Below are 56,328 nucleotides of genomic sequence, written 5' to 3' on the forward strand. Positions count from 1 at the left end.
GGTGTCGAAAGGGAGAAGGGCCAAGCCGCCGACGAAGGAGGTGGCGCAGTGCCCGCCGACCGTCGGCACCGGATCAGAGCGCCCCGGAGGCGAGCTGGCGAGCAACAGCGAGCGGGCGAGTCACAGCGAGCGGGCGAGTAGCACAGAGCGGGCGAGTCACAGCTCAGCGTCGCGGCAGCACAGGCTCCGGCGGGTCCAGCAGCGGGCGGGGCGGAACCGGGCGGCGGCTGCTCCAGCGCCGGGCCGCCAGCCGGGGCCAGATCACCAGGACGACCGGCAGCGCCAGGTACCCGAACCGCCCGGCCGGGGCGAGCGCGAAGGCGATCGCGAGCCCTGCGGCCAGCAGGTCGGCGGCGGCGATCGCGGAGACCGGCGGCCGGGCCAGCAGCCAGATCGCCACCCCGACCAGGGCGACCGTCATCAGCGCCAGCGAGATGGAGTGCCCGGTCGGCCCGAAGCCGGCCAGCACCTTGCCGGGCAGCGGGCTGCCGGCCGGGGTGCGGATCGCGGTCATCCCGAGCGGGAAGCGCACCACCTGGTCGCGCAGCTGGTCCGGCTGGGCCAGGACGGACGGCAGGATCACCGCCGCGCTCACCCCGACCCCGATCAGCGCGGTGCGGGCGGCGGGCCGGCGCCCGTACAACCGCCAGAGCAGCAGCACGGCCACCGGCAGGGCCGGCCAGGCGGTCCATTTGAGGCTGCAGGCGAGGGCGAGCACCAGTCCGGCGCCGACCGTGCGGTTGCGCTCGGCGAGGGCCATGGCCAGGCAGCAGACCCCGATCAGCGGCAGGTCGACCCCGCCGACGGCCAGGGCGAGCGCTATCAGCGGCGAGGCGGTGAGGACGGCCAGCGGCAGCAGCGGCACGCGCGGGGCGCCGCCGGAGGGGCCGGAGGGGCGCAGCAGCCGCCAGACCGCCAGCAGGCAGACGACGAAGGTGAGGGCGAACCAGATCCGGGCGTCCCCGGCGACCCGGGCGAAGGCGGTGGAGTTGCCGAGCAGCTGGCGCGGCAGCCCGAACAGGGCCATCGCCGGCAGGTACGGGTTGTAGTCGGTGACGATCACCGGGTGCGGCAGGTACGCGTCGCCGGTGGTGAGCAGGAGGTGGGCCGAACGTTCGACCACCATGACCTCGGACTGGTGGCGGCCGGTCAGGGCGAGCAGTCCGAGCGGGGCGAACACGGCACCGGCGAGGGCGACCGCGGCGGCTGTCCGGGGGGCGTAGGAGCGCGGCAGCGTGAGGCAGAACAGCCCGGCCAGGAGGTAGGCGGGGGCCGCGACGAGGCCCCACAGCCGCTGGTTGGGCAGATCGGAGACGAGCGGAAAGGCGGCGGCCCAGCCGGCCGCGATCAGACAGCCGAGCAGCTGGACGGAGCGCAGCGAGGCGAGCCGGGCGGGATTCCACCGAGCGGGCGTGGGCGGAAAGGTGCTCTCGCCGCGCTGGCGGGGGAAGGGCCGGGCGGAGAAGCCTCTGGGGGGACGTCCGGGTCTGGACGGCCGTTCGGCGCTGACGGTCTGGGCCGGCGTTCTGGCGCGGCCGGTGAAGCGGCCGCGCGGGCGGTAGAAGCCGGGCGTGCGGGTGCTCACCATGGTGGAAGGTTATGGGTGCCGACCGGGCCCTGTCGCCATGGCGTCCGGTACCGGTCGGGACGCTACGCGCGTAGGGCCGCCGGGTGTCGTACCGAACGGCGGCCCTTCACGATTGGATAACGACCGGGTCAGCCGGTCGAACTGTCGGCGGGAACGGCCTGCTGCTCGGTCCGCTCCAGCCTGGAGTGCTTGATGCTGTAGCCGAAGTAGACCGCCACGGCGACGACGAGGGCGATCGCGCCGGCCCGGAAGGTGTCGGCGTGCAGGCCGGTGATCAGGTAGATGCAGAAGCCGACGCTGAGCAGCGGGACGACCGGGTAGCCGGGCACCCTGAAGCCGCGCGGCAGGTCGGGCTGGGTGCGGCGCAGGACGATCACGCCGATGGAGACCACCGAGAAGGCGATGAGGGTCCCGAGGCTGGTGATGTCGGCCAGGACGTCCAGCGGGATGAAGGCCGCCAGCGCGCCCACGCCGACGCCGACCACGATGGTGTTCCAGATCGGGGTGCCGGTGCGCGGGGAGAGCTCGGCGAAGCGCTTGGGCAGCATGCCGTCGCGGCCCATCGAGTACAGGATGCGGGTCTGGCCGTAGATCACCACGAGGGTGACGCTGAAGATCGAGATGATCGCGCCGACCGCGAAGATCATCGCGGGCCAGCCCTGGCCGGTGATGTCCTGCATGATCTGGGCGAGCCCGGCCTCCTGGCCGTTGAACTTGGTCCACGGCTGGGCACCGATGCCGGCGAGGGCGACCAGGATGTAGATCAGGGTCACCACGACCAGCGAGATGATGATCGCCAGCGGCATGGTGCGGCGCGGGTTCTTGACCTCCTCACCGGCGGTGGACACCGCGTCCAGGCCGATGAAGGAGAAGAAGATGCTGGATGCGGCGACCTGCACGCCGCCGATGCCGAGCGGCATGAACGGGGTCAGGTTGCCGGAGTGGAAGCCGGTCAGCGCGACGCCGACGAACATCACCAGGATGAGGATCTTGATTCCGACCATGGCCGCGTTGACCTTCGCGGACTCGCTGACGCCGCGGACCAGCAGGAAGCAGACCATCGCGACCAGCAGCAGCGCCGGCAGGTTGAACCAGTGCCCGCCGCCGGGGGCGCCGGAGAGCTGCTCGGGGATCTTGAACCCGAAGGCCAGGTCCAGGAACTTGTTCAGGTACTCGGCCCAGCTGACCGCGATCGCGGAGGCGGAGACGCCGTACTCCATGAGCAGGCAGATGCCGACGCCGAAGGCGACACCCTCGCCGAGGGTGGCGTAGGCGTAGGAGTACGAGGAGCCCGAGACCGGGATCGCGGAGGCCATCTCGGCGTAGCAGAGCGCGGTGAGTCCGGCGGTGACCGCGGCGACCACGAAGGACAGGATGACGGCCGGCCCGGCCGCCGGGACCGCGCTGCTGAGCACGAAGAAGATGCCGGTGCCGATGGTGGCGCCGATGCCGATCGCGGACAGCTGCCAGAGTCCGATGGAGCGGCGCAGGTGGATGCCGGAGCGTCCGCCCTCCTCGGGTGCGCCGGCCGGAAGGCCGTGGCCCTCGCTCTCCGCGATCAGGGTCGAGACGGGCTTGCGTCGCAGCAGACGCGCACCAAGGGTGTTGCTGGCCAAAACTGCGGTCCTTCTGGGCGGGGGAGGGTGTCCTGGTGGCCGGTCACCCGAGGCACCGGGGGGTGCCACCGGGGACCAACCGAACAAACATCGGACAGTACCCCCCGAAGACACCAGTGTCGCAAACAAACAATACTGATCGGCGCATTGTACGAATCGGCGCATCAGACATCGCAAACCGGACACTTCGTACGCGCCGGATTTACTGGACATCGGATAAAAGAGCAGGTCAGTGGCCCTGTCCAGGTCAGCGGCCGAGCACCGCCTGCATCACCGACCGAGCGATCGGCGCGGCCAGCGCGCCACCGGTGACGTCCGTGGCGTCACTTTCCGCGACGACCACGGCCACCGCGACCGGCGGCACCGCGTCCGAGCCGGCCGGCTTGGCCCAGGAGATGAACCAGGCGTACGGCGTCCCGCTGTTGTCCACGCCGTGCTGGGCGGTGCCGGTCTTGCCGCCGACCACCGCCCCGGCGATCCGGGCGTTGCCGCCGGTGCCGTTCTCGACCACGTCGGTCATCAGCCCCTGCACCTGCCCGGCCACCGCCGGGGTCAGCGCCCGCTTGTACACCTCCGGCTTCATCAACTGCACCACGGTGCCGTCGCTCCTGGTCAGCTTGTCCACAAGCTGTGGACGCATCACCGTCCCGTTGTTGGCGACCCCGGCCGCGACCATCGCCATCACCAGCGGTGTGGCCGCGGTGTCGAACTGCCCGATCGAGGAGAGCGCCAGCTGCGACTGGTCCATCGCGGTGTCGAAGTTGGACCGGGCCGGGCGGACCGGCAGGTCCAGCTTCGGGTCGTTGAAGCCGAAACCCTCGGCCGTGGCCGTCATCGCCGCCAACCCGGTCCGCACCCCGAGGTAGCCCAGCACGCTGTTGCAGCTGGCCGTCATCGCGGCGTCCAGCGACAGGCCGGGCCGGTCGCAGGCCGCGCTGTCGTTGACCAGCGGCGTGGTCGTCCCGGGCAGCACGTACGGGAACGGCGCCCCGGTCGGCGCGTTCGGGTCGGTGACCACCCCGCTCGCGAGCGCGGCCGCGGCGGTGACCACCTTGAAGGTCGAGCCCGGCGGGTAGGTCTGGCGCAGCGCCCGGTTGAGCATCGGCTGATCGGTGTCGGCCTGCAGCCGGTTCCAGGCCGTCCGGTCGGAGCCGGAGGAGCCGGCGAAGTCGCCCGGGTCGTAGGAGGGGGTGCTGGCCAGCGCCAGGATCCGCCCGGTGGCCGGCTCGATCGCGGCCACCGCGCCCTTCTGCCGGCCGAGCCCGCGCATCGCGGCCTGCTGGGCGGCCTGGTCGATGGTGGTGTGGACGTCCCCGCCGGGGTTCTGCCGACGGGCGATCGCGTCCCAGAGCGACCAGCCGGTCAGCCGGCCGTCGGTGCCGGCCAGCAGGTCGTCCTCGGTGCCCTCCAGCTGGGAGTTGCCGTACGCCTGGGAGGCGAAGCCGGTGACGGCGGCGTAGGTCGGGCCGTCGGTGTAGGTGCGCTTGTACGCGTAGCGACCGCCGGTGGCCTGGGAGCCGGTGACGGCCTCGGCGCCGACCAGGATGTTCCCGCGCGGCTGGGCGTAGCGCTCGATGGTGAGGCGCTGGTTGGCGCTGTTGTGGTTGAGGCCCTCGGCCTCGAACACCTGCACCCGGGTGGCCTGCACGCACAGCGCCGCGACCAGCAGCAGGCAGAAGGTGGCCGCACGGCGCCCGGTGACCGAGATCCCGGGCAGCCCCTGCGGGCCGTTCCCCTTCAACCGGACCCGCGCCATCAGCCCACCTCCGGCGCGGGCCGCCGGGCGTCGTCGCTCATGCGTCCGGCTCGCTTCGCCCGGAAGCCGCTTCGCGACCACGCCGCCCGGCCTTGATCCGCTCACTGCCCTCGCTCATCCGGACGAGCAGCGCGACGATGATCCAGTTGGTCACCACCGAGGAGCCGCCCTGGGCGATGAACGGCATGGTCATCCCGGTCAGCGGGATCAGCGCCAGCACCCCGCCCGCCACCACGAACACCTGCAGCCCGACGATCGCCGCCAGCCCGATCGCCAGCAGCCGCCCGAACGGGTCGCGCAGCGCGATGCCGGTCCGGAACCCGCGCGAGATCAGCACCGCGTACAGCAGGAACACCGCGATCAGCCCGGTCAGACCGAGTTCCTCGCCGACGGTGGCGAGGATGAAGTCCGACTTGGCGGCGAAGCCGATCAGCACCGAGTGCCCTCTGCCCAGCCCGGCGCCCAGTTCGCCGCCCCAGGCGAAGGCGAACAGCGACTGGGCGATCTGGTTGGCCCCCTTGCCCGCCGCGATCGAGCCCAGCGGGTCCAGCCAGTCCGTCACCCGGCTGTGCACGTGCGGCGAGAGCCAGCCCACCGTCACCGCGCCGACCGCCGCCAGGCCCAGCCCGATCGCGATCCAGCCGGTGCGCGCGGTGGCCACGTAGAGCATCACCACGAACAGGCCGAAGAACAGCAACGAGGTGCCGAGGTCGGTCTCCAGTACCAGCACGCCGACGAAGGCCACCCAGATCATCAGCACCGGCCCGAGCACCCGCCCGCGCGGCAGCTGCCAGCGCCAGACCCGGCGGCCGGTGAGCGCCAGCGCGTCCCGGTGCACCGCCAGGTAGGCGGCGAAGAAGACGGCCAGCAGGATCTTGGCGAACTCCCCCGGCTGGAAGGAGAGCGGCCCGATCACGATCCAGATCCGCGAGCCGTACACCGGCGGGAAGAAGATCGGCAGCACCATCAGGACCAGCGCCACCAGCGCCCCGAGGTAGGCGTAGCGCTGCAGCCGCCGGTGGTCGCGCACCAGCAGCACCACGCCGATGAACAGCGCCACCCCCAGGCCCGACCAGAGCAGCTGGGTGGAGGCGGCGGCCCGTCCCGGGGTGACCCGGTCGAGGCGGTAGATCACCACCAGCCCGATCCCGTTGAGCAGCACGGCGATCGGCAGCAGCAGCGGGTCCGCGTACCGGGCCCGCCACCGGACGACGGCGTGCGCCGCCAGCGCCGGCACGCCCAGCGCGGCGCCGTACTGGGCCGCGTCGGCCGGCACCGTGCCGTCCAGGTTGACGCCGACCTCGATGTAGCCGAACACGGCGATCAGGACGGCGGCCAGCACCAGCACCAGCTCGGTGGTGCGCCTGGTCGGCACCGGCCGGGCGGGCCCGGCGGCGGATCTCGTCACGGCGGAGGGTGTCGCCACGGACCGTCCTGAGGGGGAGGCGGGGAGTCGAAGGAGCCGACCGGGACCGGGTGCCGGTACGGCGGCGCCCATGGTCCGATTCGTCACCCTAACGATCACTATCCATATGTATTGGTTATTCATTGCGGTGTGTCCGCCATTGTCGCAGGGCCACCCGTCCCCGACGGGACCGGCGCGAGCCCAGCGCCCGGTAATCCGCTCTCCACGCGCCGGAGTTCACACCCGGATGGGCAGGTACACCGTCCGGTCCCGTTTGGCCTTGACGAACTGATGATCCCTAGGATCTGGCGCGTGACTACCGGACGACGACCGAAGACCAGGCTCGGCAGCCTGCTGGCCGCCCTGGCGATAACGGGCGCCTCGCTGCTCCTCGGCCTGCCCGCCCATGCCGACGAACCATCAGCCGGCGCCTCATCCGCGCCCAAGGAGAACCCCAAGGTCGACCTGATCCTGGATGTCAGCGGCTCCATGAACACCGCCGACATCCAGGGCAAGAGTCGAATCTCGGTGGCCCAGAACTCGATCGACGAGGTGATCGACGCCCTTCCCGCGGAGGCCGAGTTCGGCATCCGCACCCTCGGCGCCACCTACCCCGGCAACGACAAGACCGTCGGCTGCCAGGACACCAAGCAGCTCTTCCCGGTCGGCAAGACCAACAAGGTCGAGGCCAAGACCGCGGTCGCCACCCTGCGCCCCACCGGCTGGACCCCGATCGGCCTGGCCCTGCGCGGCGCGGCCCAGGACCTCGGCAAGGGCGACGCCACCCGCCGGATCGTCCTGATCACCGACGGCGAGGACGACTGCGCCCCGCCGGACCCGTGCGACGTGGCCCGTGAACTCGCCGCCCAGGGCGTCCACCTGGTGGTCGACACCCTCGGCCTGGCGCACGACGACAAGACCCGCCAGCAGCTGCTCTGCATCGCCAACGCGACCGGCGGCACCTACACCGACGTCCGCACCCCGGAGCAGCTCACCGGCAAGGTGAAGCAGCTGATCGACCGCAACGACGACACGTACACCGTCAACCCGGTCCAGACCAGCGGCACCGACAAGTGCGAGAGCGCCCCGGTGCTCACCCCCGGCGTCTACAGCGACCGCGAGAAGTTCTCCGAGCACCGCGTCTACAAGGTCCCGGTCAAGGCCGGCCAGGAGCTGCGCGCCTCGGTCAGCGTGGCGCTCGACCGCGCGGTGAACCGCGACTACGGCGTCCTGCTCCAGGCCACCAGCACCGCCGGCCAGGAACTCGTCCGCGGCACCGACGCCGGCAGCACCCGCACCGACGTGATCTCCACCGGTCTGCGCTGGTCCACCAACGACTCCAAGGGCTACGTCACGACGAGCCCGACCTCCTCGGCCAAGGACAAGCCGGACACCACCGTCTGCCTGGTCGTCAGCAACTCGCTGGCCCCGCAGGCCGGCGTGCACACCGACCCCGGCATGCCGGTGGAGCTGACCGTGGACCTCGCCTCCGCCTCGCCCGCCCCCGAGGGCGCCGCGATGGGCCTCGGCCGCGGCTGGATCCTGCTGCTCACCCTCACCCTGTCCGGCCTGGTCTTCGGCCTGGTCTCCGGCTGGATCGCACGCTGGCGCATCGCCGTCTGGCGGGAGAACTGACCATGCGTACGACGATCCGCGGCGCCCTCGCCGCCCTCGCCCTGCTGCCCGCCCTCGCGCTGGGCGCCCCGGCCGCCTCCGCCGCGCCCTCGCCCACGGCGAGCGCCGGCGGCACCCCGGCCCCGGCCACCAAGGCCGGCACCTCCTTCCTGACCGCCGTCAACCTCTCCCCCGGCCAGGACGCCAACGTCGCCGCCTCCACCGGCGACTACCTGTACTGGGCGTTCGGCGCCTCCGAGGGCCAGACCCCGACGGTCAGCCTGACCGTCAACCTGGCCCCCTCGGCCGACCGGCACGGCCCGCAGACCTGGACCGTCGAGGTCTTCGACGGGCTGCGCCGCCGCCAGGCCTGCACCGCCGGCACCCAGAACGCCACCGGCGACCAGAGCGCCACCTCCCTGACGCTCAACTGCACCCTGCGCGAGGTCCGCACCTGGGCCGAGCCGTGGTCCGGCGACCCGCTGCCCGGCACCTACTACGTCCGGCTCTCGGTCACCGACGTCCCCCAGCCCGACCTCGGCCTGCCCGCCGGCGCCCAGCTGCACGTCAGCGCCAAGGGCAACGCCGACAACGCCCAGCCGGAGGGCGGCGAGCTCAAGGCCCCGCTGGTCCCGCCGGTCGGCGGCGGCGCGAGCACGGCCAAGGCGGCGGCCCCGGTGGCCCAGAAGGAGCACTGGTACACCGGCTGGTTCTCCGGCTGGAACAGCCGCTGGTACTGGACCATCGGCGGCGGCTTCCTGGCCGCCCTCGCCGGTGTCCTCGGCTACAAGCTGACCCGGCACCCGCGCGGCCGGCGTCCCGGCCACTACGGCGCCGTCCCGCCCCAGGGCTCGCACCAGCACGGCTCCTACGCCGACCGCCCGTAGCGCCGTAGCGCCGTAGCCCCGAGTACGAGAGGGCCGGCCGGACACCGTTCCGGCCGGCCCTCCGGCGCGTCTAGGCTCGAAGCATGCAGCCCCACGGCCGGATCGTGGTCGGTGTGGACGGCTCCGCGCCCGCCCGCGCGGCCGTCCGCTGGGCGGCCCGCCTGGCCGGCCTCACCGGCGGCCCGCTGGAGGCGGTGGCCGTCTGGGACTTCCCCTGCCTCTACGGCGAGCACGGCCTCGTCCCGCCCGCCCTGGACGGCTTCGGCGCGGAGCGGCGGGCGGCCGCCATCCTCGCCGAGACGGCCGGCCTCGCCACGGCGGCCGCCGACCTCGCCGTCCCCCTGCGCCGCCACCTCAAGGCCGGGCCGCCCGGCCCCGCCCTGGTGGCCGCCGCGGTCGGCGCCGACCTGCTCGTCCTCGGCAACCGCGGCCACTCCACCCCGCCGGACGCCCCGCTCGGCACCGTCGCCCAGTACTGCCTGCACCACGCGCCCTGCCCGGTGGTCATCGTCCGGGAGCCCTGAGGCGGCCGTCAGCCCTTGAACAGGTTGTGCCCCACGTCGGACGGCACCTCGTCCTGGACCGGCTTGCTGCCCGGCCCGGGCACGTGCTCGCCGGGCACCGGCTCACTGCCCTCCCGGTGCAGCAGCACCACCCCGTCCTCGGCCCAGAGCTGCCGGTAGCCGTGTGCCAGCAGCAGCTGGATCCGGTCGGCCTGCTCCTTGTCGGTCTTGAACGGGAAGGAGCGCTTGTCGGAACGGGTGAGCACGTACTCGCGCCCGCGCGGCGTCCCGTCCACCAGCACCACGTCCGCCCGCGCGGTCAGCCGCGGTGCGATCTGGTTGTCCGCCTCCACCGAGGCCCCGTCCGGGATCAGCGCGGCCGCCCGGACCAGCGCGGCCTCGCTCGCCTTGGGCTCCCAGGAGGACGGCACCGCCAGCTGCAGCAGTCCGATCGGCACGGCCGCCACCAGCGCCACCCCAGCCGTGCCCAGGCCCAGCAGCCGGGCCCGCCGACGGGTGGGCTCGGGCCGCTCGGCGGCGCTCAGCCGGCCCAGCACCTCGATCGCGGCGGTCAGCAGGATCGGCCAGAGCATCGAGTCGTAGTGCCGGGCGATCGACCAGTGGTTGGGGTTGCTGGAGAGGATCCGCTCGGCCAGCAGCGGCAGGGCGCACAGCGTGGTGGCCGAGCGCAGCGGCAGCAGGAACATCGTGCCGAACAGCCAGAGCAGCAGCAGCGGCTTGAGCGGCTGGTCGAAGGCGGTCTGCACCAGCAGGAACGGGTTGTGCAGCAGGTGCTTCACGGCGTCGCCGCCGTCGTTGCCGAGCGTCGTGTAGTTCCAGTAGTAGCCCGGCTCCCCGCCCATCGCCGGGATCAGCCACTTGATCGCCACCGCCGAGGCGACCGGCCCGCCCAGCAGCAGCCCGATCCCGGTGAAGCGCCCGGCGCGGTCCCCGGTACGGCGGGTGCGCAGCAGCAGCACCAGGCCGTACGCGCCGACCATCAGGCCGAGGTCCTCCTTGGTGCAGCACAGCAGCACCGCGGCGAGCACCACTGCGGCGTACCGGCGGGCCAGGCCCCGCTCCAGCATGAGCAGGGTCAGCGGGACGGCGAACGCCACCTCGTGGAAGCCGACCCGGGCGGCGACCAGCAGCGGCCAGCCGAGCGCGTAGACCAGCCCGGCCAGGTCGGCGGCCCGGCGGGCGGTGCGCGGCTCGGCGGCAGCGAAGCAGTGCGCGGCGATGCGTCGGATCAGCGGCACCCCGAGCGCGAACAGCAGCGCCTGCCCGATGATCAGCGAGCGCGGGCCGTCCCAGATCCAGTACAGCGGCGCGAGCAGCGCCAGCACCGGGGAGAAGTGGTCGCCCAGCAGCGAGAACCCGGGCGGGAACTCGTGGTGGTAGCTCTTCAGCGTCGAGACCGGCAGCCCGAAGTGGGCGTAGCCGCGCACGCCCTGGTCGAAAATGCCGAGGTCGAAGCCGCCGAGCGAGACGGAGGCCCAGCCCTGCAGGCCGACGGCGCACGTCACCGCGAAGCACAGCACGCCGAGCAGCACGGTACGGCGGGCCGGCGAGCCCAGGACGGCTGCCGCCCGGCGGACGGCCGGTACGGCGGCCCGGGGCGGCGACGGGGTTGCGGTCTGGGTGGTCACGTCGACTCTGATCCGTCAGGTCCGGTTGGTCAGGGCGGGGTCACGGTCGGGGTCGTGCCCAGGCTCATGGTCGGGCTCATGGTCAAGCTTGGTGGCCAGCAGCGCCCAGGCACCGGCCGAGGCTTCGACGGCCGGGCGCCGGGCGCGGTACAGCCGCAGGCCGACGACGGCCAGCACGGCGATGCCGAGCGGCGGGTAGATCGAGCCGGGCAGCTGCCAGTACCAGGCGACGCCGCGGCCCCAGCGGTGCGGCACCGTCCACATCACGTGGGAGAGGAACACCACCAGCGTCACGGCGAGCAGCGCCTGCCGCGCCCTGGTCCTGGCCTCCACCACCAGCAGGGCGATCAGCGGGACGCACCAGACCCAGTGGTGGGTCCAGCTGATCGGCGAGACCAGCAGCGCCGTGAAGGCGGCGCAGACGGCGCCCCAGGCGTCGGCCCGGCGCAGCACCCGGGCGGAGCGCCCGGCGAGCACCGCCACTCCGAGCCCGAGCGCGCCGACCAGCGCGGAGGCGATCAGCCCGACCAGGCCGGGGTCGTTGACGTCGAGGAGCCGGCAGACGGCCCCGCGCAGCGACTGGTTGTCCACCAGCACGGTGACGCCCACCCGGCTCGGGTCCCAGAGGTAGGTGCTCCAGAACCCGTACGAGGCGTCCGGCAGCGCGAGCCAGCCGATCAGGCCGGCGCCCAGGAAGGTGGCGATCGAGACCAGGCCGGCCCTGACCCGGCCGGTCAGGAGCAGGTAGACGGCGAACAGGCCCGGGGTGATCTTGATGGCGGTGGCCAGGCCGATGCCCACGCCCTTGAACCGGCTGCGGTCCGGGCGGGTCAGGTCCCACAGCACCAGGCAGAGGATGCCCAGGTTGACCTGGCCGTACTGGAAGGTGGTGAACACCGGCTCCAGCCAGACGCCGAGGCCGGTCGCGAGGATCACGGCGGCCGGGCGGGCGCGCTCGGGCCAGCCGGCCAGCCGGAGGGAGAGGTGGACGGCCCCGGCGAGCAGCGCGCAGTTGAGGAGCATCACCAGGACGCGCAGGGTGCTCACGTCGAACCAGGTGCTCGGGACGAACAGCATCGCGGCGAACGGTGGGTAGGTGGCCGGGAGGTCCCAGCCGGGCAGCCGCATCGCGTAGAGGTCCTGGCCGTTCACCACGGCCTGGCCCTCGGCCCGGTAGACCAGCATGTCGACCATGGTCGCCCCGTGCAGGTGCCGCACCAGGACGAAGGCCGCCAACGACACCGCCGCCGCGCAGGCCGCCGCGATGGTCCAGGAATTCGGTCTTCCGGTTGCCGGGCCGCCTTCGGGCTCCTCCGGCTCCGCTTGTCGCGTCCACCGCTTCAGACCGAACTCGCGCACCGCGATGGCACCCCGTTGAGATAGACCAGATCGTTCCCTCGTCAGCGTCTGGGCCCAACCACCATAACCGACCCTTCTGAGACCCAAACGGCGTCAGAATCCGCCCCGCGAGAGGGCTGTGACCTCGACCACAGCAGTCGCTCCGGTCGGCCCGGGAGTCACGACCGGAGCCGCAAAACGCGAAATCCCGCCGGGAGTTGACTCCCGGCGGGATTTGCTGGACCGACCGGAGTCGATCCGTTGGGTGGAGCTGAGGGGATTCGAACCCCTGACCCCCTCGATGCGAACGAGGTGCGCTACCGGACTGCGCCACAGCCCCAACGAGAAGAAACTCTAGCACCTTTCGGAGGGGGTCCGTGACCACCCCCCTGGTCGGAGGGTGGCCACGGTCATTCGTTGGCGGCGCGGGGGCGGGCCTCCGGGGCGGGGGCCTCGGCGTACTGGTCGAACAGCGGGGTGCTGCGGGACTCGGTCGGGCGCCCGGCGGACCAGGTGCCAGGGGCCGACAGGTCGAGGCCGCGGGAGACCCGGGGGGCGACCGGCGCGGTGACGTAGGTCGGCAGCGGGACGGGCACCGGCTCCCAGGAGTCCGGGCCGGCCGCACCGCGCTCGCGCATGCCGTCGACCCACTCCTCGTGCTCGGTCGCCTCGGCCACCGCGGAGGCGGACACCAAGACGGTGGCCTCCTCGGGGTCGGCGGCCAGCCGCAGGTGCGGACGGCGGCCGGGCCGGCGCTCGGCGGGCGCGGCCGGGGCCGGCTCCGCGTCGACGGGGGCCTCGACGGTGGCCTGCTCGACCACCGGGGCCTCGGCCCGCTGCCGCTCGCGCCGGCGCAGCTGCTCGGCCGCCTGGACGGCCCGGGCGCGGTCCAGCTTCACCTCGTACCGCTGGCGCTCCAGCTTGCGCAGGTGGCCGATGTAGAGGGTGAGGAGGGCCCCCGGGATCGCCGGGACCCAGAGGAAGGTCAGTCCGGCCACCGCCGCGACCACGGCGCCGAGCGCGAAGGCGAGGAAGAGGGCGGTGACCATCCGGCGCCGGCGGGCCAGCAGCCGCGCCCGCCGCTCGGCCCCGGTCGGCCCCGCGGGGGCCGGGCGTTCGACCGGGCGCTCGACACAGGGTTCGGCCGGAGGCTCGGGCTCCCGCCCGGCGGGGTCGTCGGAGGCGGCCTCGTCCCGTTCGGGAGGACCGTCGTTGCTGTGCTCGTCGTCACGCGGTTCGTCACCCAGGGCCCGGGCTGCCCGCCGCTCCAGTGCCGAACGCCCGGCCAGCAGGCGGATGGCGGTGCTGAAGCGTTCCGTCGGGCGCGCCTCGTTGAGTTCGTCCTGCCTGCGGAGCCACATCGGCACCAGATAGGCGGCCCAGGCCCCTACGATGACGGCGTAGATAAGGCCGCTACTGCTCACGATTCACACCGTACGGGCGCCGGGGAAGGCCTGGCAGCAATTTGGTGCGGCGTGTCGTGTGATCAAGCTGATTCTCCGACTATTTTGCCGGCATTTGTGACGGTCCGCCACCGAGCCGATGCCATATCGATATTTCTTTCGAACATATATTCAATTACCTGCCTCATGCCCGGAACTGATCGCCCGCCACCGCTCCAGCATCCCTTCCGGGACCTCGTCGGCGGTCAGGGCGTAGACCAAGTGGTCCCGCCAGTCGCCGTCGATGTGGAGATAGCGCGGGCGGATTCCCTCCGAGCGGAAGCCGAGCTTTTCCACCACCCGTCGGCTCGGGCTGTTCTCCGGGCGGATGCAGACCTCCATCCGGTGCAGTCCGAGCGTGTGGAAGCAGTAGTTCACCGAAAGCGCCACGGCGGTCGGCATGATGCCCCGACCGGCCACCGCCTCGTCGATCCAGTACCCGACATTGGCCGAGCACATCGAGCCCCAGGTGATCCCGCCGACGGTCAACTGCCCGACCAGCTGGCCCTTGTAGAGCACCACGAAGGGCAGCATCCGGCCGGCCGAGGCCTCGTGCCGCAGGAAGCGGACCATCTGCCGGTACGTCGGGCGGGGGCCCGCCGCCCGGCCCGCCGGGCCGGGCGGCACGGTGGCCTCCCAGCGCCGCAGCCAGTCGCGGTTGCGGCGGCTCACCTCCTGCCACTCGCGCTGGTCACGCGCCCGGATCGGACGCAGCGTGACCTCCCCCTCGTGGAGCTCCACCGGCCAGCCGGCGTTCAGTGCGCTCTCCCGGAAGCCGGTGCCCCGGGCCGGGGGTGGTCCCCGCCGCCGAGCTGGTCGACCGCGTGGGCGAGCAGCGGCTCCAGGACGGCCAGACCGTCCTTGACGCCGCCGGTCGAGCCCGGCAGGTTGACGATCAGGGTGCGTCCGGCGAGCCCGGCCAGACCGCGGGAGAGCGCCGCGGTCGGCACCTTGTCGCGCCCGTACGCGCGGATGGCCTCGGCGATCCCGGGGATCTGCCGGTCGATCACCCGGGCGGTCATCTCGGGGGTGAGGTCCATCGGCGAGATGCCGGTGCCGCCGGTGGTCAGCACCACGTCGTAGCCGGCGGCGACGGCCCCGCGCAGGACGGTCTCCACCGGCTCGCCGTCCGGGACGACCCGGGGGCCGTCCACGGTGAAGCCCATGGCGGTCAGGCCGGCCACCAGCAGCGGGCCGCCCTTGTCCTCGTAGACCCCGGCCGAGGCGCGGTTGGAGACGGTGACGGCCAAAGCCTTCCCGGCCGACTCACTCATGCCGACACCTCCGGCGCGAACCAGTCGCCGCTCTTGCCGCCGGTCTTGCTGAGCACCCGGACGGACTCGATGCTGGCGCCCTTGTCCACCGCCTTGACCATGTCGATCACGGTCAGCGCGGCCACCGTCACCGAGGTCAGCGCCTCCATCTCGACGCCGGTGCGGTCGGCGGTCTTCACGGTGGCGGTGATCTCGACCGCGTCGTCCGCGACGGCGAGGTCGACCTTGACCCCGGAGACCGCGATCGGGTGGCAGAGCGGGATCAGGTCAGGGGTCTTCTTGGCGCCCATGATCCCGGCGATCCGGGCCACCGCGAGGGCGTCGCCCTTGGGCACGCCCTCGCCGCGCAGCAGCTCGACCACCTTCGGGGAGACCCTGACCCGCCCGGCCGCCACTGCGGTGCGCGCGGTGGTGGCCTTCTCGGAGACGTCGACCATCCGGGCCGCGCCCTGCTCGTCGACGTGGGTGAGGCGGTCGCCGGGGCTCGGTGTCGTCACGGGTCACTCCAGGGGCGCGCAGATCGAATACCGCGCTACCGTACTCCTCCCCCGGCCGCGGGGTTACAGCCACTCGCCCGCGGTGTTAGTCGCCCGCTCGCTGTGACTCGCCCGCTCGCCTCCGGGGCGGGGAATCGCCCGGGGCGGGCCTTCGGCTCGGGGCGGTCTCAGGAGTCCAGCAACACCACGTCGACCTCGCTGCCGGCCGGCAGTTCGGCGACGTCCTCGGGGACGGTGATCAGGCAGTTCGCCCGGGCCAGCGCACCGACCAGGTGCGAGTCGGCGCCGCCCACCGGCTCGACGGTGCCGTCCGCCGCCGAGTGGCGGCCGCGCAGGAACTGCCGGCGGCCGGCCGGGGAGCGCAGCGCGGTCGGGCAGAGCGCGCGCACCACCGGGCGGTGGATGTCGGCGGCGCCGAGCATGGTACGGATGACCGGGCGGACGAAGAGCTCGAAGGAGATGTAGGCGCTCACCGGGTTGCCGGGCAGGGCGAGCAGCGGCACCCCGGCAGCGCCGCCGATCCGGCCGAAGCCCTGCGGCTTGCCGGGCTGCATCCGCAGCTTGCGGAAGTCGACCCCGCCGTAGGACTCGAAGACCTCCTTGACCACGTCGTACGCGCCGACGCTGACCCCGCCGCTGGTGACGATCAGGTCGGCCCGGCCGAGCTGGTCCTCCAGGACGGCGCGCAGCCGGTCGGCGTCGTCCGGGACGGCGCCGACCCGGTAGGCGATGGCACCGGCCTCCTGGGCGGCTGCGGTGAGGGTGAAGCTGTTGGAGTCGGCGATCTGCCCGGGCCCGACCGGCTCGCCGGGCTGGACCAGCTCGCTGCCGGTGGAGAGCACCACCACCCGGGGGCGCGGGCGGACCTTCACGGTGGCCCGGCCGATCGCGGCGAGCAGGCCGAGCTGGGTGGGGCCGAGCCGGGTGCCGGCCTCCAGGACGGTGGTGCCGGCCGCGATGTCGCTGCCGCGGCGGCGGATGTGCGCGCCCTCGGCGACCGGGCGCAGCACCCGGACCTCCTCGTCGGCGACCGGCGCGGTCATCGCGGCGGCGGCGACCCCGGTGCCGGTGCCGCCGTCGGTCCACTCGACCGGGGCGACGGCCTGGGCGCCGGGCGGCACGGGGGCGCCGGTCATGATCCGGGCGGCCTGGCCGGGGCCGACCTTGGGCAGTTCACCCGTGCCGGCGGCGATGTCGCCGACCACCTGGAGCACCGACGGGTAGGTGGCGGTGGCGCGCTCGGTGTCGGTGGTGCGGACCGCGTAGCCGTCCATCGAGCTGTTGTCGAAGGGCGGCAGGTCACCGCCAGCGACCACGTCCTCGTCGAGCCGGCAGCCCCGGGCGTCGAGCAGCTGGAGCTCGATCGCGGGCAGCGGGCCGACCGCGGCGAGCACGTCGGCGAGGTGTTCGTCCACCGTCCAGAAGCGAGGAGCCGCCGGTGCCCGGTCCGCGGACCCGTCGCAGCAGGCTGCGGGGGTGGTGCTGTGCTCCGTGGACCCGGTCATCGGCGGCTCGCTCTCTGGTCGCGGTGTCAGTCCTGCATCTCGGAGCCGACGAACTCCCGGAGCCAGGAGCGGAACTCCGGGCCCAGGTCCTCGCGCTCGGCGGCCAGACGGACGATAGCGCGCAGGTAGTCGGCGCGGTCGCCGGTGTCGTAGCGGCGGCCCTTGAAGAGCACGCCGTGCACCTGGCCGCCGTCCGCGGCCTCGCGGGTGGTCAGCTCGCGCAGGGCGTCGGTGAGCTGGATCTCGCCGCCGCGGCCGGGCGGGGTCTCGCGCAGCACGTCGAAGACCAGCGGGTCGAGGACGTAGCGGCCGATGACGGCGTAGTTGGACGGGGCCTCGCCGGGCTCGGGCTTCTCGATCAGGTCGGTCACCTGGAAGACGTCCTCGCCGAAGCCGTTGGCCTTGACGGCGGCGCAGCCGTACAGGTGGATCTGGGAGGGGTCGACCTCCATGAGGGCGACGACCGAGCCGCCGAGTTCCTGCTGGACCTCGATCATGCGGGCGAGCAGCGGGTCGCGCGGGTCGATCAGGTCATCGCCGAGCAGGACGGCGAAGGGCTGGCCGGCGACGTGCTGCTCGGCGACCGAGACGGCATGGCCGAGGCCCTTGGGGTCGCCCTGGCGGACGTAGTGCATGTTGGCCAGCTCGACGGACTCGCGTACCCGGCGCAGGCGGTCCTCGTCGCCCTTGCGGACGAGGAGCTCCTCCAGCTCGTACGCGCGGTCGAAGTGGTCCTCCAGCGCGCGCTTGTTGCGGCCGGTGACCATCAGTATGTCGGACAGGCCGGCCGCGGAGGCCTCCTCCACGACGTACTGGATCGCCGGCTTGTCGACGACGGGCAGCATCTCCTTCGGGGTGGCCTTGGTCGCCGGGAGGAAGCGGGTGCCCAGTCCGGCTGCGGGTACCACGGCCTTGGTTACCGGAATGCGGGAGGTGGTCGTCGTCATGCGTTTACCTTACTCAGGCACGTTTTCGCCCGGCCGAGCGCCGTCGAACGGCTAGGACAGCGCGTCGCGGGGCACGGCCACGGTGGCAGGCGTATGGGAAGCGACCGGCTGGGAGAGGGGGTCCCCTCCGGTACAGGCGGACACACTACCCGCCTTTCCCGAACGGTCACCCTCGGCAGTCGCCGCCCCTTCCGTAGCGGAAGCGGCCTGTTCACGGCGCCCGGTGGGGCGCTGCCCCGGCCTCGGGACGGCCCGCCAGCAGTCGCCGCCGGCCGCCCGGGCCTCGGCCAGCGCCGCGTCGGCGGCCCGCAGCAGGACGGCTGCGTGGGCGCCGTCCTCGGGCAGCACGGCGACGCCGGCGGCGGCGGTGAGGCCGTTGCCGTGGGCCGGCCGGGGCGCGCGGGTGCCGGAGGACCAGTCGAGCAGCAGGTGGCGGCGGACCGACCAGACCAGGCGCTCGGCGACCTGTGCGGCGCCCTCGGCGCCGGTGTCCGGCAGCACCACCAGGAACTCCTGGCCGCTGTAGCGGCCGAGGGTGTCGGCGCGGCGGATCTCCATCGCGAGCCGCTGGGCGAGGTCGCGCAGTATCGCGTTGCCGCGGGCGCGGCCGTGCTCGGCGATGACCGCGTCGAAACCGGTGATCTCCAGCAGCAGCACGGCCAGCGGGCGCGGGCCGTCGGCCTGGTCGGTGTGCTCGGCGCGGCGGGCCCGTTCGATCTCCCGGTCCAGGGTGAGCTGCAGGTGGCGGTAGTTCCACACGCCGGTGAGCGGGTCGCAGGAGGCGGTGCGCTCCAGCTCGGCGCAGCGCTCCTCCAGTTCGGCGACCCGCGCCCGCAGCCGTTCCCGCTCCCCGGCGGCCTCGGCCCGCTCCCGGCGGGCGCGCAGCCCGAGCACGGTGGCGCCGGCCAGCGCGGGGGCGCTCAGCGCGGCCAGGGCCTGGACCAGCAGCGGGGTGGACAATCGGGGCGCCCTTTCGCGTGGCAGGCTCTGCGCGTCGACGGTCTGGAGACGCGGAGGATCCGGTGCACAACGAGAAGAGCGACCTGAGGACACGGCTGTTGACGCGGCGCCGCGCACTTTCCGCCGAGGGGCGTGCGGAGGCCGCCCGTGCGCTGGCCGGGCACGCCTGGGAGCTGGCCGCGGCGGGCGCCACGGTGGCCGCGTACGTCTCGGTGGGCGCGGAGCCCGGGACCAGGCCGCTGCTGGACGCGCTGCGCGAGGACGGAGTGCGGGTCCTGCTGCCGGTGCTGCTCGCCGACAACGACCTGGACTGGGCCGAGTACGCCGGGCCCGAGACGCTCGCCCCGGCCGGGCGCGGGCTGCTGGAGCCGGTCGGGCCGCGGCTGGGGCCGGAGGCCGTCACGGGGGCCTCGCTGGTGCTGCTGCCGGGCCTGGCGGTGGACCGCGACGGGCTGCGGCTGGGCCGGGGCGGCGGCAGCTACGACCGGGTGCTGGCCCGGCTGGAGCGGGCCGGGGCGCGGCCGGTGCTGGCGGTGCTGCTGTACGAGCACGAGCTGCTGGAGCGGGTGCCGGCCGAGCCGCACGACCGGCCGGTGGACCTGGCGGTCACGCCGTCGGGGGTACGGACCTTCGGGTGAGCCGCCGGCGGCCCCCGGAACGCGGGCGGCCCCGCTCCCTCCGGAAGGGAACGGGGCCGCCCGCGCGTCGTACCGGCGTCAGCCGGTGGTGAGCACCAGCTTGTGCTTGGTCGCCTTCTCCACCGCGTCGGGGGTGAAGGCCCAGGTCAGCAGCTTGCCCTTGAGCCAGAGGTCGGTCTGGTCGTTGTAGTTCGCGTGGAAGGCGTGGCCGGATTCGCCGCCGACGTTGATCCAGCGTGAGGAGTCCAGGTCGTTCAGGTCGACCACCATGCGCATCGACGGGATCCAGTCCACCTGGTACCCGGCGGCCGCGTTCCAGCCCGCCGCGTCGACCGCCGCCGAGCCGCCGGAGAGGCGGTAGGGGCCGCGGTTGAGCAGCTTGTGGACGGCGCCGGAGGCGATCGAGGAGTTGTCGGTGCCCATGGTCTGCTCGCGCAGCTCCAGCTTGTGCAGGCGGCCCCAGCTCCAGGTGGAGATGTCCTTGCCGAGCAGCGAGGTCAGGTCCTGCCGGGCGTTCTTCATCGCCTCCTTGAGCAGGTTGTCCAGGCCCTTCTGCTCCTTGTGCTGGGAGTCGATGTACGTCCACCACGAGCTGTCGGGCTTGTCCAGCTGGGCGCGGACCACCTCGGTCCAGCGGTCGCCGCCGTCCGGCTGGGCCTTGCCCGGGTCGCGGGTGCCGCACTGGGTGACGATCTTGCTGGAGCTGTCCGGCTTGGTCGGGTCGTCCTGCTGGCGCACCAGCAGGCAGTTGTCCTTGGCCCGGATGTCGGCCGGGAACTTCTGGCCGAAGGCGAGGCTGAGCAGGTTGCGCCAGACGCCGTTGTAGTAGGCGGCGGCGGCCGAGTCGGCGTCCTGGTGGAAGTTCCAGTCCTTCAGCAGGTCCTGGGCCTCGCGCACGTACGGGTCGTCGATCTGCTGCTTGAGCAGCAGCGGGACCAGCGTCTTGGCCATGATGCTGGTGTTGTCCAGCTGCAGGGTCTGCATGTCGTCCGGCGAGATCTTGCCGTTGTTCTTGAGCAGGCCCTCGATCTGGTCGGTGATCTCCTTGGCCCGGGTGCCGTACTCCCAGTCCTTGGTCAGGTTGTACTTGTAGCTCTGGTCCACCACGGCCTGGTTGGCGGTGACGATGTAGCCCGCGGTCGGGTTGAAGCTGTACGGCAGGGCGGTGAAGGGGACCGGGTCCGGCTTCCACTGGTAGGAGGAGTCCCAGCCGGGGGCGGGCATGGAGCCGTCGCCCTTGCCGCGGACCGGGATGACGCCCGGGGCCTGGTAGCCGATGTTCTTGGCGTCGGCGTAGATCAGGTTCTGCGCGGGGACGGCGAAGTCCTTGGCGGCGTTCCGGAAGTCGTCCCAGTTCTTCGCCTTGTCCAGCTCGAAGACGGCGTCCATGGTCTTGCCGGGGCTGAGCGCCGTCCACTGCAGGGCGACGCCGTAGCCGCCGGTGCCGCGGTCGGGGGCGGAGGTGCCGTTGGGGGCGTACTTGCCGACGTTCTGCTGCTCGGTGCTCTGGTCGGAGATGAGCGGGGCGCCGGTCCGGGTGGTGCGGACGGTGATGGTGCGGTCCTCGCCGCCGGCGACCTTGATGGTCTCCTTGCGGAGGTCGAACTTCTCGTCCTTGCCGTCCACCTGGTAGGTGTCCGGGCCGGTCACCTTCTCCAGGTAGAGGTCGGTGACGTCGGCGCCGAGGTTGGTGAAGCCCCAGGCGACGTCCTTGTTGTGGCCGATCACCACGCCGGGCATGCCGGCGAAGGTGAAGCCGGAGACGTCGAACTGGCAGGCCGGCGAGGCCGTCCGGCAGTGCAGGCCCATCTGGTACCAGACCGACGGCAGGCCGGGGCCGAGGTGCGGGTCGTTGGCCAGCAGCGGCTTGCCGGTGGTGGTGTGCGAGCCGGCGACCACCCAGGAATTGGAACCGATGCCCTGGCCGGGGCGGCCGAGCAGCTGCGGCATCGCGTCGATCCGGTCGGTGAGGCCCTGCATCAGCGCCTTGGTGGTGGCCGCGCCCTGGGCGGTGGCGGAGCCGGGGGCCGCGCCGGACGGCGTGGAGCCGTCGGCCGGGCGGTAGGTGTCGCCGGCCACGGTGCCGGTCTTCACGATGGTGCCGTTGCGCGAGTACGGGTAGTCCGGGTACAGCTCGGCGATCTTGTCCGGACCGAAGTCCTGGGCCAGCAGCGAGCGGTCGATCTCCTCCTGGAGGTTCCCGGAGAGGTTCCAGGCCATCGCCTTGAGCCAGGCCACCGAGTCGACCGGGGTCCACTGCTCGGGCTTGTAGCCGCTGTTGACGGCGCCGAGCAGGGCGTACTCCAGCGAGGCCTTCTCGCCGCCGGGGTGCTCGGCCAGCCAGGCGTTCACGCCGTCCGCGTAGGCCTGCAGGTACTTCTTGGTCTCGGGCGACAGCTTGGCGTCGAACTCCTTCTGCGCCACCTGCCGCCAGCCCATGGTGCGGATGAAGGTGTCGGTGTCGACCTGGCTGTCGCCGAACATCTCGGACAGCCGGCCGGCCGTGATGTGGCGGCGGACGTCCATCTCCCAGAAGCGGTCCTGCGCCTGGACGTAGCCCTGGGCGCGGAACAGGTCCTCGGGGGTGTCCGCGTACAGCTGCGGGATGCCGTTGGCGTCGCGCTTGACGTCGACCGGCGCGCTCAGGCCCGCCACCTTGACGCTGCCGTCCACCTCCGGGAAGGACGCGCGGACCGCGGCGACCCCGCGGTAGCCGCCGTAGCCGACGCCGGCCACCAGCAGCACGACCAGCACGATCACGATCAGACGGGCGCGCCGGAACTTCTTCGAGCGGGGCATCTGGGTCCTTGCGGTCCTGACTTCGGGGCGGGCGGGCGTGTCCAGGGCCTGGGGCCGTGACAGGGCACCACATTAGGCCGAGTTCGCGGACCGGCGTGCACGGGGGACGCTCCGGGCGGGATCTCGGGAGGTCAGGGAGCGGTCCGGAACGGGCCGGTGGGCAGCGATGGGGGCGGTCAAACTAAAGATATGGCAAAATGTTAGACTGAGTAACGATCCGCAAGAGGAGCATTGACGCTTTCTTAACGGGTCTCCGCGCGCGCCCCCACGGCGCCCGCGCATGCTCGGAGCCACCCAGCGGCTCCACCCCCAGCACGACCCAGCACCACCTGACACCCCGCCCGCCCATGCCTGCCCGAGGTGCCACTGCGTGAACGTCGCCCACCTGAACCAGCTCCTGCTCGAAGCCTCCGTGATCCTCCTGTTCGCGGTGGTCGCCGTGCGGTTCTCGACCCGATCGGGACTGCCCAGCCTGCTGATCTACCTCGGGATCGGCGTCGCACTGGGCCAGAACGGAATCGGCGTCACCTTCAACAACGCCGAGCTGACCCAGGTGCTCGGCTACGCGGCGCTCGTGGTGATCCTGGCCGAGGGCGGCCTCAAGACCAGCTGGCGCGAGGTCAGACCGGCGATACCTGCAGCCACCGTGCTGGCCACGGTCGGCGTCGCGGTCAGCGTCTTCGTCACCGCGGCCGGCGCGCACTGGCTGGTCGGCCTGGACTGGCGGACCTCGCTGCTGCTCGGCGCGATCGTCTCCTCCACCGACGCCGCCGCCGTCTTCTCGGTGCTGCGGATGGTCCCACTGCCGCACCGGCTCACCGGCCTGCTGGAGGCCGAGTCCGGCTTCAACGACGCGCCCGTGGTCATCCTGGTCGTCGCCTTCGCCTCCGCCGGCGAGCTGGACTCCTGGTACGTCCTGCTCGGCACGATCGTCGCCGAGCTGGCGATCGGCGCGGCGGTCGGTCTGGTCGTCGGCAAGCTGGGCGCGTACGCGGTCAAGCACGTCGCGCTGCCCTCCTCGGGCCTGTACCCGATCGCCGTGGTGGCGCTGACCGTGCTCGCCTACGCCGGCGGTGCGCTGCTGCACGGCTCCGGCTTCCTCGCCGTCTACATCAGCGCGGTGATCCTCGGGAACTCCAAGCTGCCGCACGGACCGGCCGTGCGCGGCTTCGCCGACGGGCTGGCGTGGATCGGGCAGATCGGCATGTTCGTGCTGCTCGGACTGCTCGCCGCGCCCGAGAGCATGGGCAACGCGGTGGTGCCGGCGCTGGTGATCGGCGGGGTGCTGGTCTTCCTGGCCCGGCCGCTGTCGGTGGTGCTCACGATGACCCCGTTCAAGGTGCCCGGCCGCGAGCAGGCGCTGCTGAGCTGGGCCGGACTGCGCGGGGCGGTGCCCATCGTGCTGGCCACCATCCCGGTGGTCTCCGGCGCGCACGAGGCCCAGGACGTGTTCAACATCGTCTTCATCCTGGTCGTCGTCTTCACCCTGCTCCAGGGTCCGACGCTGCCCTGGATGGCCAAGCGGCTGCGGATCGGCGAGGGCGCGATGGGCCAGGACCTCGACATCGAGTCCGCGCCGCTGGAGAAGCTGCACGGACACCTGCTGTCGATCACGCTCTCGCCGACCTCGCAGATGTCCGGTGTGGAGGTCGGCGAGCTGCGGCTGCCCAAGGGGGCGGCGGTCACCCTGGTCGTGCGCGAGGGCAGCTCCTTCGTGCCGGACAAGGCGACGGTGCTGCGCGGCGGGGACGAGCTGCTGGTGGTCACCACGGACGAGGTCAGCGAGGCCGCAGAGCGGCGGCTGCGGGCGGTCGACAAGGGCGGCAAGCTGGCGGACTGGCTGAACGGGCGCTGAGCCCCGGCCGCCGCCGGGGGTGGCCCGGCGGGATCGAGTGGCCCGGCGGGATGGGGTGGCCCGGCGGGATGGGGTGGCCCGGCGAGACGGTGACCTGGCGGAATCTACGCGCGTAACTGTATGCTGGTGCGACCACGCCGTTTAACTACCGCTAGACCACCCCCAGCATCTGCCTGACGCAGAGTTGGCGCGACCGCTCGGCGGCCGCGGTTAGGCCCCGGCCCACCAGGCCCGGCCGACCCGGTATCTACCCCGGTCGACGCGCGAGAGGACGACTCTCGGCGCCGTCGGGGCCACCCCATGCCCTGCCGCGCTACCAGGCAGCAGGAAGGACCGACCGTGACGGCCCGCCGAACGGTCGACATCGCCGCGGACAACACTCCGGACACCGCGACCGACACCATGGACACCACCGCCGCCGAGGCGCCCGCCCGGGTCGGGTACGGAGAGCTGCTGCGCACGCCCGGCGCCTGGACGTTCCTGTCCCCCGCCCTGGTCGCGCGACTGCCCTACGCGATGCTCAGCATGGGCATCCTGCTGCTCGTCACCAAGACCCACGGCTCGTACGGCACCGCCGGTACGGTCACCGCCGTCGCCGCCGTCGCCCAGGCCCTGATCGGGCCGCAGACCGGGCGACTGGCCGACCGCTACGGCCAGGCCGCGGTGCTGGTCCCGACGGTGCTGGTGCACGCGGCCTCCGTCAGCCTGCTGATCGCGCTGGCGCTCGGCCACGCGCCGGCCTGGAGCCTGTACCTGGCCGCCGTCCCCGCCGGGGCGAGCGTGCCGCAGATCGGCGCGATGGTCCGGGCCCGCTGGGTGTCCGAGTTCACCGCCGAGGGCGCCTCCCCGACCGCCGCGGCCAAGGTGAGCACCGCGTTCGCCTTCGAGTCCGTGACGGACGAGTTCACCTTCGTGATCGGCCCGATCCTGGCCGCCAACATCGCCGCCTTCGCCAGCCCGGCGACCGCGCTGATCGCCGAGGCCTCGCTGACCCTGGTCGGCGGCCTCGCCTTCGCCGCCCAGCGGCGCACCGCCCCCGCCCGGATCATCCCGCAGCCCGGTGTGCGGCGCGCCTCCGCGCTCGCCTCGCCCGGCGTCCGGCTGCTGGTCGGGACCTTCCTCGGGGTCGGCGCGGTGTTCGGCGGCATGCAGGTGTCGGTGAACGCCTTCGCCGACTCCGTCGGGCAGCACGACGCCGGCGGCACGGTGTACGGGATCTTCGCGGGCGGCTCGATGCTGGCCGGTGTGCTGTACGGCGTGGTGGCCTGGCGGCGGCCAGTCCAGCAGCGGATGGCCATGAGCTACACGCTGCTGGTGCTGGGCTGCTCGGTGCTGTGGGCGATGCCCAACCTGGTCGCCCTGACGGTCGCCGGGCTGGTCTGCGGTCTGGCCATCGCCCCGACCCTGATCAGCGGCTACACCCTGGTCGAGACGCTGGTCGCGGACGGCGCCAAGACGGAGGCCTTCACCTGGCTGACCGGCGCGATCGGGCTGGGTCTGGCGGTCGGCTCGATGGCCGCCGGCAAGCTGATCGACGGGCACGGGCCCTCGGTCGGCTTCCTGGTGCCGGTCGTCGGCGCCGGTCTGGGGCTGCTCGCGCTGGTGTCGATGCGGCACCTGCTGGCGGTGCCGGGCAGGGCCAGCCGCGTGGTGGCCGGGTCCGCCGAGCGTGACGGCGCGCCGCAGCTGGTCGGTGCGGCCAAGGGCTGAACGGGGGGTCGGCGGCGACCGGGTACCGGCTCATCTCACACCGGAGTCGCTGGACTGATCCAGCGGAATGCCGCATCATTGACCATCGTTAGCACTCATCAGGCGAGAGTGCCAGGAGGAAGACAAGTGCCCACGTACCAGTACCAGTGCACCGAGTGCGGCAACGGCCTGGAGGCGGTGCAGAAGTTCACCGACGAGGCGCTGACCACGTGCCCCGACTGCCAGGGACGGCTCCGCAAGGTCTTCTCGGCCGTGGGCGTCGTGTTCAAGGGCTCGGGCTTCTACCGGACCGACAGCCGCTCGTCCTCCAGCAGCTCGGTGGGCGCCGGTTCGTCCTCCGGCTCCTCGACGTCGTCGTCCTCGACGTCCTCGGCAGGTTCGAGCTCGTCGTCCTCGTCCAGCTCGTCCAGTTCGTCGAGCTCGTCCAGCAGCCCGGCTCCGGCCGCGAGCTGACCCCGGCGCTCGACGCCGGATCGGCGTCGGGCGACTGCTCGGAAGCTTCGCGAAAGGCCCGTCGGCCCCGCTTCACGCGGGGCGGCGGGCCTTTCCGCTTGCCCTGTTCGCCGTCCGGCACGGGCTTTCGTCAGCCTGCGGAGGTCGGCCTCACTCGCGCGAGTGTACGAAGTTATCCACAGGGGCGGGTTATCCACAGGCTGGGGGATAAGGCTTTCCGGTAGCGCCCGGGGCGTGCATCGTGTGGGTCACCAGAGACCGACCGATCGAGACCGGAGGTCATGTCGATGACGACCATGAGCCTGTCCGTCCCACTGCCCGCGCCCACCGTGCCGCCCCGGCGGGAGGTGCCGAGCTTCCCCCCGATCCGGCGCGGCTGCGGCGGGTGGCACCGCTGGCGCCGGGCCGTCCGGCGGCGGGCCGGGGTGCCCGCGCTGGTGCTGCTCGCGGTGGCGGCGGCGCTGGCGCTCGGGCCCACGCGGGCCGGGCTGTCGCCGCCCTCAGGGGGCGCGGTGGGCCGTACGGGTTGTCAATCCGGGCCGGCGGGGGATCACCCGTAACCCCGGAACGACTTCGTCGTTCGAGGCGGCATGAAAGGCTTCAAGGAATTCCTGCTGCGTGGAAATGTCGTCGAACTCGCCGTCGCCGTGGTCATCGGCGCGGCTTTCACCAACATCGTCAACGCCTTCGTCAAGGGCGTGATCAATCCGATCGTCGGCGTGTTCGGGACGAAGGACCTGGGGTCCTACAGTTCCTGCCTCAAGGGGCCCTGCGAGGTGAGCGCCACCGGTGAGGCCACATCCGGAATCCTCATCCTGTGGGGGACGGTGCTCAGCGCCGCCCTGCAGTTCCTGATCACTGCGGCCGTCGTCTACTTCGTCCTGATCGTGCCGATGAACAGGATGGCGGCCAAGCGCAAGTCCGCCGTCGAGGCGGCGGCGGAGGCCGAGGCCAAGGAGGTCCAGCTGCTGACCGAGATCCGCGACGCGCTGGTCGCGGCGCGCTAGTCCCCGTGGTGTGGCGGACGCTGGCTCAGGTACCAGTCCAGCCCCCGCCCACCGCTCTCCCCCGCCCCGGGGCGCTCGCCCCAGCCGGCGTCGGTGTCGTCCCGGGACTGCTGGTCCAACGGGTCCCGGAAGACCAGCCGGGCCTTGGCCGCGGCCGCCCGCCGGGTCGTCGGCTGCTCGTCCCGCTCCTGCCCGCTCTGTTCCTGCTCGCTCACTCTGTCCACTCCCCTGATCACCCGGGCCGTCCTGTCCCTCCAGCCTAAGAGCCCCGTGGCACGCCGCGGGCCCTGGTGCGGAGCGCTCCGCACCAGGGCCCGGGGGCAGACAGGCTCGGTTGCCCCCGGCCGAGACGGGCTCGGCCGTGGGCTCGTTCGTCAGGCGGCTCCTCAGGCGGCCTCGAAGCCCGCGTGGTCGGCGATCTTCTTCAGCTCGGCGAGCGCGTGCTTCTCGATCTGGCGGATCCGCTCGCGGGTGAGGCCGTGCTGCTTGCCCACCTCGGTCAGGGTGCGCTCGCGGCCGTCCTCCATGCCGTAGCGGGAGCGGATGATCGAGGCCGTGCGGTCGTCCAGCCGCCCGATCAGACCGTCCAGCTCCTCGCGGCGGAGCATGACCATCACGGCGTCCTCGGGGGACGTCGCCCCGGTGTCCTCGACCAGGTCACCGAACTGGGTCTCGCCCTCGTCGTCGACCGACATGTTGAGGCTGACCGGGTCGCGCGCCCAGTCCAGCACGTCCTTGATCCGGGCCTCGGTGGTGTCCAGCTCGGCCGCGATCTCGGCCGGCTCGGGCTCGCGGCCCAGCTCCTTCGACTTCTCGCGCTGCACCCGCCGGATCCGGCCGAGCTCCTCGACGAGGTGCACGGGCAGCCGGATGGTGCGGGACTGGTCGGCGATGGAGCGGGTGATCGCCTGCCGGATCCACCAGGTGGCATAGGTGGAGAACTTGAAACCCTTGGCGTAGTCGAACTTCTCGACGGCGCGCACCAGGCCTGCGTTGCCCTCCTGGATGAGGTCCAGCAGGGGGAGGCCGCTGCGCGGGTAGCGGCGGGCGACCGCGACCACCAGGCGGAGGTTGGAGCGGATGAACACGTCCTTGGCGCGCTCCGCGTCCTCGGCTATCGCCTCCAGCTCCTCGCGCGTGACACCGTCCGGAAGTCCGTCCTCGTCCAGCAGGTGCTGGGCGTACACGCCGGCCTCGATCCGCAGCGAGAGCTCGACCTCCTCGGCGGCATCGAGCAGGGGCGTCCTGGCGATCTCGTCGAGGTACATGCCGACCAGGTCGCGGTCGGCCTCAAGGTTGGTCGGGCGGGCCGCGCGACTCCGGTCGGCCCTGTCGCGAACGACGGCACGGGTGGCCATGCTTGCTCCCTTTGACTGGTGTTGCCGAGGTCTGCCTGCCTGCCCGTGAGGGCAAGAAGTGCGGGCCCCTACAGGCCTCACACGTAACGATCCAACGAACAGAATCCGGACAACATTCCCAAGTTACTCAGATTCTTCCCCGCGATGCAGTATCCTGCCGGTTTTCACCCCGGTTCTGGACACTCGGTGACCGGCCGAACACCCAATGCGCCCGCATGCGATCGCTTCGCGCGATCGACCGGGACACCTCTTCACCGGCTCGCCATGCAACCGTCGCCCACCCGTTGAACCGGCGAACGGCCGCGCACGTTCCCACGGACCCTCGACTTCCACCCGCGCCCACCCCCCGGCACACGCAGGTCCTCCCCACAAAAGATGCCAAATCGCTATCGGTCCAGCTCCCGATCGGCACAGCGCGCTGGGAAGGTGTCAGACATGCACCTGACCAACAGCTCGACCTCCGTCACCGTGCGTCATCGCGGCCTCCTTCGGGACGCCGCGGTCGCGCTGGGTTGCGCCGCGCTGTTCGGCCTCCTGGCGGCGCTGGTAACGGGCCGCTGGCACCCTCTGCACGAGTTCGACCAGCACTGGATCAGCGAACTCCACATCTACGCACGGGAACACCGGATCTGGACCGCCGCCGTGCAGACCCTCTCCGACATCGGCGGCCCCGTCACGATGCGTGCACTTCTCGGCGTCGCGGCCGTCTGGCTCCTGTTGATCGGCGCCCGGGTGCTGGCCGGCTGGGTGGCCGCCCAGGCCCTGGTCGGCTGGGGCGCCCAATGGGCGCTGAAGCTGGCCGTCGATCGCCAGCGCCCCGTCTTCGACGACCCGGTCTCGCACGCCGGCGGCCCGGCCTTCCCCTCCGGGCACGCGATGGCCTCGGCGATCACCTGCGCCGTCCTGGTCGGCCTGGTCTGGCACCGGGTCCACCGCCGCGGCCGGACCGCCGCCTGCGCGGTGGCCGCCGGGGCGGTGCTCGTCATCGGCTGGACCCGGGTCGCCCTCGGGGTGCACTGGCCCAGCGACGTACTGGCGGGCTGGCTGGCGGCCGGCGTCGTACTGGGCGTCGTGACCGCCGCGATCGAGCTCTGGCGCCCGGGCGCGCTGGCCCGGGACGTACGACGGGTCAACTGGCGTACCCGGCCCCGGGTTCAGCGGGTCATCGTGCCCTACGTCCGAGCGCCGCACGCCGAGGACTCCGAGGACGCCGAGGACGCCGAGCGGGACGACCCCGCCGACCGCCCGGACGAACCCGTCCGCTGACGCCTCCGGGAACAACGCCGCAGCCCCCCGTCCGAGGTTGGACGGGGGGCTGCGGGCTGTGCTGTCGCGGTGTGCCCCAGGCAGGATTCGAACCTGCGACACCGGCTTTAGGAGAGCCGTGCTCTATCCCCTGAGCTACTGAGGCGGGGCCGGTCTGTGACCAGGCCGTTCACAGCGTACCGGATCGGGGGTCGGCTGGGGGGTGGTGGCCGGGGATGGTCGCCGGGGGGCAGGTGCCGACGGGGTGTCAGAGCAGGTCAAGTAGCCTGCCGAGAACTGTTCGAATCGCCCCGGCGTACCGCCCGAAGGAGACGAAGGCCCCGATGACACCAGCTGTGCGCCCGGCCGTCCGCCTGCTGGGACAGGTGTGGTTCTGGCCGGCGGTGGTGATGCTGGGCGTCGGCTCGTACCGGCTGGGCACGCCCGAGCTGTGGCGGGACGAGATGGCGACCTGGACGGTGGCCACCCGCTCGCTGGGCGACCTGCTGCGGCTGCTCCAGCACATAGACGCCAGCAACGGCTTGTACTACCTGCTGATGCACGGCTGGACGGCGGTGTTCGGCGACTCGACGGTGGCCCTGCGAATACCCTCCGTGCTGGCGATGGCGGCGGCGGCCGCCTTCGTGGCGCTGACCGCCGAGCGGCTGTTCGGCCACCGGGTCGCGGCGATCGGCGCGGGGCTGCTGTTCACGGTGCCGCCCCAGGTGTCCCACTACGCCCAGGAGGCCCGCGCCTACGCACTGGCGACCTGCTCGATCGCGGCCGCCACCTACTTCCTGCTGCGGGCGCTGGAGCGGCCGGGCCTGCGGCGCTGGGCGCCGTACTCCGTGGCGATGGCGCTGGCCGGGGCCTGGCACCTGGTCTCGTTCAGTACGGTCGCCGGGCAGGCCGCGCTGGTGCTGCTGCACCTGTGGCGCACCCGGACGGGGGCGGAACGGCGGATCCGGTGGCAGTACCCGGTCGCCGTGATCGCGGCGGTGCTGCCGGTGCTGCCGGTGGCGCTGCTCGGCAGCCGGCAGTCCGACCGGCAGCTCGGCTGGATCAAGACGCCGTCCTTCTCCGACCTGACCGACTTCGGCGGGCACCTCTTCGGCTCGGACCAGGTGGCCCGGGCCTTCGTCCTGCTGGCGCTGCCCGCGCTGTTGCTGCCCGGTTGGCGGCTGCGGGCCTGGCAGTTGCTGCTGCTGGCGGAGCTGCCGGTGGTGTCCGTCTGGCTGGTGTCGCGGGGCACCACCTCGTACTTCCTCGACCGGTACCTGCTCTTCACGGTGCCCGCCTGGGCGGTGCTGGCCGGGGGCGGGGTCGCGGCTGTGTACCGCACGGTGGCGGCCCTGGCCGGGCGGCGGTGGGCGCCGGGGCGGACCGCCCAGCCGCGGGCGGCCGTGGCGACGGCCGGGCTGCTGGCGGTGGGCCTGCTCGCCCTCCCGGCCGTGGCGGCGCTGCCCGAGCAGCCCGCGGTGCGGTACGCGGACGCGCACACCCACTCCAAGGAGCCGTTCCGCGCGGCGGCCGAGGAGATCACCGCCGGGTACCGTCCCGGGGACGGGCTGGCGGCCCCGATGGGCGACCAGTCCTGGGCGATGGTCTGGCCGGGCGTCAGCTACTACCTGCCCCCGGACGTCCAGCCGTTCCCGGTGTTCGTCGCGCGCAGCGCCGAGGACGCCGAGGAGCTGACCCCCGAGCCCTGCCCGCGGCCGGAGGCCTGTCTGGGGGACGTACCGCGGGTCTGGCTGCTGGTCCTCGGGGACACCCCGGACCCGCTGGCGGCCCTGCCGGAGGAGCAGGCGCAGCCGCTCAGGCAGCGGTACGGCGCGCCGGACAAGGTGGTACCGCTCGGCGGTCTCACCCTCGCGCTGCTCGATCCCGAGACCTGAGACACCCGGAGCCGGGTCACCCGGATCTGGGACACCCGACCGGAGATCGCGGAGAAGCCGGACCGACCGAGAAGGGGGAGCCGGACAGTTCCGACTCCCCCTTCGGTCGTTCAACCGTTCGGCGCGCTCACAGCATGCGCAGCAGCCGCGACTGGATGGACGGCGGGTTCAGGTCGGACTGGAGGGCCACCGGGACCTCCACCTTGTCGTCGCCCGCGCCCACCCGCAGCGTGCCGACCTCCTTGCCGGCCTTCTCCTCGTGGCGGAACTTGGCCGGGTCCAGGGTGATCGTGCCTCTGATGCCGGGGAAGCCCGCCACCACGAGGTCCTTGGTCGCGACGACCGGGATCTTGCCGCCGAGCCCGTCGTCCACCGAGCCGACGACGTCGCCCTTCTTCACCACGGTCTGGCCGGTCAGCCCGTTCTGCGCGGCCTGGATCTGCTTGCCGCTGACCTTCAGTACGGTCGGCAGGATGCCGTCGCCCTCCTTGGGCGAGGTGGCCTGCTGGCCCATTGTGACGCCGAGGATCAGCCGCTTCACGCCGCCGATCTCCTTGTACGCGGCCCACATCAGGCAGCCACCGGCCGGGGTGCTGGAGCCGGTCTTGACGCCGATGACGCCGGTCTTCGGGTTGATCAGGTTGTTGGTGTTGGGGATCTTCACGCCGTTGAGGGTGGTGTCCGGGGTGGAGACGATCTGCCGGAAGATCTCGTCCTGCATGACCTGCTCGGCCAGCTTCAGCTGGTCCTTGGCGGTGGACTTGGTGTCCGCGTTGAAGCCCGCCGGGTCGGCGTAGGTCGTGTTGCTCATGCCGAACTTGGCCGCGGTGTCGTTCATCAGCTTGACGAACGCCTCCTCGGAGCCGGAGTGGAAGCGGGCGAGCAGCCGGGCCACGTTGTTGGCGGACGGCAGCATCAGCAGCTCCAGCGCCTGGTACTCGGTGAGCACCTGACCCGCGGTGAGCGTCACCCGGGACTCGTCGCCGTTGCCGGACTCCTGCGCGGCCTGCGGGTCGACGGTGATCTTCGGGCCGCTCTCCCCCTTCTTCAGCGGGTACTTCTGCAGGATCAGATAGGCGTTCATCACCTTGGTGACACTGGCGATCGAGGCCGGGGTCTCCTGGCCCGAACTGCCGAGACTGCCCACGCCGACCACCTCGGCGGCGGACTGGCCCTTGGCCGGCCAGGCGAGGTCGAGCGCGTCACCGGAGAAGGCGAAGCTGCCCGGAGCCGACATCTTCACCTTCGCGTCCGGCAGCGGGCGCAGCAGCTGGGCCACCACGACCGCACCGAGCACCACGGCCAGGAACACCGTCCAGATGGTGATCCGCTTGAGCGCGCGGCGCAGCGGCGAGACCGGACGGGAGTTGAGGGCGGCCAGGACCTCCATCGCCTCGGCCGTGTTCTCGGGCAAGGGCAGCGGCTGCGGGGCGGGCAGCGGCTCGGGCCCGGGCAGTGGCGGGACGGGCGGCACCGGCCGCGGGTCGGGCTCGGGCAGCGGGGTGGGCGCCGGGGCCGGACCGGGCTCGGGCTTCGGGGCCGGCTCGGGCAGCGGTTCGGGCCCCGGGGTCGGCTCGGGTTCGGGGACGGGCTTGGGCGCCGGGTGCGGTTCGGGGCCCGGCTCGGGGACGGGCGCCGGCTCGGGCAGCGGGGTGGGCTCCGGGGGCTCGGGCACGGTACCGGCGGCCGGGGCGGCGGGGGCACCCAGCGGCTTGGGCTTCTCCAGCTTCTCGGCCTTGCCGGTCGGGACCGGGGGCTTGGTGAGCAGCATGGTCTTGGTCGGGTCGTACGGCTCGTCGCCCTTGGCGCCCTTGTCGGACTCGGTGGACTCGGCGGCCTCGGCGGCCTCGGCGGCCTGGTCTGCCTCTGCCTCGTCGGCCTTCTCGGACTCGGCGGGCTCCTCGGATTCGGCGGCCTCGGGCGTGTCGGCCCTTTCCGCCGGCTTCGCCTTCTCCGGCGTGTCGGCCGCGGAACCGGTCTTCGCGAGGGGCTGTTCCGACGCCCCCTCAGTCTCGTCGGCCTTCCCGGCCTTCCCGGCCTTCCCGGCCTTCCCGGCCTTCCCGGAAGCCTTCTCCGCGGCCTTCACGGAAGCACTCTCGGAAGCGCTCTCGGAAGCCTTCCCGGCACCCTTCGCAGCCGCCACGCCTGCCGTCCGCATGGTGAGACGAGGGTCGGCGCCGGATGACCGTTCGGCGGTCCCCTTCGCCGCGTCAGCCGTCGAGGCCGACTCCTCCTTCTCCGCCCCGCCATCGGAACTGTCGCCGCTCGCGGCCTTCAGCAGTTCCTCGGGCAGCCGCAGCGCGGTGGTCTTGTTGTCCACCGGCAGGCGCAGCATCGTCGTCCGGCTGTCCACATCCCGGACGCGGATCTGTACGGTCGAGCCGCTCCCGGTCCCCGCCGACGGCTTTTCGGCGGACGCCTCGGAGGAGGGCTCGGCGGACGCCGCGGCCGAGGACTCGACCGGCGTCCCGGCGGCGGTCTCCGCGGACGCCTTGGCGGTGGCCCCGGCTGACGCCCCGGCAGCCGCCGGGCCGGCCGATCCGCCGTCGGCACCCTCAGCGGTGCCGGCCGCCGTACCGGTCCGTTCGCGTTCGCCGCCCCGCTCCCGCTCGTCGTCCCTCAGCACCCTGTCGGGGGACTCGCCCACGTATCCCAGCCTCCTCAACGCCCGGCGGGGCACCGGCAGACCCGATTTCGGGAAGCCGACGCCCCGCCCCGTGTACCTGTACAGTCTCCGCCACATGCGGTCGTTCCGGCCGCGCACACCCCGCCCGACCGGCGCTTATTGCCGCCGCACGGCCGCATCGCGGTCTGTTCAACGGTCAGACGCCGGGGTCGCGGCCGCCGGTTCCGCCCCTTCGCCGCAAGGTCACGATTCGGAGGCGTACTCGACAAGCCCGTGTGAGAGGCGTCACCCTGTCTCTCATCCACGCGGGGAGGCTTGGATGGGCAAGAGCCGCAGAACTGTTCCCGAGGAACTCTTGCTGCTCGCTTTGGACCCGACCACGGGTACCACGGCGCAGCCGCAGACCCTCGACCTCGGACTCGCCGGGGCGCAGCTCGTCGAGCTGTCCCTGGCCGGACGGATCGTACCGGAGGGCGACCGGATCGCCGTCGTGCTCGCACGGCCGACCGGCGACCCGACCCTTGACCACGCACTGGAGCTGCTGCGCCGACGCGGCAGCCCGGTCCGCGCGGCGCACTGGATCGGCGGGCCCCGACTGGGGCTTCGGCAGACGTACCTGGCACACCTGGAGCGCTGCGGCATGGTCACCGCCGTGCCCGGCCAGGTGTGCGGAGTGCTGCCGACGACCCGGTACCAGGCGTCCGACGACTGCACCAACGCCGCGATCAAGCAGCGGCTGGACACCGCGATCCGCACCGGCGTGCCGCCGGACCCGCGGACGGCCGCGCTCGCGGCCCTCGCCCACTCGGTGGGGCTGGGCAAGCACCTGTACCCGGGTAACGAGGGCCGGTCCTCGCGGTCTCGGCTGCGCGACCTGATCCGGTACGACCCGCTCGGCGGGATGGTCGCGCACGCCGTGATGGACGTACAGAACGGCCTGCCGGCGCAGCAGAACCGTCCTTCCCAGGCTTCCGGGGCCGGCACCGGCCGCTCCGGTGCCCGCGCGGCGGGCCGGGCCTCCGGCGGGCGGGTCTCCGCCCCTCGGGTCGGGGTCCGCTGATCCAGGCGGTCAGTTGATCCAGGCGGTCGGCTGATCCCGGTCGGCCGCTGACCACAACGACCCCCGGCGCGCCGAGTCCGACTCGCCGGCGAAACGTCCGACGGCGCACACCGTCCCGTCCGCGCCGCCCGAGGGCGGCGGGCGACCCGGCGCGCCACCCCGCACCACCCGTACTACCGGCACCACCGGCACCACCAGAAGCACGGAGGGGCGGTCGCCCCGCGACGCAAGTCGCCCGGCGACCGCCCCTCTGCCGTTCCCGGAGGCCCGTCGGGGCCTTCCGGAACCACCGGTCCGAATCGTCGAGCCGCATTACCACCTGGGGGCCTGCGCTGTCTCACAGAAGCGCTTTTCCGATGATCTGTTCTACCGCGCTGCTGTGATTCCCCGGCGCCGACCTGGCCCAAGGTGTCATGCTGCTCCAAGTCAGGGGGGTTGGTCCCAATGTCCGAAGTGTTCCGAGGGCTGCCGTTCCAACGATCACCAGAGGTCCGGCCGGAGGTCGACGTGTCCGCGAACATCAATCCCACCGTGCGTCGTCGGCGCCTCGGCTCGGAGCTGCGAAAACTCCGCGAAGGCCTCGGGATGACGGCGGAGGAGGTGGCCGGTCGGCTGATGGTCTCCCAGTCGAAGATCAGCCGGCTGGAGAACGGCCGTCGCAGCATCAGCCAGCGCGACGTGCGCGACCTCTGCGACGTCTACAACGTGTCCGACGAACAGATGCGCAGCAGCCTGATGGAGATGGCCAAGGAGTCCCGCCAGCGCGGCTGGTGGCACGACTTCAATGACATGCCGACCCCGTACAGCGTCTACATCGGCCTGGAGGCCGAGGCCTCCTCGATCCGCGCCTACGAGTCCTCCTTCATCCCGGGGCTGCTCCAGACCGAGCAGTACGCCCAGGCCGTGGTCGAGGGCACCCAGCCGGACACCGACGCGATCGCGGTGCAGCGCCGGGTGCAGGTACGGATGAAGCGCCAGGAGCGCGTCCACGGCGAGAACCAGCTCGGCAGCCTGTGGACCGTCATAGACGAGGCGGCGCTGCGCCGCGAGGTCGGCAGCCGGGAGATCATGGCCCGACAGCTCCAGCAGATGCTGGAACTCAGCCTGCGCCCGAACATCACCATCCAGGTGATCCCGTTCTCGCACGGCGCCCATCCCGGCATGACCGGGACATTCTCCCTGCTGGAGTTCCCGGAGTCAGCCGATTCCACGGTTGTCTACTTCGAAGGTGTGACGAGCGATCTCTACCTGGAGAAGGAGGCCGACGTGCGCCGCTATACCGGTCTGTACGACTACCTGAGAGCGGCCGCACTCGGTGTCGCGGAGAGCCGGTCGCTGATAGCCGACATCGAAAAGGGATACCACGAATGAGCACCCCCTCCGAGTACGGAACCCCCTGGCGCAAGAGCAGTCACAGTGGCGGCCAGGGCGCCTGTGTGGAGATCGCCGGACCTGCCGCCGGGGCGGTGGCGGTCCGGGACTCCAAGGACCCGCTCGGCCCGCAGCTGCGCTTCTCCACCGAGGCCTGGAACGCGTTCGCGTCGGCCGCGGCGGCGGGCGCCTTCGGCGAGGCCTGACCGGGATCCGTGCTCGGACGAGTTGCCCGTAGCGCTGTCCGTCGCCCCGAGCGGCGGCCGATGCTACGGGCAGCTGCCGTTTCCACGGCGTTCGTTCAGTGCACCACCGGGTACCGGACCGACCAGTTGACGCCCTCCGGGGTCTGCCGGTCGTGCAGTTCGGTGCCGTGCATCAGCTCCAGCGCGAAGTCGTCGGCGAGTTCGAGGATCGCGCCGCGTCCCTCCAGCCCCGCCAGCAGGCCCGGCGGCAGCGCGGTGTCGCCGTGCAGCACCCCGAGCAGGTTGCCGCAGATCGCGCCGGTGGAGTCGCTGTCCCCGGAGTGGTTGACCGCCAGCAGCAGGCCCGAGCGCACGTCGTGGGCGACCAGGGCGCAGTAGACCGCGATCGCCAGCGCCTCCTCGGCGACCCAGCCCTCCCCCAGCGCCTCGACCCGCTCGGCGGACGGCTCGCCGGCCCGGACGGCGTCCAGCGCGGCCCTCAGCGCGGCCGTGGTCTCCTCGTGCGCCTGCCGCTCGGACAGCAGCGCCAGCGCGAGGTGGACGCCCTCCTCCAGGGTTCCGCCGCGGGCCACCGACTGGACGATCACCGCGAACGCGCCCGCCGCCAGGTAGCCGGTCGGGTGGCCGTGGGTGAGCACCGAGCACTCCACCGCGAGCTGGAAGACCAGGCCCGGTTCCCAGGTGGTGAGCAGTCCGAACGGCGCCGCCCGCACCACCGTGCCGCAGCCCTTGGAGTGCGGGTTCTTGGGCCGCTCCAGGGTGCCGAGCCGCTCGCCGTCCGGCCCGGTCAGGCCGGTGAGGCAGCCCTGGCCGGGGGCGCGCTGGGCGTACAGCCACTCCTCGCGGCCGAGCCAGCCGAGGTCGGGGCGGCGCTCGTCCGGGCCCCAGTCGCGCTGGGTGGCGGCCCAGCGCAGGTAGGCCAGGTGCAGGTCGGTGGGCGGGTGCCAGCTGCCGGTGTCGCGCCGGATGTGGGCCCGGATCAGGCCGTCCACGGTGAACAGGCTGAGCTGGGTGTCGTCGGTGACGGCGCCGGTGCGCCCGTAGGCGGGGACGTAGCCGGTGACGCCCCGTGGGCCGTACTGGGCCCGGATCTTCTCCAGCGACTCGAACTCGACGCCGGCGCCGAGCGCGTCACCGATGGCACCGCCGAGCAGGCAGCCCCGCACCCGGCTGCGGAAGTCCTGCTGCTGGGCTCGTGACCACAGGGGCATCACGACGGGGCGCCTTTCGTCGGGGTCGGGGGGGCGGGTCCGCGCGACGCACGGCCGCCGCGCGCCCTGGCACTGTATTCGAAGGCGCGAGCGAAACGACGGCGTCCCTCGCACTTCGGTTCCCCGCCCCGGCCGCCGTCCCCGCCCCGGCCGCCGTCCCCGCCCCGGCCGCCGTCCCCGCCCCGGCCGCCGTCTCCACGACGGCCGGGGTCCCGCGGTCGGCCTGGGCCGGCCCTAATCCAGCACCGGCAGCAGCTCCGGCAGGTGCCCGTCCGAGGCCAGCGCCGCCGCGCGCCGCTCGGCCGGCACCTCGCCGTAGAGGGTGGTGCGCTGGCGGTGGGGGCGGCCCGCGGCCTCGGCGATCGCCTGGAGGTCGCGCACCGACTTGTAGCTGCCGTACGCCGAGCCTGCCATCCGCGAGATGGTCTCCTCCATCAGCGTGCCGCCCAGGTCGTTGGCGCCCGAGCGGAGCATCTCGGCCGCGCCCTCCGCGCCCAGCTTCACCCAGCTGGTCTGGATGTTGGGAATGTGCGGGTGCAGCAGCAGCCGGGCCATGGCGACCACGGCGCGGTTGTCCCGGGCGGTCGGGCCGGGGCGGGCGATGCCGGCCAGGTAGACCGGGGCGTTGGTGTGGATGAACGGGAGGGTGACGAACTCGGTGAAACCACCGGTGCGCTGCTGGATGTCGGCGAGCAGCCGCAGGTGGCCGAGCCAGTGCTTCGGGGTGTCCACGTGCCCGTACATCATCGTGGACGAGGAGCGGATGCCCAGCTCGTGCGCGGTGGTGACCACCTCGACCCAGGTCGCGGCCGGCAGTTTGCCCTTGGTGAGCACCCAGCGGACCTCGTCGTCCAGGATCTCGGCGGCGGTGCCCGGGATGGTGTCCAGGCCGGACTCCTTGGCCCGCTGCAGCCAGTCGCGGATCGAGAGCCCGGTCCGGGTAGCGCCGTTGACCACCTCCATCGGGGAGAACGCGTGCACGTGGATGCCGGGCACCCGTTCCTTCACCGCGCGGGCGATGTCGAAGTAGGCGGTGCCGGGCAGGTCCGGGTGGATGCCGCCCTGCATGCACACCTCGGTGGCGCCCACCTCCCAGGCCTGCGCGGCCCGTTCGGCGACCTGTTCCAGGGAGAGGGTGTAGGCGTCGGCGTCGGTGCGGCGCTGGGCGAAGGCGCAGAAGCGGCAGCCGGTGTAGCAGACGTTGGTGAAGTTGATGTTCCGGGTGACGCAGTAGGTGACGTCGTCCCCGACCGCGTCCCGGCGGACGTCGTCGGCGATCCGGCACAGGGCGTCCAGAGCCGGGCCGTCCGCGTGGAACAGGGCCAGCGCGTGGTCGTCGGTGAGCTCGGTCGGGTCGTCGGCGGCCACCGCCAGGGCCTCGCGCAGGTCGCCCGCGAGGCGCTCGGGCGCGCCCTTCGCGAGCACCTGCTCGCGCAGCACCTCCCAATCGCCGTACACGTCCTCGAAGTCGGCCCGGCGGTCGCCGGTGCGGCCCTCGGTGTCGACGGCGGTGTGCAGGTCGGTCCGCCCGTACGACTCCGGGAGGTCCTCGGGCTCCTGCCAGGGGCGGCCCTCGACCACCGCGTCCGGGTTCGCCAGGCCGGTGGCCGGGTCGGCCAGGGCGCGCACGTGCGGCATCACCCGCGGGTCCAGCCAGGGTTCGCCGCGCAGCACGTACTCGGGGTAGACGGCGAGTCGTTCGCGTAGTTCGAAGCCGGCCGCGGCCGAGCGCTCGGCGAGGCGGTCGATCTGCGGCCAGGGGCGCTCGGGGTTGACGTGGTCCGGGGTCAGCGGGGAGACGCCGCCCCAGTCGTCGATGCCGGCCGCGATCAGCCGCTCGTACTCACCGTCCACCAGGTTCGGCGGCGCCTGCAGGCACGCCTTCGGGCCGAGCAGGTGGCGGGCCACCGCCACCGTGGCCACCAGCTCGTCCAGTTCGGCGTCCGGCATGCCGCGCATCGCGGTGTCCGGCTTGGCGCGGAAGTTCTGCAGGATCAGTTCCTGGACGCCGTGGTACGCCCGGGAGACCTTGCGCAGCGCGAACAGCGACTCGGCGCGCTCCTGGTACGTCTCGCCGATGCCGATCAGCAGGCCGCTGGTGAACGGGACGGAGCTGCGGCCGGCGTCCTCCAACACCCGCAGCCGGACGGCCGGTTCCTTGTCCGGGGAGCCGAAGTGCGGGCCGCCGGGCTCGCTCCACAGCCGGGTGGCGGTGGTCTCCAGCATCATCCCCATCGAGGCGGAGACCGGCTTCAGCCGCTGGAAGTCCGTCCAGCTCAGCACCCCGGGGTTGAGGTGCGGCAGCAGGCCGGTCTCCTCCAGGATGCGGATGGACATCGCCCGCACGTAGGCGATGGTGTCGTCGTAGCCGTGCGCGTCCAGCCACTCGCGGGCCTCGGGCCAGCGGTCCTCGGGCTTGTCGCCGAGCGTGATCAGGGCTTCCTTGCAGCCGAGTTCGGCCCCGCGCCGGGCCACCTCCAGCACCTCGTCCGGGGACATGAACATCCCGTGCCCGGCCCGGCGCAGCTTGCCGGGGACGGTGGCGAAGGTGCAGTAGTGGCACTTGTCGCGGCAGAGCCGGGTGAGCGGGATGAAGACACTCTTGGAGTAGGTGATGACGCCGGGACGGCCTGCCGCCTCCAGCCCGGCGTCGCGCACCCGGGCGGCACCGGCGCACAGGTCGCGCAGGTCCTCGCCTCTGGCCTGGAGCAGCACGGCCGCCTCGGTCACGTCGAGGGCCACGCCGTCCCGGGCGCGGCGCAGGGCGCGCCGCATCGCGTTCGCGGTCGGAGGGGTGTTTGCGTCCACGGCGGTTCCGTCCATGGCGCGACCCTACGCCAGGTGTCGTACGTTCGGATGAGCCAACCCTGAGGCTTCTCAGGGTCGATGTACCCACCAGGTTCACCCCGATCTGGCCCTGCAGGGCGATGACGGCGTGGCGGCGCCCGCCTCTAATGGAAGGACAGTGCCAAGCGCAGAGGTTCGCAGAGGAGTTGAGGACGCCATGACCAATGACACGGCGGCGGGGGACCAGCAGGACGGCGGAGTGCCGCTCCGTTCACGGCGGCGCACCCTGGTACGGGCCGGGGTCCCGCTGGCGGTGGCCGCGGTGATCGCCACCGGGGTCGGACTGGTGCCCGCGCTGGCCGCCGACTCCCCGCCCGACCTGCCGGCCGTCTCGGCGGAGGCGCTGGTGGCCAAGGCGCTCGGCTCCGACACCCAGACGCTGTCCGGGACGGTGTCGGTCTCGACCGACCTCGGGCTGCCCAGCCAGCTGCTGAGCGGGGCCGGCGGTCTCGCCGCGGCGGCCGTACACGGCGGCGAACAGGGCAAGGGCTCCTCGGCGGACCCGCAGACCAAGCTGCTCGGCCTGCTCGGCGGGGACCAGACCCTGCGGGTCGCGGTGGACGGGCCGGACCGCCAGCGGGTGGACCTGATGGAGAACATGGCGGGCTACACCCTGGTCCGCAACGGCGACCAGAGCTGGGCCTGGGACAGCTCGACCAACAGCGCGGTGCACCTGACCGGGCGTCCGGCGGGCGAGCACCAGCCCAAGGCGCCGCTGACCGGGGTGCCGACCACCCCGCAGGAGGCCGCCAAGCAGTTCCTGACCGAGAGCGCCGGCACCACCTCCGTCACCGTGGCCGGGACGGCCACCGTGGCCGGGCAGAAGGCGTACCAGCTGAGCGTCAAGCCGACCCAGTCCGGCTCGACCGTCGCCGAGGTGCGGATCTCGGTGGCCGCCGACAACGGCGTGCCGCTCGCGGTGGTGGTGAAGTCCACCGACGGCTCCACCGTGCTGGACGTCCACTTCACCGAGGTGTCCTTCGCCAAGCCGGCCGCCAAGACCTTCGACTTCACGGTACCCAAGGGCGCCAAGGTGACGGAGCAGAAGGCGGACGACCCGGCCAAGGGCCACGCCGGCAAGGGCGAGGCCGCCAAGGGCGAGGCCGCCAAGGGTGAGGCCGCCAAGGACCACGGCGGCGTGAACGTGATCGGCGAGGGCTGGACGGCCGTGGTCTCCGCGCAGCTGCCCAGCAGCGTCGAGACGCCGAAGGGCGCGGACAACGGCAAGCAGGGCAAGCACCACGGCCAGCCGGTGAACCCGCTGGCGCTGGTGAAGTCGCTCGGCAAGCCGGTCGGCGGCGGCACGCTGATCAGCACCAAGGTCGTCAACGTCCTGCTCACCGACGACGGCCGGGTCTTCGCCGGCGCGGTGACCCTGCCGGTCCTGCAGCACGCCGCCGGGGTGAACTGACGGATGTCCAAGGCTCCCGTAACGGGGGACGTTACGGAGTCGGCCGGGGGTCCGGGCGCCGCGCCGCGCCCGGCCCCCGCTCCTTCCGCTCCGCCCGCTCCCCCTGCCTCCCCGACCGACGACGTGATCAGAACCCGCGGCCTGACCAAGCGCTTCCGCGGTGGCCAGCTCGCCGTGGACGGCCTGGACCTGGCCGTGCCGCGCGGCTCGGTGTTCGGCTTCCTCGGCCCCAACGGCTCCGGCAAGACCACCACCATCCGGATGCTGATGGGCCTGATCGCCCCCACCTCCGGCGTGGCCACCGTGCTCGGCGAGTCGATGCCGCAGTCCGTCGCCTCCGTGCTGCCCCGGGTGGGCGCGCTGATCGAGGGCCCGGCGCTGTACGGGTTCCTCTCCGGCCGGGACAACCTGGTCCGCTTCGACTCCGCCGACCCGACCGCCGACCCGCGCACCCGCCGGCAGCGGGTGGACACCGCGCTGGAGCGGGTCGGCCTGAGCGCCGCGGCCGGCAAGAAGGCCCGCGCCTACTCCCTGGGCATGAAGCAGCGCCTGGGCCTGGCCTCCGCGCTGCTGCAACCGCGCGAGCTGCTGGTGCTGGACGAGCCGACCAACGGCCTGGACCCGCAGGGCATGCGGGAGATCCGGGCGCTGGTGCGGGAGGTCGCGGCGGAGGGCACCACGGTGTTCCTCTCCTCGCACCTGCTGGACGAGATCGAGCAGGTCTGCACCCACGCGGCGGTGATGTCCCGGGGCCGGCTGGTGGTGCAGGGCACCGTCGCCGAGCTGGCCGCCCGGGCCCAGGGCCGGCTGGTGGTCCGCACCCCCGACGTGGCGCAGGCCGCCAAGGTGCTGGCCGCCCACCAGGTGGGTTCGCTGGTGCCCGGCGAGGGCCGGGTGGACGGCGAGCTGGACGCCCAGGGCGGCGACGAGGTGCTGCCCGAACTGTGCGCGGCGCTGGTCGAGGCCGGGGTGCGGGTTCACGGATTCGGGCTGGAGCGGGGCACGTTGGAGGACGCCTTCGTGGCGATGACCGGGGAGGGCTTCGATGTCGCAGGCTGAGGCGCTGCCGGTGGCCGGGCGTCGGCCGCAGACCGCGGCCGGGTTCCTGGCGCTGTTCCGCAACGAGCTGCACCTGACCTTCCGCCGGCTGCGCACCAAGGTGCTGCTGGGCATCCTGGCGGTGCTGCCGATCCTGATCGGCGTGGTGGTCAAGCTCAACACCGACAGCCCGCACGACGGCGGCGGCGGGCCGAGCTTCATCGCGCAGACGACCCAGAACGGGCTGTTCCTGGTGTTCACCGCGCTGGCGGTGGCACTGCCGGTCTTCCTCCCGATGACGGTCGGGGTGGTGGCCGGGGACTCGGTCGCCGGCGAGGCGGCCACCGGGACGCTGCGCTACCTGCTGGTCGCCCCGGCCGGGCGGACCAGGCTGCTGGCCGCCAAGTTCACCGCCGGGCTGGTGTTCTGCCTGGCCGCGACGGCGGCGGTCGCGCTGTCGGCGCTGGCCACCGGGGCCGCGCTGTTCCCGCTCGGCGAGGTCACGATGATCTCCGGGGACACCATCGGCTTCTCCGACGCGCTGCTGCGGGCGGTGCTGGTGGCCGGGGTGGTCGCGCTCTCGCTGGCCGGGCTGGTGGCGATCGGGCTGTTCGTCTCGACCCTCACCGGCAGCGGCATCGCGGCGATGGCCGCGACCGTCGGCCTGGTGATCACCGTGCAGATCCTGGACGCCTTCCCGCAGCTGGACGCGATCCGGCCGTTCCTGTTCACCCACTACTGGATGAACTTCTCCGACCTGCTGCGCGAACCGATGTACTGGGACGGCGTGTGGAAGGACCTCGGTCTGCAGGCCGCCTACGTCGCCGTGTTCGGCTCGGCGGCCTGGTCACGGTTCACCAGCCGCGACATCAGCGCGTGAGCGGCGTCAGCGCGTGAGCCGCATCAGCGCGTGACGGTTTCCTTGCGGGTCTCCACCGGGGCGGGCTGCGGAACGGCCGCGGCCCGCCCCGCGCGGTCGGCCCGCACCTGGCGCAGCGCGTCCCAGGTGAGCAGCGCGAGCGCGGCCCAGACCAGGGCGAAGCCGGCCCAGCGCGCGGGCGGCATCGACTCGTGGAAGACGGCGACGCCGATCAGGAACTGGAACACCGGCGCCAGGTACTGCAGCAGCCCGAGCACGGTCAGCGGCACCCGCACCGCCGCCGTGCCGAAGAACAGCAGCGGGATCGCGGTGATCACGCCGCTGAGCATCAGCAGCGCCGAGTGCCCCCAGCCGTACGAGCCGGGCACGGTGTGCCCGAAGGTGCCGTGCCCGCTGACCTCCAGGTAGATCAGGTAGCCGAGGGCGAAGGGGAACATGAAGGCGCTCTCCGCCGCCAGGCTCTCCAGCCCGCTCAGCCCGACCTGCTTCTTCAGCAGGCCGTAGGTGGCGAAGGAGAGCGCCAGGACGAGCGCGATCCAGGGCAGCTGCCCGTAGGCGACGGTCAGGACCGCGACGGCGGCGGCGCCGATGCCGACGGCCGTCCACTGGGCGCCGCGCAGCCGCTCCTTGAGCACCAGGACGCCGAAGCCGATGGTGACCAGGGGGTTGATGAAGTAGCCGAGGCTGGTCTCCACCACGTGACCGTTGTTGACGGCCCAGATGTAGACGCCCCAGTTGACGGAGATCACCGTGGCCGCACCGGCCAGCATGGCGAGTCGGCGGGGCTGGCGCAGCAGCGGGCGTATCCAGCTCCAGTGCCGCTGGGCGACCAGCATCAGCACCACGGCGACCAGGGACCAGACCATCCGGTTGGCCAGGATGTCGTCGGCGGCGCCGGGCTCCAGCAGCGGCCAGAACAGCGGGAAGAGCCCCCAGATGCCGTAGGCCGCCATGCCGTACCAGAGGCCTCGGCCGCTGTCCTGCTGGGTTGTCTGTGGCATGGCCGAGTGCCCTCCCGCGCGCGCAATGTATCGAGGTGACGGTAGCGGGCGGGAGGGCGGGCTGTCATCTCCGTTTTCGCATTTTGGTCATGACATTGCTTGAATGCTGGACGAGTCCCGGCCTTTTCGCAGGTCAGACGGTTGCCTCATGCACCCGGCGCGGCGCGGACGGACTCGGCCAGTGGGACGGTCGGGCGGCCGATCAGCCGGGCCAGGTCGCCGGTGCGCAGGGCCAGCTCGCCCCTGGCGACGGCCGCGTCGGTGCCCGCGAGGAGTGCGACGGGCGGCCTACCGCTCCTTGATCAGCGCTTCCAGTCCGTCCAGCACCCGGCCCAGCCCGAAGGCGTACGCGTGCTCCGGGCTGTACGCGCCGGCGTGCGCCTGCCCGGCGGCGGCGCCGACGCGGGCGGCGACCGGGTAGCGCTCGGCGTCGAAGACCCGGGCGAGCAGCTCGGCATTGGCCTCCCACCACTGGGAGTCGGTCAGCGCGCTGTCCTGCTGGGCGGCGCGCTCGTCGGCGGCCATCCGGGCGCAGGTCTGGACGAAGCCGAGCAGGTGGGTCAGCGCGGCGTCCAGCTCGACGTCCGGCAGGCCGGTGCCCTCGAAGGCGCGCAGCTCGTACTCGTACTTGCCCATCAGGCCGGGGCCGAGCGGCGGGCGGCTGGTGGAGACGGCGGCGACCCAGGGGTGGGCGCCGAACAGCGCCCGGTTGTCGTCGGCGACGGCGGTGACCCTGGCCCGCCAGCCCGCGTCGGCCGGGGCGCTGCGGGGCATCGTGGCGTAGACGGTGTCCAGCATCAGGTCGAGCAGCTCGGCCTTGCCGGGAACGTAGGTGTAGAGCGCCATCGGGGACAGCCCGAGCTCCTGGGCGACCCGGCGCATGGTGACGGCGTCCACGCCCTCGGCGTCGGCCAGCGCGATCGCCGTGGCGGCGATCTCAGCGGTCGAGCGGGCCTGCTTCGGGCCGCGCCGGCCGGGCTTCTCCTCGGCGGTCAGCCCCCAGAGCAGGGCGAGGGTGCGCGCCGGATCTCCTGCGCTGCTGCGGTCCGTGGCCATGGGACGGATCCTTTCACGGCGCGGGCCTCGGCAGCCGTGGGCGGCTACCGTCTCCCCCATGACCAGCGCTGAGCCACTCCCCGGCACGGACACCACCCAGGCCCTCCGGCCCCGGGTCACCTGCCGCCGCTGCCACCGGCCGCTGCACGACCCGGAGTCGCGGATGCTGCGGCTGGGGCCGGAGTGCCGCGACCCGGCGGAGCGGGTCGCGCGGTTCGAGGTGGACCAGGAAACGCTGCCGGGCGTCTGAGGCCTGTCCGGCCTAGGCCCGCCCGAAGAGACGGCGGATCAGGCCGGGGCGGGGCTCGGGCCGCTGCGGCGCGCTCGGCTCCACCGGTTCCTTCTGCTCGGCGTTCTCGACGCTCTCGGCGTCCCGCCCGTCCGCCTCCGCCAGCAGGTGCCGGGCGAGGTCGCGGTCGGCCGGGTCCGTCCACGGCGCGGCGAGCACCAGGGCGGCGAACGAGCGCTGGATCGTCACCACCCGGCTGCGGCGCGCCCGGGCGCCGTACTCCAGCCGCCGGTGCAGCAGCCCGGCGATGTCGGCCCGGCTGTCCGGGTGCGTCCAGCCGATCGCGACCAGGGCGAAGCCGGCCGCCTCGACCACCCAGTCCTCGGGCCCGAGCAGCAGGTCGCGCAGCACCCGGCGGCGCTCCGAGCCCTCCCACGGCTGGTCGGTGCGGTGGTGGGCGATGCCGAGGCAGGCGAAGGCCTGGACGGCGCGCACCCACAGTTCGGGCTGGTGGGCGAGCAGGGCGCGGCCGAGGTCGTCCTCGCGGGGCAGCGGCGGGTGGACCAGTACACCGAGCAGTTCCTCCAGCGGCAGTCCGGCCAGCCGGACGGCGTGGTCGTAGGCGGCGGGGATGGTCGGCCAGACGATCTCGGCGGTGGCGCGGAAGAGTTCGGCGCTCGAAGCGGCGGGCGGGGCGACGGCCGGGCGCGGGTCGGTGCCGTCCCAGGACCAGATCCGGGTGGTGGGCTCGGTCAGCGGCAGCCGGGGGTCGGGCTCGCCGACGGACTGATAGGACACGGTGGCGCGCGGCAGGGCGAGGTGGACGGCCAGCAGCGAGCTGGGCGGCTCGACGGCGGAGGCGGTGCAGTCGATCTCGGTGTCACGGCCGGTGCCGTCGGCGCCGAGCACCCGGTGCAGCACGTTGACGGTCGCCTCGGTGGCGCCGGAGACCATGCCGAGCCAGGGCTCGCGGTGGCTGAGCCGCTCCAGCAGGTCCTGGGCGTACTCGTGGTCGGGGTGGGCGCGGTGGTGGTCGGCCAGGCCGAGCAGGTGCACCGGGTCCCCGTCGAGGGCGTGGCGCAGCCCGTACCGGGCCGGGGCGGCCTTGGGGTGGTCGGGCGCGGTGGCGAGCACCCGATCCAGCCAGGGCAGGCCGTCGGCCGGGCGGCCGAGGGTGCCGTACAGCTCGGCCACGTCGACGGCGAGGTAGCTGCTGGAGTTGTCCTTCTGCGGCGCCTCCCGGCCCAGTTCGGCCTCCCAGACGGCGAGCGCCGCCTCGGGCCGCCCGTCGGAGCGCAGGGCGTTGCCGAGCATCACGGAGGGGAGGTAGCCGGGGGCCGCCCGGTGGGCCCGTTCGGCGAGTTCGACGGCCCGGGCGGTGGCGCCGAGGCGGCGGGTCAGGCCGGAGGCCATCGCCAGCAGCAGCGCGTGCTCGCCGTTGCGGGCCAGTACGGCCCGGACGAACTCCTCGAAGGGCCGTACGGCGTCGGCGAGTTCGGCGGGCAGCGGGTCGGGCAGGGCGCCGGCGGCGCGGGCCGCCGCCTGGGCGACGGCGTCCGGGTCGACCAGGGCGGGCAGGTCCTCGCGGGCGAGCCAGGCGGCGTGCGCCCAGGGGCGGGCCGGCTCGTACTGGATCGCCGAGGCGAGCAGGCCGACGGCGGTGTCCCAGTCCCCGGCGGCGGCCTCCACGTGGGCGCGGCAGGCGACGGTGCCGAGGTAGACCTCGCCGTCCAGCGGGAACAGCTCGCGCGCCGCCGCCGGGCCGCCCGCCGCCGCGCACAACTCGGCCAGCGCCTCGTGCAGTTCGGGCAGTTGGGGGTCGGAGAGGATGGCGTCGGCGAGGTGGTCGGCGGCGTGGGTGAGGTCCCCGGAGTCGATCGCCAGCCGGGCGACGGCCACCTCGCCCTCGGCCGCCAGCCGCTCGTCGCCCTCGTCGTCGGTGTGCGCCATCGCCCTGCCCCCCGGTCGCGCCGTGATCACTCGTTCCCCGTGCGCGGACGAGGCTATCCGGTGCGCCTGACCGTCGGATGATCACCCTGGGTTGAACGGAGCGCCAACTCCTTGATCGGATACGACGCTTACGAGTGGTTTAGACCTCGAAAAAGTTCAGATCCCGGATGTCGCCCAGCACGATGGCCCCGGTGCTTCGAGAGCGAAGCACCGTTCACCGACGACCCGTTGAGGACATGATGAAGCTTTCCCGCGTGCTGTCCGCAGCCGCCTCGGCCGCCGTTCTGAGCACCCTCTTCCTGGCCGGACCGGCGGCCACCCGGGCCGCCGCCGCAGGCTCCTTCGTGGTCGGCGAGGCCCAGTTCAACCAGATGTTCCCGAACCGGAACCCCTTCTACACGTACCAGGGCCTGACCAACGCCCTGAGCGCCTACCCCGGCTTCACCAAGACCGGCGACGACGCCACCCGCAAGCGCGAGGCGGCCGCCTTCCTCGCCAACGTCAGCCACGAGACCGTCGGCCTGAAGTACGTCGTCGAGCAGAACACCGCCAACTACAGCCACTACTGCGACACCACCCAGCCGTACGGCTGCCCCGCCGGAACCTCCGCGTACTACGGCCGAGGGCCGCTGCAGCTCAGCTGGAACTTCAACTACAAGGCCGCGGGCGACGCCCTGCACATCGACCTGCTGCACGACCCGTACAAGGTGGAGAAGGACCCGACCGTCGCCTGGCAGACCGCCCTCTGGTTCTGGGACAGCCAGAAGGGTGCCGGGACGATGACCCCGCACGACGCCGTCGTCGACAACCGGGGCTTCGGCGAGACCATCCGCAGCATCAACGGCGACCTGGAGTGCAACGGCAAGAACCCGGACGAGCGCAACGACCGGATCAACCTGTTCAGGAAGTTCGTCGGCGTGCTGGGCACGAACGTGGGCGGCGGCAACATCTCCTGCTGATCCCTCCCGGTGCCCCGGAGCAGGAAGTCGGCCGGGCCGACTTCCTGCTCCACACGTCTCCGTACGGATCCGCCGCACCCGACGGTCCGAGCAAAACCGCTCGCACCGGCGGCGCTCCGCCTGCCACCATCCGAACGTGACGACGCTGTTCCTGATGGTCGGCCTGCCCGGGGCCGGGAAGACCACCGAGGCCCGCCGGCTCGCCGAGCAGCACCGGGCGATCAGGCTGAGCCCGGACGAGTGGATGATCCCGCTGTTCGGCGGGCTGGAGGCGGACGGCAAACGTGACGTGCTGGAGGGGCGGCTGCTGACGCTCGCCCTGGAGGCCCTGCGGGCGGGCGCCGACGTGGTGGTGGACTTCGGCTGCTGGGGCCGGGACGAACGCTCCGCGATCCGCTGGCTGGCGGAGTCGGTCGGCGCGTCCTGCCGGATGCGCTACCTCCCGGTCGACCCGGACACCCAGCGCGCCCGCATCGCCCACCGCTGGGCGACGACCCCGCACGAGACCCTCCCGATGACCGAGGCCGACATCCTGGACGGACACGCCCACTTCGAGGAACCGGACGCGGCGGAACTGGCGGGCCGGGACCTCGACGCGGCCCCGCCCGGCTGGGCCGACTGGCGCGCCTGGGCCGCTGAGCGCTGGCCGTCCTTCGCCTGACAGCTGGGCGGGACCGTCAGTGCTGCGGGGCGGAGGACGTCCTGGACGATCTCGTCGAAGGTCCGGCAGGTGCAGCGGTCGGCGATGCTAGGCCACCGCCCCGACCGGCATCGGGATGAACCGTCAAGTTGACCAGGCACTAAGGGACCCGGCTTGTGGGTAGGGCGCGGCTGGCTGTCGCGTGGCCTCCCACGTCTGAGAGCTGCCGTGAGGCCGGCTCTGGGACGCATGACTGACGCCCCGCTGTCCACGCAACGGCGCCGCGAGCGGCGATGTTGCGGGAGCTGTTGTAGTCCGCGTGCATCATGACGCCGCAGGCGCGGCACGCGAACTCTGCCCTTGCGGTAGGAGCGCAGGGTTTCGAGCGCATCCGGCGAACACGCGAACCGCACGCCCTTGAGCCGTCCGGAAGTGGTCCAGATGCTCACGGTCCGCGCGTCCAGCTGCCAGCTCAGGCACCGGTCGCCGTAAGGCTGGGCCGCCTCGGGCCGGAAGGCGACCGGCTTGGACTCGGCCTTGACGCGACACTTGCTCCCCGGCTTGCCGAGGTTCCCAGCCCGAATGCTCGCCTTCAGCACGGTGTAGGCGTCACGAACCTTCTTGATCACATGCTGCGCGGCCTGCGCCCCGAGCCCACGGGCCTTCAGCTCGGCGTAGGTGTGCTTGCGCAGCTCGTACTCACGCGGAACCCCGCGCTCATAAGCGACACCGGACACCCAGCACGCCGCCTCGTTGACCGCGCGCAGGGTGCACTCCAGAGCCGACGCCTGATCAGGCGTCGGCAGGAGTTTCACCCGCGTCACCGTCTTCATACCGGCAACCTGCAAGGAGGCACTGACAACGCCCACCCAAGCGATGACGCAAAGAACTCCGTCGCTTCGCGGCTCCGGGCCAAGGATGCGATTCCTCCCGCCCCTAAAGGGCAAGGCCATGCCGAACCGCCCCTGATCAGCCCGGCCGCCGCCTCGGGGTGATCACCCATCAGCGGCAGGGCGGACGAACTCGCCGCCGCCCGGCTACCGTTGCTCCGCATGACCCACACCGAGCCCGAGATCACCGCGGAGTTGGTCCGGCAGCTGCTGCGCGACCAGCACCCCGACCTGGCCGACCGCCCCGTGCGGCTCGGCGCGCGCGGCTGGGACAACCAGCTGTGGCGACTGGGCGAGGACCTCGCCGTCCGGCTGCCCTGGGCCACGAAGGGCGCGGACGCGCTGCTGCGCAAGGAACACGCCTGGCTGCCCGACCTCGCGCCGCGCCTTCCGCTGCCCGTCCCGGTGCCGCAGCGCCTCGGCGAGCCCTCCGAGCGGTTCCCGCGCCCGTGGCTCGTCACCACCTGGGTGCCGGGTGCGCCCGCCGACCGTGAGCCCGCCACCCGCGCCGAGGCGGCGGCCGACGCCCTGGCCGCCTTCCTGACCGCCCTGCACCGCCCCGCCCCCGCCGGAGCCCCCGTCGGCCGTGGCCGCGGCGGGCCGCCGGCCGACCACGCCGAGGGGTTCGACCGGCAGCTCGCCGAGGCCGTCGACCTGGGGCTGATCCCCGACCCGGACGCCGTCCGCGCCGTCTGGGCCGACGCCGTGGCCGCGCCGCCGTGGTCGGGGCCGGCGGTGTGGCTGCACGCCGACCTGCATCCGGCCAACGTCCTCACCGCCGACGGCACCATCTGCGGCGTGATCGACTTCGGCGACCTCTGCGCGGGCGATCCGGCCTGCGACCTCGCCGCCGCATGGGTCCTGCTGCCGGACGACGCCCGCGACCGCTTCCACGCGGCCTACCGGCCGACCCCGGACGTCGCGACCCTGCGCCGCGCCCGCGGCTGGGCGGTGCTGGGCGCCCTCAGTGGCCTCCGGATCGGGGAGGCCGGCCTGCGCGGCCTCCCCGGCGGCAAAGCCAGCTGGGGGCCTCCCGCCCGTGCCGCCCTGCGGCGCCTGACTCACTCGTTCGAGTGAGTATCGCGGCTGGTGGCGGAGATCTGTAGCAGGCTCCTCCTCGCGACTGACGAACCGTCAGTCACGACGGCGAACCCCACGGAGAATCCCATGGCCAACTACCCGAAGGACTTCCGGTACTCCAAGGACCACGAGTGGGTGCATCCCCAGACGGGAGGCAAGGCGCGTGTCGGCATCACCGAATTCGCCCAGAGGCAGCTGGGCGACATCGTCTTCGTCGAACTGCCCAAGGTGGGAGACAAGTTCGAGGCCAACAGGCCGTTCGGTTCGGTGGAGTCGGTCAAGGCGGTGAGCGAGCTCTACGCTCCGGCGGCCGGGACGGTCTCCGCGATCAACGACGGCCTGAACGACGAACCCGAGCTGATCAACACCGACGCCCACTACGACGGATGGATCATCGAGCTCAAGCTGACCAAGGCCGCCGAGCTGGACACCCTGCTCTCGGCCGACGAGTACGAGGCCTACCTCGCCGAGGAGCCGGCGTAACCGCCGCCCGGCCCTCCTCGCGTGGCACCCGCCGCGAGGAGGGCCGGGCGCGCACGGCTGCCCATCAGGGCGCATCGGTGCGGCGCAGGTCGTAGAGGTACGACTTGCCGGCCTTCCAGCTGCGCCAGGGGCCGAGGGGCGGGAACGCCTCCTGCCCGGCCCGCCCGAGCAGCGGCCAGCCGTTGCCGATCCCGTCGGCGCCGACGGTGCACCAGCCCCGCTCGGGCAGCCAGCGGCACCACACGTCCAGGTCCACCCGCTTGAACGACGGCCTGCCGTTGAACTCGCCGTCCTGACGGAAGCGGTAGACCAGGCCGTCCAGCCGGCGCACGAACTCGAAGGACACGGCGACTCCCCCAGCCTGACATCGGAGACGGACCCTTTCGCCGGACCATCCTCCCGGCCGCGCCGCGCCTGGCGCACCTGAATATTTCAGGACGAGAAATATTCGTGCGGACTGCCGTGTTCCGGTTGGTGTCCGCGCGGGAGGTCCGCGCAAGGCTGGAAGGAGTACAGCGCCGTGCGCGTCGAAGTGTGGAGCGACATCAACTGCCCGTGGTGCTACATCGGCAAGGCCCGGTTCGAGCAGGCCTTGGAGCACTTCCCGCACCGCGAGGAGGTGGAGGTCGTCCACCGCTCCTTCGAGCTGGACCCGCACGCACCGCGCGAGGCCCGTCCGGTCATCCCACTGCTCGCCACCAAGTACGGGATGAGCCTGGAGCAGGCCGAGGCGGCGGAGGCCCGGATCGCCGAGAACGCGCGCGGCGAGGGGCTGCCGTACCTGGACGACGGGCGCGACGCGGCGAACTCCTTCGACATGCACCGCCTGCTGCACTTCGCCAAGGAGCACGGCCGGCAGGGACAGCTGCTGGACGCGCTGTACCGGGCCAACTTCGCCGAGGAACGCTCCGCGTTCGAGGACGGGCGGCTGGTCGAACTGGCCGTCGAGGCGGGCCTGGACGGCGAGGCGGCGGCTACCGTGCTGGCCGACCCGGAGGCGTACGCGGAGGCCGTGCGCGAGGACGAGGCGACGGCCGGCGCGATGGGGGCGACGGGGGTGCCGTTCTTCGTCCTGGACCGGCGGCTCGGCGTCTCGGGCGCCCAGCCTGCGGAAACGTTCCTGCGGGCGCTGGAACAGGCCTGGGAGAGCCGGGTGGCGGTGCCGTTGGTACCCCTCAAGCCCGCGAACTGAGGGGTTCGGAGCAGGAAGTCGGACCGGCCGGCTTCCTGCTCCGGGGCCGGTCGGCTCACTGGGCGCGCCAGCGGTGGGCGTAGGTGATGTGCAGGCTCCCCGGGATGCCCTTGGCCGCGTGGCCGGAGGCGAGGGTGACGCAGCAGTGCGCGTCGGGCCGCCGGGCGGCGCGCCAGCCGGGAGCCTCGCGGCTGAACCCGTGGAGCTGGGAGCCCGTCCAGCGGAAGGCGGTGAGGCTGCCGGTGACGACGAGCGTGTGGGCCGCACCGGTGAAGCGGAGCTGGTCGCGGAAGCCCGTGAAGTTGTGGCGGTCGTAGTCGATGGCCTCCTCGGACGGGAAGTCGGTGGCCGGGAGGTCGACGGTGTGCGGAATCCCGGCGCCCAGGCGGGCCCGGACCTCCTTCCAGCGGGACGGCGGGAAGCCGAGGCTGTGGTGGACGAGCAGGAGGTCCGACCGGTCCTCGGACGGGACGTCGGGCAGACCGGTCGGGCCGGTGTTCGCGCGTAGCGGCAGGTGGACGAGGGAGCGCCGAGAGCGGGCGGCCAGGGCCCAGACGGTGGCGAGGTCCTCGGCCCCCTGCCGGTCGACGTGCAACTCCGCGAACCAGCTGCCCGGGCCCGCGTAGAGGGAGGCGCCGGCGGTCTGCCGGGCCGAAGTGATCACCCGGTATTCGTCCCGGCCGAGGCGGACCCGGTGGATCTTCGTTCTCAGTCTCACCGGCTTGTCGTACCGGAGACCGGGGCGGGCTGTCCTGCGGATTTCTAGTTCCGCACCAGGCAACGTTCATGGACAAGCACGCCGCTGACGAACGCCTTCGCGAGGTCGTTGCCAGGGCCAACAAGTCGAGCTGTTCTTCTCCACCCTGACCCGGCGTCTACTACGCCGCGGCCAGTTCGCCTCCCGCGACGAACCGGCCGCGGCCATCGACACCTTCGTCTTGGCCTACGACGAACACGACGCCGGGCCCTACCGCTGGACCTACGACGGCAGCCCACTCAAAGCCGTATGAACCCCCGAAGGATCAACGCGGCGCCGCACTAGTGCTGGAAGAGTACTTCCGGATTGTCCGCCGTGGGGCCGTCCAGCAGCGGACTGTCGCTCCCCTTCAGCGTCTTATCGAAGAACGCCGTCACGTACTCGCGGGTGATCGCCGCCCCTCGTTCCGGTGAGAGGGGCGACGCCGACGGGAACCCGGCCTGCTCCCGGAGCATGTCCTGGTCGGCGAAGCTGAAGTGGTCGGCGCCGGCGACCGTCAGCCACTTCTTGTAGCCGCCGAGGGCGTCCCATGCCTGCTTCCACACGATGTCGTCGCCGCCGTCGCCGGGCGTGTGGCCGTCGGCCCTGCCCAGCATGAGGAACGGCCGGTTGATCTGGCCGGGCGTCGGGGCCGGGAAGAAGGTGCCGTCCATGTCGACCCCGGCCCCTACACGCGGGTCGGCGATCATCGTGGCGGCCGCCGTCGCTCCGCCGAGGGAGTGTCCGGCCATGCCGATCTCGTGCTTGTCGATGAGGTGGGCCAGGCGCCACGCGGTGTTGCCGTGCGTCAACTGGTCGATCACGAAGGACACGTCCTTCGCGCGGCTGGCGGTTTCGGCGTTGAAGTCGATCGTTTCCGGGTGGTCGCAGATCGCGCACGGCGGCGTCTGGCCGTTCGCCAGCGTCTCGCCGGTGTCCTCGTAGGTGTGGCCGACGAGCGCGACGACGTAGCCGTGACTGGCCAGCTCAGTCGCGAGCGAGGTGAGCATCATGCGCGGGTTCTCGGCCGCAGCTGAGAGGACCACCAGCGGATGCTTGCCGCGCTGCGGCCGCGCGCCGTCGAAGGCGTGAGTGGTGACGCTGGAAAGGGTCTGCGGGGTGAGGCCTGAGCTCGCCGGCATGGGCCGATGCTGAAGGATTCCGGCTGCCTCGGCTTCGGTCATGTAAGGGGCCGGGGTCCCGGTCCCGGGGACGGCGGGGTAGATCATCGTGACGGTCAGTTGGCGGGGACCGGACGACGGCACCCATGGGTCGAGGCGGTTCTCGTCGGTGAGGTGGATGATCTCCTCGCCGGCGGCGTAGGGGCCGGTCGGCGCGGGGAGCGTGCCGTGGAAGGACCGCGTGGGCGCGGTGGCCGTGGCCGTAGCCGTAGCCGGTGCGGTGTCGAACGCGTGCGTGGCCACCGGTGTGGCCGACGGTGTGGTCGTGGCGGCGAACCCGGCGCCGGTTCCGGCGACGAGGGCGGCGAGCGCCAGCACCGCGACAGCACTGATACGGCGA

49 protein-coding genes, 2 tRNA genes and 1 pseudogene are annotated in these 56,328 nt (G+C 72.7%); 23 read left to right on the forward strand and 29 right to left on the reverse strand.

Features of this window, described 5'->3' with window-relative positions; translation table 11 throughout:
- Positions 1-163: 163 nt before the first annotated feature.
- The 4 genes from ACIRYZ_RS15475 to ACIRYZ_RS15490 form a co-directional block, all read right to left on the reverse strand.
- Entirely contained in the window at positions 164-1,588 is a 1,425-nt protein-coding gene (locus ACIRYZ_RS15475; RefSeq protein ID WP_402944072.1) for a glycosyltransferase 87 family protein, read from the reverse strand.
- 128 nt (positions 1,589-1,716) lie between these two features.
- A complete protein-coding gene (locus ACIRYZ_RS15480; RefSeq protein ID WP_402944074.1) occupies positions 1,717-3,204 on the reverse strand; it encodes an amino acid permease in 1,488 nt (495 codons plus the stop codon).
- 247 nt (positions 3,205-3,451) lie between these two features.
- Positions 3,452-4,960: a penicillin-binding transpeptidase domain-containing protein gene (locus tag ACIRYZ_RS15485; RefSeq protein ID WP_402944076.1), complete on the reverse strand. Its 1,509-nt coding sequence runs from the start codon at positions 4,958-4,960 to the stop codon at positions 3,452-3,454.
- Positions 4,961-4,997: 37 nt separating this feature from the next.
- Positions 4,998-6,368: an FtsW/RodA/SpoVE family cell cycle protein gene (locus ACIRYZ_RS15490; protein ID WP_402944078.1), complete on the reverse strand. Its 1,371-nt coding sequence runs from the start codon at positions 6,366-6,368 to the stop codon at positions 4,998-5,000.
- 309 nt (positions 6,369-6,677) lie between these two features.
- Here ACIRYZ_RS15490 and ACIRYZ_RS15495 point away from each other — a divergent pair, with 309 nt between their 5' ends.
- From ACIRYZ_RS15495 to ACIRYZ_RS15505, 3 genes are all read left to right on the forward strand, one after another.
- Positions 6,678-8,000, forward strand: coding sequence for a VWA domain-containing protein (locus ACIRYZ_RS15495; protein ID WP_402944080.1), 1,323 nt, complete (start codon positions 6,678-6,680; stop codon positions 7,998-8,000).
- Between the two features lie 2 nt (positions 8,001-8,002).
- Entirely contained in the window at positions 8,003-8,866 is an 864-nt protein-coding gene (locus ACIRYZ_RS15500) for a peptidase (protein ID WP_402944082.1), read from the forward strand.
- 83 nt (positions 8,867-8,949) lie between these two features.
- The gene (locus tag ACIRYZ_RS15505) at positions 8,950-9,390 is read left to right on the forward strand and encodes a universal stress protein (RefSeq protein ID WP_402944084.1); all 441 of its coding nucleotides are present in this window, start codon (positions 8,950-8,952) and stop codon (positions 9,388-9,390) included.
- Between the two features lie 8 nt (positions 9,391-9,398).
- On the opposite strand, the gene ACIRYZ_RS15510 is transcribed toward ACIRYZ_RS15505, so the two are convergent.
- From ACIRYZ_RS15510 to ACIRYZ_RS15555, 10 genes are all read right to left on the reverse strand, one after another.
- A complete protein-coding gene (locus tag ACIRYZ_RS15510; protein WP_402944085.1) occupies positions 9,399-11,018 on the reverse strand; it encodes a DUF2079 domain-containing protein in 1,620 nt (539 codons plus the stop codon).
- Positions 11,019-11,033: 15 nt separating this feature from the next.
- Positions 11,034-12,377 (reverse strand): glycosyltransferase 87 family protein, encoded by a 1,344-nt coding sequence (locus ACIRYZ_RS15515; RefSeq protein ID WP_402944087.1) that lies wholly within the window; start codon positions 12,375-12,377, stop codon positions 11,034-11,036.
- A 245-nt stretch (positions 12,378-12,622) separates the two neighbouring features.
- Positions 12,623-12,696: transfer RNA gene (locus tag ACIRYZ_RS15520), tRNA-Ala, on the reverse strand.
- 70 nt (positions 12,697-12,766) lie between these two features.
- Positions 12,767-13,780, reverse strand: coding sequence for a hypothetical protein (locus tag ACIRYZ_RS15525; RefSeq protein WP_402944089.1), 1,014 nt, complete (start codon positions 13,778-13,780; stop codon positions 12,767-12,769).
- 150 nt (positions 13,781-13,930) lie between these two features.
- Complete coding sequence (locus ACIRYZ_RS15530; RefSeq protein ID WP_402944091.1) at positions 13,931-14,539, reverse strand: GNAT family N-acetyltransferase; 609 nt, start codon at positions 14,537-14,539, stop codon at positions 13,931-13,933.
- Positions 14,540-14,553: 14 nt separating this feature from the next.
- Entirely contained in the window at positions 14,554-15,072 is a 519-nt protein-coding gene (locus tag ACIRYZ_RS15535; RefSeq protein ID WP_402944093.1) for a molybdenum cofactor biosynthesis protein B, read from the reverse strand.
- A complete protein-coding gene (gene moaC, locus ACIRYZ_RS15540; RefSeq protein ID WP_387615223.1) occupies positions 15,069-15,509 on the reverse strand; it encodes a cyclic pyranopterin monophosphate synthase MoaC in 441 nt (146 codons plus the stop codon). The genes ACIRYZ_RS15535 and moaC overlap by 4 nt, the downstream gene beginning before the upstream one ends.
- Positions 15,510-15,736: 227 nt before the next feature.
- Positions 15,737-17,074, reverse strand: a complete 1,338-nt coding sequence (glp, locus tag ACIRYZ_RS15545) for a gephyrin-like molybdotransferase Glp (protein WP_402944095.1) — start codon at positions 17,072-17,074, stop codon at positions 15,737-15,739.
- Between the two features lie 26 nt (positions 17,075-17,100).
- Positions 17,101-18,021, reverse strand: a complete 921-nt coding sequence (galU, locus tag ACIRYZ_RS15550; protein WP_393027080.1) for a UTP--glucose-1-phosphate uridylyltransferase GalU — start codon at positions 18,019-18,021, stop codon at positions 17,101-17,103.
- A 51-nt stretch (positions 18,022-18,072) separates the two neighbouring features.
- Positions 18,073-18,981 (reverse strand): GGDEF domain-containing protein, encoded by a 909-nt coding sequence (locus ACIRYZ_RS15555; protein ID WP_402944098.1) that lies wholly within the window; start codon positions 18,979-18,981, stop codon positions 18,073-18,075.
- A 62-nt stretch (positions 18,982-19,043) separates the two neighbouring features.
- Here ACIRYZ_RS15555 and ACIRYZ_RS15560 point away from each other — a divergent pair, with 62 nt between their 5' ends.
- Positions 19,044-19,619, forward strand: coding sequence for a 5-formyltetrahydrofolate cyclo-ligase (locus ACIRYZ_RS15560; RefSeq protein ID WP_402944099.1), 576 nt, complete (start codon positions 19,044-19,046; stop codon positions 19,617-19,619).
- A gap of 78 nt (positions 19,620-19,697) precedes the next feature.
- On the opposite strand, the gene ACIRYZ_RS15565 is transcribed toward ACIRYZ_RS15560, so the two are convergent.
- Complete coding sequence (locus ACIRYZ_RS15565) at positions 19,698-22,418, reverse strand: penicillin acylase family protein (RefSeq protein ID WP_402944101.1); 2,721 nt, start codon at positions 22,416-22,418, stop codon at positions 19,698-19,700.
- A gap of 370 nt (positions 22,419-22,788) precedes the next feature.
- Here ACIRYZ_RS15565 and ACIRYZ_RS15570 point away from each other — a divergent pair, with 370 nt between their 5' ends.
- The 5 genes from ACIRYZ_RS15570 (at position 22,789) to mscL (ending at position 27,443) form a co-directional block, all read left to right on the forward strand.
- Positions 22,789-24,273: a potassium/proton antiporter gene (locus ACIRYZ_RS15570; protein ID WP_402944103.1), complete on the forward strand. Its 1,485-nt coding sequence runs from the start codon at positions 22,789-22,791 to the stop codon at positions 24,271-24,273.
- A gap of 402 nt (positions 24,274-24,675) precedes the next feature.
- Positions 24,676-25,983, forward strand: a complete 1,308-nt coding sequence (locus tag ACIRYZ_RS15575; protein WP_402944619.1) for an MFS transporter — start codon at positions 24,676-24,678, stop codon at positions 25,981-25,983.
- Between the two features lie 126 nt (positions 25,984-26,109).
- Positions 26,110-26,436 carry an FmdB family zinc ribbon protein gene (locus ACIRYZ_RS15580; protein WP_402944105.1) on the forward strand — a complete coding sequence of 109 codons (327 nt, stop codon included), beginning with the start codon at positions 26,110-26,112 and terminating at the stop codon, positions 26,434-26,436.
- Positions 26,437-26,723: 287 nt separating this feature from the next.
- Positions 26,724-26,996, forward strand: coding sequence for a hypothetical protein (locus ACIRYZ_RS15585; RefSeq protein WP_402944107.1), 273 nt, complete (start codon positions 26,724-26,726; stop codon positions 26,994-26,996).
- Positions 26,997-27,026: 30 nt separating this feature from the next.
- Positions 27,027-27,443 (forward strand): large conductance mechanosensitive channel protein MscL, encoded by a 417-nt coding sequence (gene mscL, locus ACIRYZ_RS15590; RefSeq protein ID WP_402944109.1) that lies wholly within the window; start codon positions 27,027-27,029, stop codon positions 27,441-27,443.
- Here the strand turns inward: mscL and ACIRYZ_RS15595 are convergent.
- Both ACIRYZ_RS15595 and ACIRYZ_RS15600 read right to left on the reverse strand, forming a co-directional pair.
- Entirely contained in the window at positions 27,440-27,658 is a 219-nt protein-coding gene (locus ACIRYZ_RS15595) for a hypothetical protein (protein WP_402944110.1), read from the reverse strand. The two genes, mscL and ACIRYZ_RS15595, sit on opposite strands and share 4 nt — an antisense overlap.
- Before the next feature lie 171 nt (positions 27,659-27,829).
- Complete coding sequence (locus ACIRYZ_RS15600) at positions 27,830-28,801, reverse strand: sigma-70 family RNA polymerase sigma factor (protein ID WP_380611861.1); 972 nt, start codon at positions 28,799-28,801, stop codon at positions 27,830-27,832.
- A gap of 435 nt (positions 28,802-29,236) precedes the next feature.
- Between ACIRYZ_RS15600 and ACIRYZ_RS15605 the strand changes: the two genes are divergently transcribed.
- Positions 29,237-30,067, forward strand: a complete 831-nt coding sequence (locus ACIRYZ_RS15605; RefSeq protein WP_402944112.1) for a phosphatase PAP2 family protein — start codon at positions 29,237-29,239, stop codon at positions 30,065-30,067.
- A 72-nt stretch (positions 30,068-30,139) separates the two neighbouring features.
- Here the strand turns inward: ACIRYZ_RS15605 and ACIRYZ_RS15610 are convergent.
- A tRNA-Arg gene (locus ACIRYZ_RS15610) sits at positions 30,140-30,212 on the reverse strand.
- Positions 30,213-30,390: 178 nt separating this feature from the next.
- Between ACIRYZ_RS15610 and ACIRYZ_RS15615 the strand changes: the two genes are divergently transcribed.
- Entirely contained in the window at positions 30,391-31,941 is a 1,551-nt protein-coding gene (locus ACIRYZ_RS15615) for a glycosyltransferase family 39 protein (protein WP_402944114.1), read from the forward strand.
- Positions 31,942-32,068: 127 nt separating this feature from the next.
- Here the strand turns inward: ACIRYZ_RS15615 and ACIRYZ_RS15620 are convergent, their stop codons facing one another.
- Complete coding sequence (locus tag ACIRYZ_RS15620) at positions 32,069-34,588, reverse strand: hypothetical protein (RefSeq protein WP_402944116.1); 2,520 nt, start codon at positions 34,586-34,588, stop codon at positions 32,069-32,071.
- Positions 34,589-34,886: 298 nt separating this feature from the next.
- Here ACIRYZ_RS15620 and ACIRYZ_RS15625 point away from each other — a divergent pair, with 298 nt between their 5' ends.
- The 3 genes from ACIRYZ_RS15625 (at position 34,887) to ACIRYZ_RS15635 (ending at position 37,204) form a co-directional block, all read left to right on the forward strand.
- Positions 34,887-35,627 (forward strand): GPP34 family phosphoprotein, encoded by a 741-nt coding sequence (locus ACIRYZ_RS15625; protein WP_402944118.1) that lies wholly within the window; start codon positions 34,887-34,889, stop codon positions 35,625-35,627.
- Between the two features lie 507 nt (positions 35,628-36,134).
- A complete protein-coding gene (locus ACIRYZ_RS15630) occupies positions 36,135-36,998 on the forward strand; it encodes a helix-turn-helix domain-containing protein (protein ID WP_380611856.1) in 864 nt (287 codons plus the stop codon).
- A complete protein-coding gene (locus ACIRYZ_RS15635; RefSeq protein ID WP_393027053.1) occupies positions 36,995-37,204 on the forward strand; it encodes a DUF397 domain-containing protein in 210 nt (69 codons plus the stop codon). The genes ACIRYZ_RS15630 and ACIRYZ_RS15635 overlap by 4 nt, the downstream gene beginning before the upstream one ends.
- 95 nt (positions 37,205-37,299) lie before the next feature.
- Here ACIRYZ_RS15635 and ACIRYZ_RS15640 read toward each other — a convergent pair whose 3' ends face one another.
- Together ACIRYZ_RS15640 and ACIRYZ_RS15645 are read right to left on the reverse strand one after the other, a co-directional pair.
- Positions 37,300-38,415: an ADP-ribosylglycohydrolase family protein gene (locus ACIRYZ_RS15640; RefSeq protein ID WP_393027246.1), complete on the reverse strand. Its 1,116-nt coding sequence runs from the start codon at positions 38,413-38,415 to the stop codon at positions 37,300-37,302.
- A gap of 234 nt (positions 38,416-38,649) precedes the next feature.
- Complete coding sequence (locus tag ACIRYZ_RS15645; RefSeq protein WP_402944121.1) at positions 38,650-41,238, reverse strand: bifunctional FO biosynthesis protein CofGH; 2,589 nt, start codon at positions 41,236-41,238, stop codon at positions 38,650-38,652.
- Positions 41,239-41,419: 181 nt separating this feature from the next.
- Here ACIRYZ_RS15645 and ACIRYZ_RS15650 point away from each other — a divergent pair, with 181 nt between their 5' ends.
- The 3 genes from ACIRYZ_RS15650 to ACIRYZ_RS15660 are packed head-to-tail and all read left to right on the forward strand — an operon-like array spanning position 41,420 to position 44,591.
- Positions 41,420-42,673: an outer membrane lipoprotein carrier protein LolA gene (locus tag ACIRYZ_RS15650; RefSeq protein WP_402944123.1), complete on the forward strand. Its 1,254-nt coding sequence runs from the start codon at positions 41,420-41,422 to the stop codon at positions 42,671-42,673.
- Positions 42,674-42,676: 3 nt separating this feature from the next.
- Entirely contained in the window at positions 42,677-43,732 is a 1,056-nt protein-coding gene (locus tag ACIRYZ_RS15655) for an ABC transporter ATP-binding protein (protein WP_402944125.1), read from the forward strand.
- Complete coding sequence (locus tag ACIRYZ_RS15660) at positions 43,719-44,591, forward strand: ABC transporter permease (protein WP_402944127.1); 873 nt, start codon at positions 43,719-43,721, stop codon at positions 44,589-44,591. The genes ACIRYZ_RS15655 and ACIRYZ_RS15660 overlap by 14 nt, the downstream gene beginning before the upstream one ends.
- Positions 44,592-44,614: 23 nt before the next feature.
- Here the strand turns inward: ACIRYZ_RS15660 and rarD are convergent, their stop codons facing one another.
- Positions 44,615-45,592 carry an EamA family transporter RarD gene (rarD, locus tag ACIRYZ_RS15665; RefSeq protein ID WP_402944128.1) on the reverse strand — a complete coding sequence of 326 codons (978 nt, stop codon included), beginning with the start codon at positions 45,590-45,592 and terminating at the stop codon, positions 44,615-44,617.
- Positions 45,593-45,880: 288 nt separating this feature from the next.
- On the reverse strand, positions 45,881-46,648 hold the full coding sequence (locus tag ACIRYZ_RS15670) for a TetR/AcrR family transcriptional regulator (RefSeq protein WP_402944130.1): 768 nt from the start codon (positions 46,646-46,648) through the stop codon (positions 45,881-45,883).
- Between the two features lie 58 nt (positions 46,649-46,706).
- Between ACIRYZ_RS15670 and ACIRYZ_RS15675 the strand changes: the two genes are divergently transcribed.
- Positions 46,707-46,898, forward strand: coding sequence for a DUF6011 domain-containing protein (locus ACIRYZ_RS15675; protein WP_393027039.1), 192 nt, complete (start codon positions 46,707-46,709; stop codon positions 46,896-46,898).
- 12 nt (positions 46,899-46,910) lie between these two features.
- Here the strand turns inward: ACIRYZ_RS15675 and ACIRYZ_RS15680 are convergent, their stop codons facing one another.
- Entirely contained in the window at positions 46,911-48,827 is a 1,917-nt protein-coding gene (locus ACIRYZ_RS15680; RefSeq protein ID WP_402944133.1) for a tetratricopeptide repeat protein, read from the reverse strand.
- 236 nt (positions 48,828-49,063) lie between these two features.
- On the opposite strand from ACIRYZ_RS15680, the gene ACIRYZ_RS15685 reads away from it, so the two are divergent.
- Both ACIRYZ_RS15685 and ACIRYZ_RS15690 read left to right on the forward strand, forming a co-directional pair.
- Positions 49,064-49,786 carry a chitinase gene (locus ACIRYZ_RS15685; protein WP_402944134.1) on the forward strand — a complete coding sequence of 241 codons (723 nt, stop codon included), beginning with the start codon at positions 49,064-49,066 and terminating at the stop codon, positions 49,784-49,786.
- A 136-nt stretch (positions 49,787-49,922) separates the two neighbouring features.
- A complete protein-coding gene (locus tag ACIRYZ_RS15690) occupies positions 49,923-50,447 on the forward strand; it encodes an AAA family ATPase (RefSeq protein ID WP_402944136.1) in 525 nt (174 codons plus the stop codon).
- A 139-nt stretch (positions 50,448-50,586) separates the two neighbouring features.
- On the opposite strand, the gene ACIRYZ_RS15695 is transcribed toward ACIRYZ_RS15690, so the two are convergent.
- Both ACIRYZ_RS15695 and ACIRYZ_RS15700 read right to left on the reverse strand, forming a co-directional pair.
- The gene (locus tag ACIRYZ_RS15695) at positions 50,587-50,817 is read right to left on the reverse strand and encodes a zinc ribbon domain-containing protein (RefSeq protein ID WP_402944139.1); all 231 of its coding nucleotides are present in this window, start codon (positions 50,815-50,817) and stop codon (positions 50,587-50,589) included.
- Positions 50,783-51,259, reverse strand: a pseudogene (locus ACIRYZ_RS15700) (RNA-guided endonuclease TnpB family protein); the annotation flags it as partial. The gene ACIRYZ_RS15695 and the pseudogene ACIRYZ_RS15700, both read right to left, overlap by 35 nt.
- Positions 51,260-51,478: 219 nt before the next feature.
- Between ACIRYZ_RS15700 and ACIRYZ_RS15705 the strand changes: the two are divergent.
- Together ACIRYZ_RS15705 and gcvH are read left to right on the forward strand one after the other, a co-directional pair.
- Entirely contained in the window at positions 51,479-52,393 is a 915-nt protein-coding gene (locus tag ACIRYZ_RS15705) for an aminoglycoside phosphotransferase family protein (RefSeq protein ID WP_402944141.1), read from the forward strand.
- 90 nt (positions 52,394-52,483) lie between these two features.
- Positions 52,484-52,879 (forward strand): glycine cleavage system protein GcvH, encoded by a 396-nt coding sequence (gcvH, locus tag ACIRYZ_RS15710; RefSeq protein WP_402944143.1) that lies wholly within the window; start codon positions 52,484-52,486, stop codon positions 52,877-52,879.
- A gap of 64 nt (positions 52,880-52,943) precedes the next feature.
- Here gcvH and ACIRYZ_RS15715 read toward each other — a convergent pair whose 3' ends face one another.
- Positions 52,944-53,225, reverse strand: coding sequence for a hypothetical protein (locus tag ACIRYZ_RS15715; RefSeq protein WP_402944146.1), 282 nt, complete (start codon positions 53,223-53,225; stop codon positions 52,944-52,946).
- 174 nt (positions 53,226-53,399) lie between these two features.
- Here ACIRYZ_RS15715 and ACIRYZ_RS15720 point away from each other — a divergent pair, with 174 nt between their 5' ends.
- Positions 53,400-54,071 (forward strand): DsbA family oxidoreductase, encoded by a 672-nt coding sequence (locus ACIRYZ_RS15720; protein WP_402944148.1) that lies wholly within the window; start codon positions 53,400-53,402, stop codon positions 54,069-54,071.
- A 55-nt stretch (positions 54,072-54,126) separates the two neighbouring features.
- Here the strand turns inward: ACIRYZ_RS15720 and ACIRYZ_RS15725 are convergent, their stop codons facing one another.
- A complete protein-coding gene (locus tag ACIRYZ_RS15725) occupies positions 54,127-54,789 on the reverse strand; it encodes a hypothetical protein (protein WP_402944151.1) in 663 nt (220 codons plus the stop codon).
- Positions 54,790-55,109: 320 nt separating this feature from the next.
- Entirely contained in the window at positions 55,110-56,306 is a 1,197-nt protein-coding gene (locus ACIRYZ_RS15730) for an alpha/beta hydrolase family protein (RefSeq protein ID WP_402944153.1), read from the reverse strand.
- Between the last annotated feature and the right edge of the window lie 22 nt (positions 56,307-56,328).

Origin of the sequence: Kitasatospora sp. NPDC101155 (genome assembly GCF_044768305.1) — a bacterium.
Classification (GTDB): domain Bacteria; phylum Actinomycetota; class Actinomycetes; order Streptomycetales; family Streptomycetaceae; genus Kitasatospora.

Bases quoted from the DNA above. Each gene is read 5' to 3' on its own strand.
- ACIRYZ_RS15565 (WP_402944101.1), bottom strand. From the start codon at position 22,418: ATGCCCCGCTCGAAGAAGTTCCGGCGCGCCCGTCTGATCGTGATCGTG.
- gcvH (WP_402944143.1), top strand. From the start codon at position 52,484: ATGGCCAACTACCCGAAGGACTTCCGGTACTCCAAGGACCACGAGTGG.
- ACIRYZ_RS15615 (WP_402944114.1), top strand. From the start codon at position 30,391: ATGACACCAGCTGTGCGCCCGGCCGTCCGCCTGCTGGGACAGGTGTGG.
- galU (WP_393027080.1), bottom strand. From the start codon at position 18,021: ATGACGACGACCACCTCCCGCATTCCGGTAACCAAGGCCGTGGTACCC.
- glp (WP_402944095.1), bottom strand. From the start codon at position 17,074: ATGACCGGGTCCACGGAGCACAGCACCACCCCCGCAGCCTGCTGCGAC.
- ACIRYZ_RS15660 (WP_402944127.1), top strand. From the start codon at position 43,719: ATGTCGCAGGCTGAGGCGCTGCCGGTGGCCGGGCGTCGGCCGCAGACC.
- ACIRYZ_RS15640 (WP_393027246.1), bottom strand. From the start codon at position 38,415: ATGCCCCTGTGGTCACGAGCCCAGCAGCAGGACTTCCGCAGCCGGGTG.
- ACIRYZ_RS15625 (WP_402944118.1), top strand. From the start codon at position 34,887: ATGGGCAAGAGCCGCAGAACTGTTCCCGAGGAACTCTTGCTGCTCGCT.
- rarD (WP_402944128.1), bottom strand. From the start codon at position 45,592: ATGCCACAGACAACCCAGCAGGACAGCGGCCGAGGCCTCTGGTACGGC.
- ACIRYZ_RS15670 (WP_402944130.1), bottom strand. From the start codon at position 46,648: ATGGCCACGGACCGCAGCAGCGCAGGAGATCCGGCGCGCACCCTCGCC.
- ACIRYZ_RS15675 (WP_393027039.1), top strand. From the start codon at position 46,707: ATGACCAGCGCTGAGCCACTCCCCGGCACGGACACCACCCAGGCCCTC.
- ACIRYZ_RS15645 (WP_402944121.1), bottom strand. From the start codon at position 41,238: ATGGACGGAACCGCCGTGGACGCAAACACCCCTCCGACCGCGAACGCG.
- ACIRYZ_RS15585 (WP_402944107.1), top strand. From the start codon at position 26,724: ATGACGACCATGAGCCTGTCCGTCCCACTGCCCGCGCCCACCGTGCCG.
- moaC (WP_387615223.1), bottom strand. From the start codon at position 15,509: ATGGTCGACGTCTCCGAGAAGGCCACCACCGCGCGCACCGCAGTGGCG.
- ACIRYZ_RS15505 (WP_402944084.1), top strand. From the start codon at position 8,950: ATGCAGCCCCACGGCCGGATCGTGGTCGGTGTGGACGGCTCCGCGCCC.
- ACIRYZ_RS15475 (WP_402944072.1), bottom strand. From the start codon at position 1,588: ATGGTGAGCACCCGCACGCCCGGCTTCTACCGCCCGCGCGGCCGCTTC.
- ACIRYZ_RS15650 (WP_402944123.1), top strand. From the start codon at position 41,420: ATGACCAATGACACGGCGGCGGGGGACCAGCAGGACGGCGGAGTGCCG.
- ACIRYZ_RS15655 (WP_402944125.1), top strand. From the start codon at position 42,677: ATGTCCAAGGCTCCCGTAACGGGGGACGTTACGGAGTCGGCCGGGGGT.
- ACIRYZ_RS15695 (WP_402944139.1), bottom strand. From the start codon at position 50,817: ATGCGCTCGAAACCCTGCGCTCCTACCGCAAGGGCAGAGTTCGCGTGC.
- ACIRYZ_RS15575 (WP_402944619.1), top strand. From the start codon at position 24,676: ATGGACACCACCGCCGCCGAGGCGCCCGCCCGGGTCGGGTACGGAGAG.
- ACIRYZ_RS15605 (WP_402944112.1), top strand. From the start codon at position 29,237: ATGCACCTGACCAACAGCTCGACCTCCGTCACCGTGCGTCATCGCGGC.
- ACIRYZ_RS15680 (WP_402944133.1), bottom strand. From the start codon at position 48,827: ATGGCGCACACCGACGACGAGGGCGACGAGCGGCTGGCGGCCGAGGGC.
- ACIRYZ_RS15535 (WP_402944093.1), bottom strand. From the start codon at position 15,072: ATGAGTGAGTCGGCCGGGAAGGCTTTGGCCGTCACCGTCTCCAACCGC.
- ACIRYZ_RS15705 (WP_402944141.1), top strand. From the start codon at position 51,479: ATGACCCACACCGAGCCCGAGATCACCGCGGAGTTGGTCCGGCAGCTG.
- ACIRYZ_RS15500 (WP_402944082.1), top strand. From the start codon at position 8,003: ATGCGTACGACGATCCGCGGCGCCCTCGCCGCCCTCGCCCTGCTGCCC.
- ACIRYZ_RS15600 (WP_380611861.1), bottom strand. From the start codon at position 28,801: ATGGCCACCCGTGCCGTCGTTCGCGACAGGGCCGACCGGAGTCGCGCG.
- ACIRYZ_RS15635 (WP_393027053.1), top strand. From the start codon at position 36,995: ATGAGCACCCCCTCCGAGTACGGAACCCCCTGGCGCAAGAGCAGTCAC.
- ACIRYZ_RS15485 (WP_402944076.1), bottom strand. From the start codon at position 4,960: ATGGCGCGGGTCCGGTTGAAGGGGAACGGCCCGCAGGGGCTGCCCGGG.
- mscL (WP_402944109.1), top strand. From the start codon at position 27,027: ATGAAAGGCTTCAAGGAATTCCTGCTGCGTGGAAATGTCGTCGAACTC.
- ACIRYZ_RS15685 (WP_402944134.1), top strand. From the start codon at position 49,064: ATGATGAAGCTTTCCCGCGTGCTGTCCGCAGCCGCCTCGGCCGCCGTT.